This is a genomic window from Aequorivita xiaoshiensis, from assembly GCF_022008395.1.
Taxonomy (GTDB): Bacteria; Bacteroidota; Bacteroidia; order Flavobacteriales; family Flavobacteriaceae; genus Aequorivita; species Aequorivita xiaoshiensis.
Genome location: NZ_JAIRBB010000006.1, coordinates 1 through 57,671 on the forward strand (window position 1 = coordinate 1; position 57,671 = coordinate 57,671).

Annotated in this window: 50 protein-coding genes and 1 tRNA gene (1 of these 51 running past the window's edge); 29 read left to right on the top strand and 22 right to left on the bottom strand. The window is 35.1% G+C overall.

Annotation, left to right across the window (positions count from 1 at the left end; all coding sequences use genetic code 11):
- Window positions 1-216: 216 nt before the first annotated feature.
- Both K8344_RS08280 and trkA read right to left on the bottom strand, forming a co-directional pair.
- A complete protein-coding gene (locus tag K8344_RS08280; protein ID WP_237608264.1) occupies window positions 217-1,722 on the bottom strand; it encodes a TrkH family potassium uptake protein in 1,506 nt (501 codons plus the stop codon).
- Entirely contained in the window at window positions 1,722-3,071 is a 1,350-nt protein-coding gene (trkA, locus tag K8344_RS08285; protein WP_237608265.1) for a Trk system potassium transporter TrkA, read from the bottom strand. Before trkA ends, K8344_RS08280 begins: the two co-directional genes overlap by 1 nt.
- A gap of 163 nt (window positions 3,072-3,234) precedes the next feature.
- On the opposite strand from trkA, the gene ubiE reads away from it, so the two are divergent.
- Together ubiE and porT are read left to right on the top strand one after the other, a co-directional pair.
- Window positions 3,235-3,966, top strand: coding sequence for a bifunctional demethylmenaquinone methyltransferase/2-methoxy-6-polyprenyl-1,4-benzoquinol methylase UbiE (gene ubiE, locus K8344_RS08290; protein ID WP_237608266.1), 732 nt, complete (start codon window positions 3,235-3,237; stop codon window positions 3,964-3,966).
- Window positions 3,967-3,968: 2 nt separating this feature from the next.
- Entirely contained in the window at window positions 3,969-4,679 is a 711-nt protein-coding gene (porT, locus tag K8344_RS08295; protein WP_237608267.1) for a type IX secretion/gliding motility protein PorT/SprT, read from the top strand.
- Here the strand turns inward: porT and K8344_RS08300 are convergent.
- Complete coding sequence (locus K8344_RS08300; protein ID WP_420908350.1) at window positions 4,666-5,439, bottom strand: RNA methyltransferase; 774 nt, start codon at window positions 5,437-5,439, stop codon at window positions 4,666-4,668. The two genes, porT and K8344_RS08300, sit on opposite strands and share 14 nt — an antisense overlap.
- Here K8344_RS08300 and tamL point away from each other — a divergent pair.
- From tamL to K8344_RS08375, 15 genes are all read left to right on the top strand, one after another.
- Window positions 5,431-8,028 carry a translocation and assembly module lipoprotein TamL gene (tamL, locus tag K8344_RS08305; RefSeq protein ID WP_237608269.1) on the top strand — a complete coding sequence of 866 codons (2,598 nt, stop codon included), beginning with the start codon at window positions 5,431-5,433 and terminating at the stop codon, window positions 8,026-8,028. The genes K8344_RS08300 and tamL overlap by 9 nt on opposite strands.
- A 94-nt stretch (window positions 8,029-8,122) precedes the next feature.
- A complete protein-coding gene (gene fbaA / locus K8344_RS08310) occupies window positions 8,123-9,190 on the top strand; it encodes a class II fructose-bisphosphate aldolase (RefSeq protein ID WP_237608270.1) in 1,068 nt (355 codons plus the stop codon).
- Between the two features lie 112 nt (window positions 9,191-9,302).
- Window positions 9,303-10,169, top strand: a complete 867-nt coding sequence (gene accD, locus K8344_RS08315; protein WP_237608271.1) for an acetyl-CoA carboxylase, carboxyltransferase subunit beta — start codon at window positions 9,303-9,305, stop codon at window positions 10,167-10,169.
- A gap of 121 nt (window positions 10,170-10,290) precedes the next feature.
- Entirely contained in the window at window positions 10,291-10,560 is a 270-nt protein-coding gene (rpsO, locus tag K8344_RS08320; RefSeq protein ID WP_139855782.1) for a 30S ribosomal protein S15, read from the top strand.
- Between the two features lie 207 nt (window positions 10,561-10,767).
- Entirely contained in the window at window positions 10,768-12,999 is a 2,232-nt protein-coding gene (locus K8344_RS08325) for a polyribonucleotide nucleotidyltransferase (RefSeq protein ID WP_237608272.1), read from the top strand.
- A 281-nt stretch (window positions 13,000-13,280) separates the two neighbouring features.
- Window positions 13,281-14,081: a pyrroline-5-carboxylate reductase gene (proC, locus tag K8344_RS08330; protein ID WP_237608273.1), complete on the top strand. Its 801-nt coding sequence runs from the start codon at window positions 13,281-13,283 to the stop codon at window positions 14,079-14,081.
- A gap of 17 nt (window positions 14,082-14,098) precedes the next feature.
- Window positions 14,099-14,869, top strand: coding sequence for a glutamate 5-kinase (proB, locus tag K8344_RS08335; RefSeq protein ID WP_237608274.1), 771 nt, complete (start codon window positions 14,099-14,101; stop codon window positions 14,867-14,869).
- 21 nt (window positions 14,870-14,890) lie between these two features.
- The gene (locus K8344_RS08340) at window positions 14,891-16,090 is read left to right on the top strand and encodes a glutamate-5-semialdehyde dehydrogenase (RefSeq protein WP_237608275.1); all 1,200 of its coding nucleotides are present in this window, start codon (window positions 14,891-14,893) and stop codon (window positions 16,088-16,090) included.
- 88 nt (window positions 16,091-16,178) lie between these two features.
- Complete coding sequence (locus K8344_RS08345; RefSeq protein ID WP_237608276.1) at window positions 16,179-17,216, top strand: hypothetical protein; 1,038 nt, start codon at window positions 16,179-16,181, stop codon at window positions 17,214-17,216.
- Window positions 17,217-17,230: 14 nt separating this feature from the next.
- Window positions 17,231-17,782 (top strand): RNA polymerase sigma factor, encoded by a 552-nt coding sequence (locus K8344_RS08350; protein WP_237608277.1) that lies wholly within the window; start codon window positions 17,231-17,233, stop codon window positions 17,780-17,782.
- A 1-nt stretch (window position 17,783) separates the two neighbouring features.
- Window positions 17,784-18,416: a hypothetical protein gene (locus tag K8344_RS08355; protein WP_237608278.1), complete on the top strand. Its 633-nt coding sequence runs from the start codon at window positions 17,784-17,786 to the stop codon at window positions 18,414-18,416.
- A gap of 127 nt (window positions 18,417-18,543) precedes the next feature.
- Window positions 18,544-19,407, top strand: coding sequence for a sigma-70 family RNA polymerase sigma factor (locus tag K8344_RS08360; RefSeq protein ID WP_237608279.1), 864 nt, complete (start codon window positions 18,544-18,546; stop codon window positions 19,405-19,407).
- Window positions 19,408-19,626: 219 nt separating this feature from the next.
- Window positions 19,627-20,025 carry a BLUF domain-containing protein gene (locus K8344_RS08365; RefSeq protein WP_237608280.1) on the top strand — a complete coding sequence of 133 codons (399 nt, stop codon included), beginning with the start codon at window positions 19,627-19,629 and terminating at the stop codon, window positions 20,023-20,025.
- Between the two features lie 6 nt (window positions 20,026-20,031).
- The gene (gene rpe, locus K8344_RS08370) at window positions 20,032-20,691 is read left to right on the top strand and encodes a ribulose-phosphate 3-epimerase (protein WP_237608281.1); all 660 of its coding nucleotides are present in this window, start codon (window positions 20,032-20,034) and stop codon (window positions 20,689-20,691) included.
- A gap of 9 nt (window positions 20,692-20,700) precedes the next feature.
- A complete protein-coding gene (locus K8344_RS08375) occupies window positions 20,701-21,681 on the top strand; it encodes a YpdA family putative bacillithiol disulfide reductase (RefSeq protein ID WP_237608282.1) in 981 nt (326 codons plus the stop codon).
- Between the two features lie 372 nt (window positions 21,682-22,053).
- Here the strand turns inward: K8344_RS08375 and K8344_RS08380 are convergent, their stop codons facing one another.
- The 11 genes from K8344_RS08380 to xrtF all read right to left on the bottom strand — a co-directional run bounded on the left by K8344_RS08380 (window position 22,054) and on the right by xrtF (window position 36,089).
- Window positions 22,054-23,511: a SusD/RagB family nutrient-binding outer membrane lipoprotein gene (locus K8344_RS08380; protein WP_185098399.1), complete on the bottom strand. Its 1,458-nt coding sequence runs from the start codon at window positions 23,509-23,511 to the stop codon at window positions 22,054-22,056.
- 11 nt (window positions 23,512-23,522) lie between these two features.
- On the bottom strand, window positions 23,523-26,732 hold the full coding sequence (locus tag K8344_RS08385) for a SusC/RagA family TonB-linked outer membrane protein (RefSeq protein WP_237608283.1): 3,210 nt from the start codon (window positions 26,730-26,732) through the stop codon (window positions 23,523-23,525).
- A 393-nt stretch (window positions 26,733-27,125) separates the two neighbouring features.
- Window positions 27,126-27,659 (bottom strand): hypothetical protein, encoded by a 534-nt coding sequence (locus K8344_RS08390; RefSeq protein ID WP_237608284.1) that lies wholly within the window; start codon window positions 27,657-27,659, stop codon window positions 27,126-27,128.
- Window positions 27,660-27,929: 270 nt separating this feature from the next.
- The gene (locus tag K8344_RS08395) at window positions 27,930-28,250 is read right to left on the bottom strand and encodes a four-helix bundle copper-binding protein (protein WP_237608285.1); all 321 of its coding nucleotides are present in this window, start codon (window positions 28,248-28,250) and stop codon (window positions 27,930-27,932) included.
- Between the two features lie 92 nt (window positions 28,251-28,342).
- Complete coding sequence (locus K8344_RS08400; protein WP_237608286.1) at window positions 28,343-28,696, bottom strand: heavy-metal-associated domain-containing protein; 354 nt, start codon at window positions 28,694-28,696, stop codon at window positions 28,343-28,345.
- 88 nt (window positions 28,697-28,784) lie between these two features.
- Window positions 28,785-31,001, bottom strand: a complete 2,217-nt coding sequence (locus K8344_RS08405) for a TonB-dependent receptor (RefSeq protein ID WP_420908351.1) — start codon at window positions 30,999-31,001, stop codon at window positions 28,785-28,787.
- Between the two features lie 113 nt (window positions 31,002-31,114).
- Window positions 31,115-33,925, bottom strand: a complete 2,811-nt coding sequence (locus tag K8344_RS08410) for a heavy metal translocating P-type ATPase (RefSeq protein WP_237608288.1) — start codon at window positions 33,923-33,925, stop codon at window positions 31,115-31,117.
- Between the two features lie 110 nt (window positions 33,926-34,035).
- Window positions 34,036-34,446, bottom strand: coding sequence for an HYC_CC_PP family protein (locus K8344_RS08415; protein ID WP_237608289.1), 411 nt, complete (start codon window positions 34,444-34,446; stop codon window positions 34,036-34,038).
- A gap of 66 nt (window positions 34,447-34,512) precedes the next feature.
- Window positions 34,513-35,064 (bottom strand): DUF3347 domain-containing protein, encoded by a 552-nt coding sequence (locus K8344_RS08420; protein WP_237608290.1) that lies wholly within the window; start codon window positions 35,062-35,064, stop codon window positions 34,513-34,515.
- A 36-nt stretch (window positions 35,065-35,100) separates the two neighbouring features.
- Complete coding sequence (locus K8344_RS08425) at window positions 35,101-35,535, bottom strand: exosortase F system-associated membrane protein (protein WP_237608291.1); 435 nt, start codon at window positions 35,533-35,535, stop codon at window positions 35,101-35,103.
- Entirely contained in the window at window positions 35,532-36,089 is a 558-nt protein-coding gene (gene xrtF, locus K8344_RS08430) for an exosortase family protein XrtF (RefSeq protein ID WP_237608292.1), read from the bottom strand. The genes K8344_RS08425 and xrtF overlap by 4 nt, the downstream gene beginning before the upstream one ends.
- 134 nt (window positions 36,090-36,223) lie before the next feature.
- Between xrtF and K8344_RS08435 the strand changes: the two genes are divergently transcribed.
- The gene (locus tag K8344_RS08435; protein ID WP_237608293.1) at window positions 36,224-36,679 is read left to right on the top strand and encodes a GAF domain-containing protein; all 456 of its coding nucleotides are present in this window, start codon (window positions 36,224-36,226) and stop codon (window positions 36,677-36,679) included.
- Between the two features lie 119 nt (window positions 36,680-36,798).
- Here the strand turns inward: K8344_RS08435 and K8344_RS08440 are convergent, their stop codons facing one another.
- Window positions 36,799-38,055, bottom strand: coding sequence for an ABC transporter permease (locus K8344_RS08440; protein WP_237608294.1), 1,257 nt, complete (start codon window positions 38,053-38,055; stop codon window positions 36,799-36,801).
- 135 nt (window positions 38,056-38,190) lie between these two features.
- Here K8344_RS08440 and purH point away from each other — a divergent pair, with 135 nt between their 5' ends.
- From purH to rodA, 6 genes are all read left to right on the top strand, one after another.
- Window positions 38,191-39,723, top strand: a complete 1,533-nt coding sequence (gene purH, locus K8344_RS08445) for a bifunctional phosphoribosylaminoimidazolecarboxamide formyltransferase/IMP cyclohydrolase (RefSeq protein WP_237608295.1) — start codon at window positions 38,191-38,193, stop codon at window positions 39,721-39,723.
- Between the two features lie 65 nt (window positions 39,724-39,788).
- Window positions 39,789-40,817, top strand: a complete 1,029-nt coding sequence (locus K8344_RS08450; protein WP_185098386.1) for a rod shape-determining protein — start codon at window positions 39,789-39,791, stop codon at window positions 40,815-40,817.
- Between the two features lie 89 nt (window positions 40,818-40,906).
- Entirely contained in the window at window positions 40,907-41,734 is an 828-nt protein-coding gene (mreC, locus tag K8344_RS08455) for a rod shape-determining protein MreC (RefSeq protein ID WP_237608296.1), read from the top strand.
- Window positions 41,724-42,233 (top strand): rod shape-determining protein MreD, encoded by a 510-nt coding sequence (locus tag K8344_RS08460; protein ID WP_237608297.1) that lies wholly within the window; start codon window positions 41,724-41,726, stop codon window positions 42,231-42,233. The genes mreC and K8344_RS08460 overlap by 11 nt, the downstream gene beginning before the upstream one ends.
- Window positions 42,230-44,098 (top strand): penicillin-binding protein 2, encoded by a 1,869-nt coding sequence (mrdA, locus tag K8344_RS08465; RefSeq protein ID WP_237608298.1) that lies wholly within the window; start codon window positions 42,230-42,232, stop codon window positions 44,096-44,098. The genes K8344_RS08460 and mrdA overlap by 4 nt, the downstream gene beginning before the upstream one ends.
- Window positions 44,098-45,354, top strand: coding sequence for a rod shape-determining protein RodA (rodA, locus tag K8344_RS08470; protein ID WP_237608299.1), 1,257 nt, complete (start codon window positions 44,098-44,100; stop codon window positions 45,352-45,354). Before mrdA ends, rodA begins: the two co-directional genes overlap by 1 nt.
- Window positions 45,355-45,401: 47 nt before the next feature.
- Here rodA and K8344_RS08475 read toward each other — a convergent pair whose 3' ends face one another.
- The 3 genes from K8344_RS08475 to K8344_RS08485 form a co-directional block, all read right to left on the bottom strand.
- A complete protein-coding gene (locus K8344_RS08475; RefSeq protein ID WP_237608300.1) occupies window positions 45,402-46,217 on the bottom strand; it encodes a DNA/RNA non-specific endonuclease in 816 nt (271 codons plus the stop codon).
- An 80-nt stretch (window positions 46,218-46,297) separates the two neighbouring features.
- Window positions 46,298-47,401 (bottom strand): ABC transporter permease, encoded by a 1,104-nt coding sequence (locus K8344_RS08480; protein WP_237608301.1) that lies wholly within the window; start codon window positions 47,399-47,401, stop codon window positions 46,298-46,300.
- Window positions 47,402-47,503: 102 nt separating this feature from the next.
- A complete protein-coding gene (locus K8344_RS08485) occupies window positions 47,504-49,714 on the bottom strand; it encodes a carboxy terminal-processing peptidase (protein WP_237608302.1) in 2,211 nt (736 codons plus the stop codon).
- 170 nt (window positions 49,715-49,884) lie between these two features.
- Here K8344_RS08485 and surE point away from each other — a divergent pair, with 170 nt between their 5' ends.
- The 3 genes from surE (at window position 49,885) to coaD (ending at window position 51,545) form a co-directional block, all read left to right on the top strand.
- Window positions 49,885-50,664: a 5'/3'-nucleotidase SurE gene (surE, locus tag K8344_RS08490; protein WP_237608303.1), complete on the top strand. Its 780-nt coding sequence runs from the start codon at window positions 49,885-49,887 to the stop codon at window positions 50,662-50,664.
- Window positions 50,665-50,732: 68 nt separating this feature from the next.
- Window positions 50,733-51,020 carry a hypothetical protein gene (locus K8344_RS08495; protein ID WP_237608304.1) on the top strand — a complete coding sequence of 96 codons (288 nt, stop codon included), beginning with the start codon at window positions 50,733-50,735 and terminating at the stop codon, window positions 51,018-51,020.
- A gap of 69 nt (window positions 51,021-51,089) precedes the next feature.
- Window positions 51,090-51,545, top strand: a complete 456-nt coding sequence (gene coaD / locus K8344_RS08500) for a pantetheine-phosphate adenylyltransferase (RefSeq protein WP_237608305.1) — start codon at window positions 51,090-51,092, stop codon at window positions 51,543-51,545.
- A 94-nt stretch (window positions 51,546-51,639) separates the two neighbouring features.
- Here coaD and rpsT read toward each other — a convergent pair whose 3' ends face one another.
- From rpsT to proS, 3 genes are all read right to left on the bottom strand, one after another.
- Window positions 51,640-51,891 carry a 30S ribosomal protein S20 gene (rpsT, locus tag K8344_RS08505; protein WP_237608306.1) on the bottom strand — a complete coding sequence of 84 codons (252 nt, stop codon included), beginning with the start codon at window positions 51,889-51,891 and terminating at the stop codon, window positions 51,640-51,642.
- Window positions 51,892-51,919: 28 nt separating this feature from the next.
- A tRNA-Glu gene (locus K8344_RS08510) sits at window positions 51,920-51,991 on the bottom strand.
- Between the two features lie 248 nt (window positions 51,992-52,239).
- Window positions 52,240-53,715, bottom strand: coding sequence for a proline--tRNA ligase (gene proS / locus K8344_RS08515; protein WP_237608307.1), 1,476 nt, complete (start codon window positions 53,713-53,715; stop codon window positions 52,240-52,242).
- Window positions 53,716-53,817: 102 nt separating this feature from the next.
- Between proS and K8344_RS08520 the strand changes: the two genes are divergently transcribed.
- Together K8344_RS08520 and K8344_RS08525 are read left to right on the top strand one after the other, a co-directional pair.
- A complete protein-coding gene (locus tag K8344_RS08520) occupies window positions 53,818-54,873 on the top strand; it encodes a hypothetical protein (protein WP_237608308.1) in 1,056 nt (351 codons plus the stop codon).
- A gap of 182 nt (window positions 54,874-55,055) precedes the next feature.
- Window positions 55,056-56,585 (top strand): OmpP1/FadL family transporter, encoded by a 1,530-nt coding sequence (locus K8344_RS08525; RefSeq protein ID WP_237608309.1) that lies wholly within the window; start codon window positions 55,056-55,058, stop codon window positions 56,583-56,585.
- Window positions 56,586-56,686: 101 nt separating this feature from the next.
- On the opposite strand, the gene K8344_RS08530 is transcribed toward K8344_RS08525, so the two are convergent.
- On the bottom strand, window positions 56,687-57,671 hold the 3' portion of the coding sequence (locus tag K8344_RS08530; protein WP_237608310.1) for a T9SS type B sorting domain-containing protein. It continues 4,832 nt past the right edge of the window; 985 of the gene's 5,817 nt are visible here — the last part of the coding sequence; the start codon falls outside the window, past its right edge; it ends in the stop codon at window positions 56,687-56,689.

Genomic DNA, 57,671 nt, shown 5'->3' on the forward strand with positions numbered 1-57,671 from the left:
TGTGGACAATTTTTCAATACTAAATTAACCACATCTACAAACTAGACCCTGTCCCCCTGAGCGCAGTCGAAGGGTGTATTTAAATGCCAATTTAGAAATTAAATGTAAGTTGGAGTAATACCTACAAGATAATGAAAACCGTGCAGGATAATGAAGTGGGATATTTAATTAATATCCTGAAATCCCAAATCCTAAATTTATAATTTCAAATACCAATTATCGATTTCTCCAGAAAAATGGAGTTAATAAGATAAGTACTGTAAACAGCTCCAATCTTCCAATTAACATTAAGAAGCTAGACCACCATTTTGCAGCGTCTGGCAAATGCCCAAAATTGTCAACTGGGCCTAGACTACCAAGTGCAGGTCCTATATTTCCAAGTGTTGAAGCGGCTGCACCTATAGCCGTTTTAAAATCTAAGCCTACCCATGAGAAGACTAATGTTCCAACTATAAACGAAAGCATATAGAGTATAAAAAAGCCCAATATATTAAATACAATAGGTTGTTGTACAGCTTTTTGGTTGTATCTCACAGGTAAAATTGCATGTGGATGAAGTGTTCTTTTAAATTCTAATACACCGTTTTTTATCATTATTAGATGGCGCATAATTTTTATTCCTCCTGAAGTAGAACCTGCACATCCTCCTAAAAACATCATTCCAAAGAAAAATATAGTTAAGAAGGGTGTCCATGCAGTATAGTCAGCACTTATAAAACCTGTAGTTGTAATTACTGTAAGCACTTGGAACAATGCGTGGCGAATTGCGCTTTCAAATGGGCCCCACACCATTGGATGAACAACACTAGACAGTGACATATCTGCTTCAAAATATATCAATAAAGCAGCTAGTAACGTAAACCCTATTACAATCGCGGCATACATTTTAAACTCTTCATCTTGAAATATTTTTTGAAACTTTTTCTTGAAAGCAAAATAGCTTAGAACGAAGTTACTACCGGCCAAGAACATGAAAAATATAATAATGTATTGCACCAATGGGTTATTGTTCCAGTAAGCAACACTATTGTTTTTGGTAGAAAACCCACCTGTACTCAATGTCGATAAAGAATGGTTTATAGCATCGAAAAAACTCATCCCAGCCAACTTAAGAAGGATTGTTTCTGCTATGGTATAACCCACATAAATAAGCCAAAGTCGTTTTGCAGTATCGGTAATTCGAGGGTGAAGTTTATCACCTCCAGGCCCCGGTGCTTCAGCAGCAAAAAGTTGCATCCCCCCTATTCCTAATAATGGGAGAATAGCTATTGCCAAAACAATTATCCCCATACCTCCTATCCAATGTGTAATACTTCGCCAAAAAAGCACACCCTTAGGCACCGCTTCAATATCCGATAAAATAGACGCTCCAGTAGTTGTAAAACCACTCATAGTTTCAAAAAAAGCATCGGTAAAATTTGGGATTGCAGCCGTAAAAAGATAAGGTAGTGTGCCTATAAGCGCCATAAAAACCCAACCAAAGGTTACAATAATATACCCTTCTCGCTTTTGAATTTCTTTTCTATGGTTCTTAGTTAAAAGCATAACCACCCCGCCAAGCCCAAGCGCTACGGACCCAGAATAAATCATTTGAGCTAAAACACCATCACTATAATGCCAACTAACTATTGCAGATAGAAACATAAATCCGCCATTCACAACGAACAAAAGGCCCATTAAATGCGCTATAATCTTAAAGTTTAGCTTGGTGAGGGAATTCATTACACAAATAGTTTTTCAACCTTATTTATAGATTGTGGAAGACAACATACTACTACTCTGTCTCCTTGTTTAATTTGGAAATCTCCTAAGGCAATAATCCCGACTCCGTCTCTAACTACACCCCCAATAATTGCAGAATCAGGAAAATGAAGATCTTTTATTTTTTTGTTACATACTTTAGAATGCGACGACACCATAAACTCTAACAATTCTGCATTCATATTATTCAACTTAGTCATAGCCACAACTTCTCCTTTCCTTACATAACGGAAAATATTATTGGCAGCCAAAAGCTTCTTGTTAATAAGCGTATCTATACCTATGGAATGCGATAATTGAAAGTAGTCCATGTTTTCTACAAGCGCTATCGTTTTTTTAACTCCTTTCGATTTCGCTACCAAACAAGACATAATATTAGTTTCACTGTTTCCTGTTACAGCAATAAAGGCATCCATGTCTTCAAGAGATTCTTCTAAAAGCAAATCTACATTTCTACCATCACCATTTATAACCAAACAACTAGGTATTTCATCTGCAATTTCGAAAGCTTTCTCTCTACTGCTTTCAATTAATTTAACTTTAAACTTTGCCTTGCATAAATCTTTGGCTGTTTTGTAACCAATTTTACTACCACCAAGAATCATTACATTTTTAATGTCTTGTTTGCTCTTACCAGATAGTTTAAAAATTTGTTCGTTTCCTTTCTTTACAGTAGTGAAATAAACTTGATCACCTTGTTTAAACTGAGTATCACCCCTTGGTATAATTGTATATTGTGTCCCAAATCGTTGAAGCGCAATAGGCACATATTTTAAATCCGGATAAATTTTAGCGACTTCTTTAACTGTTTTCCCAACGAATGCTGAAGCTCCTGATAGGCTTAAACCAATCATGGTTAGTTCTCCTTCTTCAAATTCGTAACTTTCATTAAATGCACTTTGATTTAAGAGAAGTTCAATTTCATCCGAGGCTAACGATTCTGGAGAAATAAGCTCATCAATTCCAAACTTAGAAAAACCAACATCGTCCTTTTTTTCAATAAATTCGGTGTTGGAAATACGTGCAATAGTTCGTTTGGCACCTAATTCTTTAGCTAAAACACAAAGTGTAATATTGGTCGTTTCACTTGAAGTAACCCCAATAACTAAATCTGTTTCGGCTACTCTACTATCTTGTAATACTGATATTGAGGTTGCATCTCCTCTTACAACACGTATATCTAAATGCGTATCAGCATTTGCTAATGATTCGCGATCGGTATCTATTAAGGTTATATCTTGCGATTCAAATGAAAGAAGTTTAGCAAGATGAAATCCTACCTCTCCCGCACCAGCGATAATAATTTTCATGAAAATTTTGTTTTGGCGAATGAAATAAGTGAGTGCAAAGATATGTATTTATGATATTGATATTGAATATTAGCGCATTAAAGTATATATTTTTACTTCCTGAAACTTTAACAAAGGTAGTATCATCTGACCAAAAAATATGTAGTTTTGTAGGCGTAAAATTATGAAGAAAAAAATAACTCCCTACAAAGATTCGCAAGACGGCAAAAAGAAACAAGTTGAGCAGATGTTCGACAACATTTCTGAGAATTATGACGGCTTAAACCGTGTAATTTCACTTGGCTCTGATATTAAGTGGCGAAAAAAGGTTATTAAAATGGTTGGCGACACTAAGCCAAACTCCATTTTAGATATTGCTACTGGAACAGGAGACCTTGCAATTCAATTTGCTGAAAGTACAAATGCTGAAAAAATTGTTGGTTTAGACCTTTCAGAAGGAATGCTTTCAATTGCAAAGAAAAAAGTTTTTGGAAAACCAATCTCTCAAAAAATTGAGTTTATTCAAGGTGATTCTGAAGCTTTACCTTTTAAAGACAACACCTTCGACGCTATTACAGTTTCTTTTGGAATTAGAAATTTTGAAAATCTTGAAGTAGGGCTTTCAGAAATACTTCGTGTGCTAAAAAGCAATGGTATTTTTGTAGTTTTAGAAACTTCTGTACCCTCAAAATTCCCTTTTAAACAAGGTTATAACTTATATTCTAAAAACATTTTACCGCTTATCGGAAAGGTATTTTCTAAAGATAAAGTTGCCTATAAATATTTAAGTGAAAGCGCTTCCACATTTCCACATGGTGAAAAGCTCAACAATATTTTAAAAGAAATCGGGTTTAAGAATGTGGAAAACAATCCCCAAACTTTTGGTGTAGCTACCATTTATAAAGCAACAAAATAAGTATGAAAAAAGTATTTTTTGTAATTGCCATTTTATTTTGTGTAACCAGCAGCTCTGCACAAGGAGGCCTTTTTAGTAAGGAACGTTTAGAAAATTTACAAAATTTTGATAAAAGATTTCTTACTTACGGTTATTTTTTAGGCTTTAATAGTTACGATTTTAAATTTGATTATAAACAACATCTTGGCAACGACACAGATGTATTGGTACAACGCTCCGCAGGTTTTAATGTTGGTCTTGTTGGGGATATGAAAATTATTGAAAATATTCACCTGCGTTTAGAACCTGGATTATATTTTACACAACGCGATTTAGAGTTTCGAAATACAACAGGTGCTCAAGATTCTCTGCGTGAAGTTAAATCTACTTATATACACGTGCCACTTTTGGTGAAATTTTCTACCAATAAATTAAATAATTTTAGACCATTCGTGGTTGGTGGAGTTTCGGCTTCATTAAACCTTTCTAGCAATCAGGACAATCCAGAAGATAATGAACAAGGGAAATTCAGAATGACGAAAGGAACTTATTATTACGAGTTAGGCTTTGGTATAGACTTCTACCTGTACTACTTTAAATTCACGCCTTCAATTCGAGGAGTATTTGCGTTGAATGATGAGTTAGTAAGAGATGATGATCCAAATAGCCCATGGACTGGAAATATTGATAAAATGTCCTCAAGGGCAATATTTATAAACTTTACATTTCAGTAGCGCTTCTAAATTCACTTAAAAAAATAGCAGTCGCTGTGGCAACGTTTAAGCTTTCCGCTCTTTGGGCTTCTCCATAACGCGGAATGGTCAATTTTTGATTCAACATATTCATTATTTCTTCTGAAATCCCATTTGCTTCATTACCCATTACAATCACGGCATCTTTAGGCAACTCTTCAGAATAAATATTGTTTCCATCCATACAAGCACCGTAAGTTTTCTGTGTTGTATTCTGCAAGAATTGTGGAAGTGATGTATAATGCACAGCTACCCTAGCCAAGGACCCCATTGTAGCTTGTACTACTTTAGGATTATAACAATCCACAGTATCTTTAGAACACACCAATTGCTGAACCCCAAACCAATCGCACAAACGTATAATTGTACCAAGATTCCCAGGGTCACGAACAGCGTCTAATACTACTGTTAACCCTATACTTTTGATAGATTCATTTTTTGGAATTTTAAAAACTGCAACAGACGTATTCGCAGTTTTTAAAAAACTTAATTTCTTTAGCGCTTTTTCATCTACAAGAAAGTGATTTTCAGCAACAATTTCCGATTGGTCTACGGTAAATAGCCATTGAAGTTCTATGCCTTCATTAATTAATTCTGCAATAACTTTAGGCCCTTCTGCCACAAAAAAACCAGTTTGATCTCTATACTTTTTCTGTTGAAGACTTGTTATTAATTTTGTTTGACTTTTGCTAACCAAAATATAGTATTTTTGAATTTGACTAAACAAGCACTCTTGACGCACTATCTTGCAAAAATATCACTATTTATAGTATTTATAAGCTTATTATATTCTTGTAATGCTGTAAAACAAGTACCAGATGGAGAATTTCTACTAACAGAGAACACTATTTTGGTAGATAGCACTAAAATTAAAGACGCTGGGGTTTATAGCCAATTAGCGCAAAAGCCCAATCCTACCATACCATTAATTGGTGTTCCCTTAGGCTTACACATCTACAACTTAGCAGATCCACAACCAGATTCAACATATTTAAAGTGGCTTCATAAAAATCCAAAAAGAGAAGAAAGGCTCATCCGATTTCTATCAAAAAAACAAGTTGACCAGATAGACAGTAGTTATGTTAGCTTCAACAAATGGCTTCAGAAATTAGGCGATGCTCCCGTAATTATTAAAGAAAATAAAACCGAAAAATCTTTAGAGCGATTAGAACGATGGTATGCAAGCCTAGGGTACTTTAACAATGAGGTAAATTTTAAAATCGAGCCTGACAAAAAAAGAGCGAAAAGAGCTTCATTAGTTTTCAATATTAACAGACAGAAACCTTATATTATTGGAGATACAATTATTGAAAAAATAAGTTCACCAGTAGTAGACTCCCTTTTTCAAAAAACAAAAAGCAATTCGTTTATTAAGGCAGGGAAACAATACGCTGCTGCCGATTTTGTGAATGAAAGAGATAGACTTACAGTACTTTTAAGGAATTCTGGTCTTTACCATTTTGAACAAGATTACGTAAGGTTTGAAGCCGACACTGTAAATACAGGTCACAAAGCGAACATCACTTATTTAATTGCCGACAGAAAAATAACCGACGCCGATAGCTCCAGGACGGTGCCATTTAAAGTTCATAAAATAAATGAAGTTCAAATTATTACAGACTACAGTTATGCCAATCGAAATAAAAGCTATAGTGATTCTATAAGCTATAATGGATATAAGCTATACAGTTATGGTAAAATGCGCTACAGACCTAAAGCAATCACAGATGCTGTATCGATTACACCAGGAAAGATATTTAAAGATATAGACAGGTCGCTTACCTACAATCAGCTTAGCGATTTAAACATTTTCAAATATCCCAACATAAATTATACCCCTGTACCGAATGACACTACAGGGACTTTGCTTAACACCTCTATTTTATTAAGCCCTCGTGACAATAAAACCTTAGGAGTAGATTTTGATGCTTTTTTATCTACTATTCAACAATACGGGATTGGATTTAGTGGAAATATGACATTTAGAAATATTTTTAGAGGAGCAGAGATACTTCAAATTTCAGGAAAAGGAAGTCTAGGATCGTCGAAAGATGCGGCGGATAATTCGAGTAGATTTTTTAATATTTCAGAATTTGGTGGGGATGCAAAATTGACTTTCCCGCGTATTATTTTACCCTTTAATACCCAAAAGCTAATTCCAAAATATATGCTTCCAACTACAACTTTAAGTTTTGGTGCAAGTGCACAAAACAATATTGGTTTGGATCGACAGTCTTTTAACAGCTTTTACAATTACAGTTGGAAACCTTCAAAAATCCTCAATTATCAAGTTGACGTACTTAATGTTCAATATGTGAAAAACCTCAACATTGGAAATTACTTCAATGTTTACAAAAACAGTTTTGAACAACTCAATGACATAGCACAACAAACAGAATTTGCTTACCCAGGAATTATCAACCCCGAATATTATTCAATAAACAATAATAACGAAGTAGTACTTGTAATTCCAAGTGGTGCAAATGGCTTTATTAGAGATGTATTAAATGGAGACATCACTCCTGTTTCAGATCAAGGAGAAGCATATCAATTGGTTGATAATATTGATGAAAGAAAAGCAAGGCTTACCGAAAACAACTTGATTTTTGCTTCAAATATTACCCGTACAAGAGACACACGTGAAAACATTCAAGACAATAGTTTTTCACGTACAAGATTTAAACTTGAAAGTGCTGGGAATATACTTTCTAGTGTTGCGAGCTTAATTGGCGCAAAAAAGAACGATAGAGGAAACTACGAAGTTCTTAATGTTCAATATTCCCAATACATTAAAGGTGAAGCTGAATATATTAAACACTGGGAGCTAGACGACAATAATATTCTAGCTATAAGAGCTTTTGGTGGAATTGCTATTCCGTATGGTAATAGTAATAGTATTCCATTTACGCGAAGCTATTTTGCGGGTGGTGCAAATGACAATCGCGGGTGGCGAGCATATGACTTAGGTCCAGGAAGCAGCGGCAGTAAAGATGAATTTAATGAGGCTAACTTTAAAATAGCCTTAAACGCAGAATACAGGTTTACAATTATCGGGGCTGTAAAAGGCGCATTATTTGTAGATTCTGGAAATATTTGGAATGTTTATGACAACATACAGGATGAAGAAGCAAAATTTAACGGGTTTAAGGATTTAAAAGAGCTTGCTGTTGCCTCCGGCATAGGACTTAGATATGATTTTGGATTCTTCGTTATCAGATTGGATGTGGGCTTTAAAACCCATAACCCTGCACGTCCTGAAGGCGAACGTTGGTTTAAAGATTACAACTTCTCAAAAGCTGTTTACAACATAGGTATTAACTACCCCTTCTAAACCATATAAATTTGTTATTTTTGTCTGCTAATTGAGTTATCAGTTTATAGTTTCAAATAGAAGAATTTTCGATTAACATATTATCTCAAAAATTATGAGTCACGGAATTAAGCCAGGTGTTGCCACCGGAAAAGAAGTTCAAAAAATACATAAATACGCAAAAGAAAAAGGTTTTGCTATGCCTGCGGTAAACGTTGTAGGTTCAGATAGCGTTAACGCTGTAATGGAAACCGCTGCTGGATTAAATTCTCCTGTAATTATTCAATTTTCTAACGGGGGAGCTCAATTCAATGCAGGTAAAGGGCTTTCTAATGAAAATGAAAAAGCAGCAATTGCTGGTGCTGTAGCAGGAGCAAAACACGTTCACGAACTTGCAGAACTTTATGGCGCAACAGTGATACTTCATACAGATCACTGTGCTAAAAAATTACTTCCTTGGATAGATGGACTACTAGATGCTGGTGAAAAATTTTACAAAGAAACTGGTAAACCATTATACAGCTCACATATGATCGATCTTTCTGAAGAACCTATCGAGGAGAACATCGAGATTTGTAAGCGCTATTTAGAGCGTATGAGCAAAATAGGTATGACCTTAGAAATTGAATTAGGTATTACAGGTGGTGAAGAAGATGGTGTAGATAATACAGATGTAGATTCTTCAAAACTTTACACACAACCAGACGAAGTAGCATACGCTTACGAAGAACTTTCCAAAATAAGCGATCAATTCACAATTGCTGCAGCTTTTGGTAATGTTCACGGTGTATACAAGCCAGGAAATGTTAAGCTAACGCCTATCATCCTGAAAAATTCTCAAGAGTACGTTCAGAAAAAATTTAATACAGGTTACAACCCTATCGATTTTGTTTTTCATGGCGGAAGTGGATCTTCATTAGAAGAAATTCGTGAAGCAATTAGCTATGGAGTTATAAAAATGAATATCGATACTGATATGCAATTTGCATTTACGGAAGGTGTGAGAGAGTATTTTGTAAAAAACCTAGATTATTTAAAAACGCAAATAGGAAACCCAGAAGGTGATGATCTTCCTAATAAGAAATATTACGATCCAAGAAAATGGCTTCGCGAAGGCGAATTAACATTTAAGAAAAGATTAGAACAAGCTTTTGAAGATTTGAATAACGTAAACACGTTATAACATAATTCTCGTAACAATAGATTATATATGTACTAAACCATATTATTAAAACCTATTGATACTGAATATAAAATCAACATAGTGAAACTTCAACCAATAACAACAGATGAAAATGCCTTGGTTTAAAAGAACGAAAAAAGGGATACAAACCCCAACTGAAGAGAAAAAAGACGTCCCTAAAGGGCTGTGGTACAAATCGCCTACAGGTAAAATTGTGGATAGCGAAGAGCTTGAAAGAAACTTTTACGTAAGTCCTGAAGACGGATACCACGTACGAATAGGAAGTAAAGAGTATTTTCAAATTTTATTTGACGATAATAAGTTTAAAGAATTAGACAAAAACCTTACTTCTAAAGACCCTCTTAAGTTTGAGGATAAAAAGAAATATACAGACAGGCTAAAAGAGGCAGAAGAAAAAACAGGATTAAAAGATGCTATTCGTTGCGCTGTTGGGAAATCGATGGGCGAAGATTTAGTTGTTGCCTGTATGGATTTTAGCTTTATTGGAGGTTCTATGGGTAGCGTTGTTGGTGAAAAAATTGCACGTGCTGCAGATTATTCTTTAAAGAAAAAAATACCATTAATGATTATTTCAAAAAGTGGTGGAGCTAGAATGATGGAAGCTGCACTATCGTTGATGCAACTTGCTAAAACAAGTGTAAAGCTTGCACAATTAAGTGATGCTGGTATTCCTTATATTTCTTTAGCAACAGATCCAACTACGGGAGGAACCACAGCTTCTTTTGCAATGTTGGGTGATATCAACATTAGTGAACCAGGTGCATTAATTGGTTTTGCAGGACCACGTGTGGTAAGAGATACTACAGGTAAAGAATTACCTGAAGGGTTCCAAACATCTGAATTTGTATTAGAGCACGGGTTTTTAGATTTTATCACACATCGTAAAGATTTAAAGCGAAAAGTTAACCTTTACCTAGACCTGGTTTCAAACAGACCTGTACGTAAAGAAACTGCTTAAGTTTTAAAAAGTGGTTATTATTCTAAAAAATAATATAGTAACTCAATAAGTTTTACTACTTTTGCAGCCTTGATTATCAAAATGGTAGTCAATACATAAAAATCATTTTAACAATATTGGCATGTATTTATCACAAGAAGCTAAAGAAAAAATTTTTGAAAAACACGGTAAATCAAAGAAAGACACTGGTTCCGCAGAAGGACAGATCGCTTTGTTTACTTACCGTATCGAGCATTTAACAAAACACCTTAAAAACAACCAAAAGGACTTCAACACTGAGCGTTCATTGGTAATGTTAGTAGGAAAAAGAAGATCTCTTTTAGATTATTTAATGAAAAAAGACATTCTTCGTTACCGTGCTATTATTAAAGAATTAGGATTACGTAAGTAATTATAAGAGGGGGCGTTTTACGCCCCTTTATTTTTTACTCCAAATTTGATTTGGGGTTTTATTAAAAAAACCCTTAATTTATAAAGAAGGCTACCCCCTTAGTTTTTCATTGGTCAAATCACAACAACACAACAACACTTAGCTTGAAAAACAAGCTCAGACCAAAAATTAACTGCATATATCTTTATGTGCAAAAATGAAAAACAAATGATACCTAAAGTATTTAAAGAGGTCATTGACCTTGGTGATGGAAGACAAATCACCCTTGAAACTGGAAAGTTAGCTAAACAAGCTCACGGTTCTGTAGTTGTACAATCTGGAAAATGTATGTTATTATGTACTGTAGTTTCTAACTACGACTACAAAGACTTAGATTTCCTACCACTTACAGTAGATTACCGCGAAAAGTATGCTGCTTCTGGTCGTTACCCAGGAGGTTTCTTTAAAAGAGAAGCAAGACCAAGTGACGGAGAAGTATTAACAATGCGTCTAGTAGACCGAGTTTTACGTCCACTTTTCCCAAAAGATTACCACGCTGAAACACAAGTTATGATTCAGTTAATGAGTCACGACGACGATGTTATGCCAGATGCAATGGCAGGATTAGCGGCTTCTGCTGCAATTCAGCTATCTGATTTTCCTTTCGAATGCCCTATTTCAGAAGCACGTGTAGGAAGAATCAACGGTGAATTTATCATCAATCCTACTAGAGCACAATTATTAGAGTCTGACATCGATATGATGATTGGAGCTTCTGCTGACAGTGTAATGATGGTTGAAGGTGAAATGGACGAGATTTCTGAAGAAGAAATGACTGATGCAATTAAGTTTGCACACGAACACATTAAAGTTCAATGTGCTGCACAAGTGAGACTTGCTGAAGCTTTTGGAAAGAAGGAAACTCGTGAATACCCTGCAGAAAGAGAAGACGCAGACCTTGAAAAGAAGGTTTACAATATGGCATACGATAAAGTATACGCTATTGCAAAAGCTGGTTCTGCTAAACACGAAAGAACGACTGCTTTTGCTGAAATAAAAGAATCTATTAAAGCTACTTTTACTGAAGAAGAATTAGAAGACTTTGGAGATCTTGTTTCGAGATATTATTACAAAGCTGAAAAAGCTGCAGTTAGAGATTTAACGCTAAACGAAGGATTACGTTTAGATGGACGTAAAACAAACGAAATTCGCCCTATTTGGTGTGAAGTTGATTACTTGCCATCTGTACACGGTTCTTCTATTTTTACCCGTGGAGAGACTCAGGCACTTGCAACAGTGACTTTAGGAACATCAAGAGAAGCGAACCAGATAGACATGCCTTCATTTGAAGGTGAAGAGAAATTCTACCTACATTACAACTTCCCTCCTTTTAGTACTGGAGAAGCTAGACCAATTCGCGGTACATCTCGTCGTGAGATTGGACACGGTAATCTAGCGCAACGCGCACTTAAAGGAATGGTACCTAGCGATTGTCCTTACACTGTACGTGTAGTTTCAGAAGTATTAGAATCTAATGGATCTTCTTCTATGGCAACTGTTTGTGCTGGAACAATGGCAATGATGGATGCAGGAGTCCAAATGACAAAACCAGTATCTGGTATTGCAATGGGATTAATCTCTGATGGTGATAGTGGTAAATACGCTGTACTTTCAGATATTTTAGGTGATGAAGATCACTTAGGTGATATGGACTTTAAAGTTACTGGAACGGCAGACGGTATTACTGCTTGCCAAATGGACATTAAGGTAAAAGGGCTAAGCTATGAGATTCTTGTAAATGCTTTAAAACAAGCTAGAGATGGAAGACTGCATATTCTTGAAAAATTGACTGAAACTATTGCAGAGCCGCGTGAAGATGTTAAGTCTTATGCTCCCAAAATGGTAACTGTTAGAATCCCTAATGAGTACATTGGTGCTTTAATTGGACCAGGAGGAAAAGTTATTCAAGAGCTTCAAAAAGAAACAGGCTGTACAATTGTTATTAACGAAGATCCAGAAACTGAAGAAGGAATTGTAGAAATTCTAGGAACAGGCCAGGAAGGTATTGATGCTGTTTTAGCTAAAATAAAATCTATAACATTTAAACCTAAAATGAATAGTGTTTACGAAGTTAAAGTTATTAAAATGCTCGACTTTGGTGCTGTTGTAGAATATTTAGAAGCTCCAGGAAATGAGTCGCTATTACACGTTAGTGAATTAGCTTGGGAACGTACAGAAAACGTATCTGATGTTGTAAACATGGGAGATGTATTTGATGTAAAATACTTAGGTTTCGACCCAAGAACTAAAAAAGATAAGATTTCTAGAAAAGCTTTATTACCAAAACCAGAAGGCTACAAAGAGCGTGCTCCACGTGAAGACAGCCGAAATGGTGGACGTGACAATCGTGGACGCGATAACCGCGGACGTGATAGAGATAGAGATAGAAAGAGAGATTAATTTTAGTTGTGAGATTATTTTAACTCATAACTATAAACTTAAAAAAACGCCTTCATTTTTGAAGGCGTTTTTTGTTTTTATGCCATAATTTCATAAAAAGCCAAAAGTGTGCAATCCTGTCACCTTAAGATTTTCAGGTTTTTAAATAAACTTATAAACATTCAAACCACCTTGTATAGTACGCTAACAGTGAATTTAAGTTTTAACTTCAGAATTAAAAATTTTTATTGGCCCTCTCGCATAGTACTTGCAGCTTTATAGGCATAACAATAAAACAAATTATGAAAGTACTAGTAATTGGCGCAGGAAATATGGGGTTGACATATGCCGAAGGCATGGCTGATTCCCCCTTATTGAATCGTAGAAAATTAATGATCTTCGATGTTTCAGATGAAAAAATTTCATCGCTAGAAAAGGTTGACAAATTTGATGTTTATAGAAATCTAGAAGATTGCCTTCCCAAAGCAGATATCGTTTTTGTAGCTGTAAAACCATACCACAGTGATGAGTTATTCCAAGAAATGAAAAACATGATCAATAGTGATCAAATTTTTATATCATTAATGGCTGGAGTTACCATCGAAACCATCCAAAATAGCCTAGACATTAAAAAAGTGGTTAGGGCTATGCCAAATCTCCCAGCAAAGGTAGGAATGGGAATGACATCATTTACAGCAGCCAAAGAACTTAGCCGCGTCGAGCTTTTAATGGTGCGAAACCTATTAGATACCACTGGAGAAGCAATTCACGTAGCAAACGAAAATTTTATAAATGCTTCTACCGGAATTTCAGGAAGTGGCCCAGCTTACGTTTTCTACTTTATGCAATCTATGTTGGAAGCTGCACTTAAAATGGGCTTCTCACAAAATGATTCAAAAATATTGGTCACCCAAACATTTGAGGGGGCTGTAAGACTTTTTACAGAATCTGATCTTTCACCAAATAGTTGGATGAAGATGGTAGCTTCAAAAGGAGGAACTACCCAAGCAGCATTAGATTCTATGGAAGATAACAATGTAAAGGAATTGATTAAAGAAGCTGCCTATGCAGCTTTTAACAGAGCAACAGAATTAGGAAAATAAAAAAAGAAGGAAATTATATGAAGGAAAAACGAGTGGTTATAAAAGTAGGAACCAACGTTATGACAAATAAAGACAATCGTATTGTAGGACCAATTCTCAATGAACTGGTAAGACAAATCGCTACCTTATACGAAGATGGGTACTCACCTGTTTTGGTCTCTTCAGGATCGGCAATAGCTGGTATGGAGGTTTTAGGGGAATGTTTAGCAAAGGATGATGCTACAAGAAGGCAAATATATTCTTCTGTAGGGCAACCTCGAATGATGCGACATTACTATAGCCTATTCCATGATTACGGAATGCGATGTGCACAAATTTTAGCAACAAAACGCGATTTCACTCCAGGAAAACATCGTGAAAATATGATTAATTGTTATGAAGGTCTTTTAGCAGAAGGAATTGTACCCATTGCTAATGAAGATGACGCAGTTTCCTTAACAATGTCCATGTTCAGTGATAATGATGAGCTTGCTAGCTTAGTAGCCGAGCTTATTGAAGCAGACGCTTTAGTGATTTTAACAGATACTGATGGCTTATATACTGGTCATCCAGATGATGAAGATTCTCAAAAACTGAGCAAAGTTCACCCAGACCAGGCTGTAGAACAATATGTTCAAGCGTCAAGTAAAGGCGAAGGCGAAGGTCGTGGTGGAATGAAGTCTAAACTTAAAATTGCCAAGCAAACAGCCAAGAAAAATATACCTACTTATATCGCTAATGGAAAACGTAAAAATGTAATTGTTGACATTTTAAACGGCCATGATTTAGGTACAAAATTTTACGCATAATTTAAAAAAACAGAAGAGAATATGAAGTTGATAGATGAAAAATTAAAAAATCAGGTTTTAAATTTGATGATAAATATTATCGATAAAAACCGTGAGGAATTATTAAAGGCAAATGAAAAAGATTTACAAGCTTTTACAAAAAACGATCAAGCACTATACGACAGATTGGTGGTAGATAACTCCAAGATTGATGGTATGATAAAAGCTATTTCTGAAGTTAAAGATCAGGAAGACCCAATAAACCAGGAGATAAGCAGTAGAGAGCTGGAAAGCGGCCTTAAGATAATTAATAAAACAGCTCCCTTTGGCACTATTATGATTATATACGAATCAAGACCAGATGTTACTATCGAAGCTGCAGTACTTGCTTTTAAAGCCAATAATAAAATTCTATTAAAAGGCGGTAAGGAAGCCTATAACAGCAATAAAATTTTGATAAAATTCTGGCATGAAGCGTTACAAGAAAACGGACTTGAGAAAGATTGGATTACAATGCTAGAGCTAAACAGAGAAGAAACACAAGCCTTCTTAAAAAATCCTGATGAACCAATAGATTTAATTGTACCACGTGGTGGTGAACGTTTAATTCAATTTGTAAAGGAAAATGCCAATTGTGCTGTTTTAGTTAGTGGTCGTGGAAACAATTTTTTGTACATAGCCGAAGATGCCGATTGGAAAAAATCTCTTGAGGTGATTATCAATGCAAAAACCGATAAAATTTCAGGTTGCAACGCATTAGATAAAGTTTTAGTAGATAAGAACATCCCTAATTATGCAACAAAACTTCAAGAATTAAAAGAAGTGCTCGAAGCTTCAAAAGTGAAAATTATTGTAGATTCTGAAGTTAAACAAACACTTTCTTCTTCAGAATTAATCGACGATGAAAATACTTGGTATGAAGAGTTTTTAGCAATGAAAATTGCAATTGGCGCAGTTGAAAACATAGACCAAGCTATTTCAAAAATAAATAAATACAGTGGTGGACATTCAAGTGCTATACTAACTGAAGACAATAGCAAAGCAGCTAATTTTATGGAAAACATAGACAGTGCTGCTGTTTACCACAACGCCTCTACGCGTTTTACCGATGGTGGACAAATGGGCGTTGGTGCCGAACTTGCTATTAGTACAGATAAACTACACCATCGCGGCCCCTTAGGTTTAAAGCAATTGGTGACTAATAAATACTACGTTTATGGAAATGGCCATATTCGAGTGTAGTAATTAACTCAGTAAATGTTAAAAATCCTTCTAACGCAACCTTTTTAATATTATCAGACTATAGGGAAACAACTTAAGCAAGCATCTTATGAAAATCCTTAAACTATTTCCATTATTTTTCCTGATGGTCTTTTTTGGCTCTTGTGAAAATGAACCGCTCGGTAAAATCGATCCATCACAGGTTATACAAGTAAACTCCGAACTATACCAATTGATTGAAAAGGCTGCCAACAGTGATTTTACCAATGAAATTACTTGTATAGACTTCAATTATGGATTCACTTTGATTATTTACGATGAAGACTTTGAAATTTTCGGCTATCAGGTTATAAATAGTGATAGTGAATTTAGTGACTTTTTAGGCACACTCGAAGAAGGGAAATCAATTAGCTTAAGCTATCCTATTACAAGTACTTTAAACAGTGGTGAGCCCTACACTATAAATAATAATGACGAGTTGAAAGAGGCTATAGAGAAATGTTTAATTGCAGACGAAATTACCACATGTAACAATATTCTAACCGAAACTTCTTGTATTTGGAAAATCAGCCATATAGAAGGACCAAATAGTGAATATGATAGTTCTTATTTTGAAGTAAGCAACAGTGGTAATGTAGGATTGTATTCCGATGAAAACTCATTTGCGGGGACTTGGATTACCTATTTTATAGAAGACGAACTACATCTCAATATTTTTTTAATAGGTAATGAAGATGTAAAAGACGCGTGGAACTACGATTGGAAAGTAATTAGCTATGACGAATCTCAGATGACCATAGAGAATGGTACCGACCGTTTTCAGTTATTAAAAGAATGCACAGAACCTTGTAAAAAATTTCTGTTTGAAGAATGTGAAATTCGTCCTGGTTCAGAAAAAGCTATTTTCAATTTAGATAGCTATTTTGAATGTTTTTTTCCATTTACAAGAATAGACGATCCTACAACAGTTAGAACTACGTATTACGAAAACTACGAAGATATGCTTTCGGGTATAAACCCAATAGTAAACTTACTGTATGAAAACACTATAAATCCTCAAATAATTTATGTTAGATTTGATGACATTATTACAGGAGAACTGTTAACATCTATGCCCCTAGTTTTAAAAGTAATTGAATGTTCTTAAAGGGATAGTTACAATTGAAAGAAGACGAATTAATAAGGAGATGTTGTAAAAACAACCGAGCAGCTCAAAGCGAACTATTCAGGAAGTATAAGGATAGCCTTTTCTTTATTTCGCTGAAATACTGCCGAAACGAAGCTGATGCAGAGGATAACTTGCACGATGCTTTTATTACAATTTTTCAAAAAATAAGAACATTTTCAAGGAAAGGATCTTTTGAAGGGTGGATGAAACGAATAACCATCTATAAGGCCATTGATAAATACAAAGAACAAAAACCTTTTTCTATTGAATTTAATAACGATATTCTAAAAGATTCAGTCGAAATTGAAGTAGAAAATGAAGACAGTCTATCTTTAAATCAGTTTTTAAAATTAATACAAGATCTTCCAGATCAATACAGACTGGTGTTTAACTTATACCAATTAGACGATTTTTCACATAAGGAAATCGCTTCGCTTTTGAATATTTCAGAAGGAACATCAAAATCAAATTATTATCGTGCAAAATTAATTTTACGCGATAAAATAAAAGAAGCACAGAAAATTCTCAGTTCAAAAGCACTTTAGAATGGAAAATAAAAAAGATATAGGAAAGCTTTTTGAAGACAAGCTCCAATTCGGAAAAAAGGAACCTAACACAAAGGTTTGGGAAAGACTAAACATCTCGTTAGATGCTGAAAAACGTAAAAGAGAGAAAATTATGTATTATTGGTTTACCGCAATTAGTGTTGTTCTTTTACTTGGGGTTACCCTAATCATAAACCTAGACAGTGAAGAAGAAAATAATTCGTTAACCGATCAGAAAATGGACAATGCTTCGGAATTAACTTTAAAAAAAGAAGTGGTAAACACAGCAAATAACCTTAAAACCTCGACAACAGACACGTTAAATAACTCTAATAAAAAAGTTGAAAGTACTTCTAATTCGAATGTTTCTATTGAAAACTCTGAAGGTGATAAAATAGAGAATGCTAAAGAAAATAAATTGAAATCTAATCAAGTTATTGGTAAAGACGAAAAAGCTACATCTAGATTTAATGAAAATGAATTTAAGGTGTCAAAAAACTATCATTATTACAACAGCAACACAAATCAGCAGTATATAACGTCTGATAAAGAAGAAATTGACAGTTTAATTTCTGAAAATAACAAATCGGCAGATTCTTTAATACTTGATAAAGCAAATTATATAGAAGACTAACCATCGCATTTAGAGAGTCTAAAAAAATAATTCAAATTTTTTATTAAGTTTTTGTAACCTTTACAGGAATTCTTACGTATAACCCAATACAAAAGTTTTAAAACTTAATCTACAGGACACACCTTAAATGAGACAACTTAAAATTACAAAGCAGGTTACCAACAGGGAAACTGCTTCATTAGACAAGTACCTTCAAGAAATTGGAAAAGTTGACTTAATTACCGCAGAAGATGAAGTAGAATTGGCACAGCGCATAAAAGCGGGTGACCACGTTGCATTGGAGAAATTAACCAAAGCCAATCTACGTTTCGTTGTTTCGGTAGCAAAGCAATATCAAAATCAAGGTCTTACCCTACCCGACCTTATAAATGAAGGAAATCTTGGTTTAATTAAAGCCGCGCAACGTTTTGACGAAACTCGTGGTTTTAAATTTATATCGTATGCCGTCTGGTGGATTCGTCAATCTATCTTACAAGCTTTAGCAGAGCAGTCTCGTATTGTTCGTTTACCGCTTAACAAAATTGGAAGCATCAATAAAATAAATAAGATGTATGCTTCTCTAGAGCAAGCAAACGAACGTCCTCCTTCTGCTGATGAAATTGCTAAAGAGTTGGATATGACGATTAGTGATGTAAAAGAGTCGATGAAAAACTCTGGCCGTCATGTATCCATGGATGCTCCGCTTATTGAAGGTGAAGATAGTAACCTTTACGACGTTTTACGCAGTGGTGAAAGCCCAAATCCAGACCGTGCTTTACTACATGAATCTTTAAAAACAGAAATTGAGCGTGCTTTAGAAACACTTACTCCTCGTGAAGCAGATGTTATCCGTTTATACTTCGGTCTTGGCGATCAACAACCAATGACATTAGAAGAAATAGGCGAAACTTTCGATCTTACTCGTGAGCGCGTACGCCAAATAAAAGAAAAAGCTATTAGAAGATTAAAGCATACCTCAAGAAGTAAGATTTTAATGACCTATTTAGGATAAACTTAAAAACTTATCTTTAGCTGAGTCTAAACAAAACAAAACCTTTTAACGATAACCAACAGTATAAACCTAATCGAGTATTAGGGTAACAACTGTTCGTTTTTTGATTGATGAATAACCTCCGGCTGATTACCGGAGGTTTTTTCATACAAACTATAATCCTATCTACGGGTAGTAAAACCTCTTAAACTGCAAACTAATTTGTAACTTTGCCAACCAATGAAACACACCATCTGTTATTTAAGTAAAGATCATCAACCGATGAAAAATTCGGAATTAGAAAACTTGTTTAACCAGGTTTTAGAGTTCAATAATTCCTCAAATATTTCAGGGATATTGCTTCATAACAACAACTTTTTTCTTCAAGTTCTCGAAGGAAAAAAGGAAACCATTCAGGAACTTTACGCCACTATACGAAAGGATAATAGGCATAAAGACATATTAATTGTTTTAGATCAAAAAATTGAAAGCCGAATTTTTAAAAATTATGACGCTAGGTTTAGTATCCTAAAAAACAAAGATGATATTGAAAAAATAAATATTTATCTGTCAAGATATAGTTCAAATAATAATTACCCAACAAATATTAAAAGACTTTTAGAACCTTTCTTATTGTAAGCTATCATGAAAAACACACTTATTGCTCCCTCCATACTTGCCGCAGACTTCGCCAACCTTCAAAGAGAGATTGAAATGGTTAATGCTAGTGAGGCAGATTGGTTTCACCTCGATGTAATGGATGGTGTTTTTGTGCCGAATATTTCGTTTGGGATGCCAGTTATAAAAAGTATAGCCAAACACGCTAAAAAGCCTTTAGACGTGCATTTAATGATTATCGACCCAGATCGCTATATTAAAACATTCGCCAATTTAGGGACCGATGTATTAACAGTGCACTACGAAGCGTGTACACATTTACACCGAACACTTCAAGCTATCAAAGCCGAAGGAATGCAAGCAGGTGTTGCCATAAATCCACATACTAATGTAGCTTTATTGGAAGACACTATAAAGGATATTGATTTAGTATGCATTATGAGTGTAAATCCAGGTTTTGGCGGACAGAGCTTTATAGAAAACACTTATAAAAAGGTAAAACAACTTCGTAAAATTATTGAGGCCAACGGCGCTACTACCAAAATTGAAATAGATGGTGGTGTAACCAATAAAAACGCTAAACAACTAGTAGAAGCAGGTGCTGACGTTTTGGTGGCAGGTAGTTATGTGTTTGGCGCGAGTAACCCTACTAAAACTATTACAGATTTAAAGAAAATTGTACTCTAGCGTTTAATTATGTCTAAAACTTCTTTAATTGAAAATATATTTGATGTATTAATTATAGGCGCAGGTCCTATTGGGATAGCTTGCGCCTTAGAGGCAAAAAAAAATGGCCTGAGTTATATTGTAGTTGAAAAAGGAGCACTTACCAATTCGCTTTACAACTACCCGCTAAATATGACCTTCTTCTCTACTTCAGAGAAGCTAGAAATTGATGAGATTCCCTTTATAAGTAACAACCCTAAACCAACACGTAATGAGGCTTTAGAATACTATCGCCGTGTAGCTACATCAAATAATCTCAATATCAATTTATATGAAAAGATTATTTCCGTTGAAAAGAATGAGGACAGCTTTAATGTTGAATCAGATAAAAATAATTACAAGGCTAAAAACATAATTGTAAGTACTGGCTTCTACGATATCCCAAACACTCTAAATGTTCCTGGGGAAAACCTTCCCAAAGTGATGCATTATTATAAAGAAGCTCATCCTTTTGTAATGCAGAATGTTATTGTTGTGGGCGCTAGTAACTCTTCTGTAGATGCGGCATTAGAAATTTGGCGCAAGGGCGGAGATGTAACCATGGTAGTTCGCGGACCGAAAATTGGCGAACGCGTAAAATACTGGGTAAAACCAGATATCGAAAACAGAATAAAGGAAGGAAGCATTAAAGCTTATTTCAATTCTGAAATCGAAGAAATTACAGAGGGCGAAGTTTTAATAAACACGCCACAAGGTAAAATAACCCTACCGAATGATTATGTAGTAGCACTTACAGGTTATAAACCTGATTTTAATTTCCTACAAACATTAGGTGTAGAACTCTCAAATGACAAGAAAAGGCTTCCTCAATACAATTCCGATACAATGGAAACCAATGTGGAGGGGATATATCTTGCAGGAGTAATATGCGGTGGTATGGAAACTCACAAATGGTTTATCGAAAACTCGAGAATACACGCCAAGATAATTATACAGGATATTTTAAAATAGTTGGTACTTGGTAGTTGGAAATAAAAAATCAAGACTTGCCCTCAAAAAAATTATATAGTTTGACTTTCACTGACATCTATATTATGTGCAGGAATATTTAAAAGCCCTTTATTTCATTAAAAATTTCACGCAACAACTTGAAGCCCTAGATTCATTTTATTTTCAACACTAATCTTCTCATAACCCTCTTAAGAGACTAATACAGCCTTTCTGTATAATTAAATTTTGTAACAGGGGAAATTGACTTTCATTGACAATAAATAGAGCGTATTGAATTAGAAAAACGCATTTAAAAATATAAACCATTAAATACTTCCAAAAAAAATCCCCGACATTGCTGTCGGGGATTTTAGATTTATAATTATCGATTTATTAGAAATCGAAAGTATAGAATTTATCCCAGAATAATCTAGTTTCAGCAGCATCACCACCAATAGCACTTGAAGCAGCGCTCCAGTTAGCCTCGTTCAAGGTTTGCTCCCCAACTGGGTATAGGTAACGTGTTGGGAAACCAGTTTCAGCGTCAGTAGGCTCAACTAATATAGGGTAATCCAAACGACGAATAGAGTTATAACTAGCAAAAGTTCTGTTGTAAAGACCTAGATACGCTTGCGTACCAATTACTTGTTTCCAAGCTGGGCTTGAAGAACTATTAGCAATTGCTGTATCGTAATCAACAGCAGGTGAAGCTAAGTAGTCAGATAAGCCTTCAGCACCCCAGTATTCGAAAGAAGCAGTAATAGCAGCTTCATAATGAGTTGCAGCATCGCCACCAACAGCATAACCTCTAGCAGCAGCTTCAGCTAACAAAAATCTAACTTCAGCATAAGATAAAAGTACACCTGGTTCAGCTGGATCTACCAAACGGTCAGCTACATGAGAGTGCTCTGCGTAAGCAGAAATCTCACCAATAACACCACCAATATACTCTCCATCAACAGTAGTAAAGTAAACTTCTCTTCTTGGGTCTTCCAAATCGTTCATCAAGTCGATGATTGTTTTAGCAGCAACATAGTCATTACGACCACTAAGAACTAAGTTATCGTTCATAGGGTTGTTGTTTGGAGCTGCAGGACGATACATATAACTGCCGTTATCTGCATTACTTGTGAATACACCGCTTGTGTAAGCAGACTCAACAGTAGATTGAGAAAGTGCTGGATTTACATCTGCAAGCATGATACCCATTCTTAACTTTAATGAGTTAGCAAACTTTTTCCAGTTTTCCACATTTCCTGAATACATCATGTCTTCAGTATCACTAAAACTTCCTACACTAGTATCCATACTACTAATAGCAGCATCTAAACGAGTAAGTAAGTCTTTGTAAATAGTAGCAGCATCATCATAAGCTGGCAAAAGATTTTCGATATCTAATGCTTCGCTATAAGGAACATCTCCATAAGTTTCTACTAAGTTACTGTAAGCAAATACAGTCATCACTTCTACAATCGCCAGTTTATTAGGCTTAAGAGCGTTTGTTAAATCATTATCGGTAGCTGCAATAACTCTATCAGCTTCGTTTAAATCTTTAAGTACATCGCGATACAATTCTCTCCAGTGGTTGTCAGGAATTGCACGTGTGATTTGATCGTATTGACTTTCGTCTAAATATGTAGTTTCCTGTAATTGTTGTGTCCATAACCTTAAGTTGTTAAGGTTTACGTTTGGCGTTACAAATTGATCTGCTAATTGTTTTTGAGCAGAAGCAAACAAACTCTCACCACTTACGTTAGTAGGATCTTTTATATTCTGATTCAGATCTTCTAAATTATCTGAACACGACACGGCCATAACTGCCGCGGTTAATATTAAAATTAGTTTCTTCATCTTTTTTTTTATTAAAATTGAGCTTTAATGTTAAACCCGTAATCTTGGGTAGTTGGTAATGAACCAGTAACATATCCTTGAAGGTTACCTGAACTCAAACCTGCTTCTGGATCAGCATAAGGAATATTCTTATCGATAATCCATAGGTTTGATCCTGACACGCTAAACTGTAATCCAGTCATGAATGTGTTTTCAAGGAATCTAGATGGCATAGTATAAGTAAGCGATACTTGACGTAACTTAATATAACTAGCATCGTAAACAAATGCAGCAGCTGGTAATGCATCATATCCAAATGCACTAAAGTTGTTTGCATCAGTTCTAGTTGTGTTTGGAGAACCATCAGGGTTAACACCTGGGTTGATAAATCCACCACCATTTTCAAGTGAATTTCTCACTGGGTTTCCTAAATCGTTTGTATAAGAAGTGTTTGCATAAAGACCTGTCGCTTCACCATAGTATTGGTCAAGAGAGAAAAGGCTTCCACCTTCTTGGATATCAATTAAGAAACTAAAAGAGAAATCTTTATAAGTAAGTGTATTTGTAATACCTGCTAACCAGTCTGGGTTAGTATCTCCAAGAATATTATTAGAGTTTGGAGACTTAAGGTATCTTCCAGAATCTGGATCAACAACTTTTTCACCGTTTAAGTAAACAAAATCTTGTCCGTAAATCACACCGTAAGGCTGTCCTAATTCAGCGTTGATAGAAACACCACCTTGGAATCTTCCTAATTGTAGGTTTTTAATTCCATCAGGTAAAGCAACTACTTCACTCTTGTTTTGAGTCCAGTTTGCATTAATTGCCCAAGTGAAGTTATCATTCTTAACTGGCATAGCGTTTAATGATATTTCAACCCCCTTGTTTTCAATTTCACCTGCATTAAGCAATTTACCAGTATAACCAGTAGAAGCAGAAATTGGAACAGTTACAATTTGGTCTATAGAGTTTGATTTGTAGTAAGATACATCAAAACCTAATCTATTATCAGCAAATCTCATTTCTAAACCTGCCTCGTAACTCTTTGTAGTTTCTGGCTTAAGGTTGGCGTTGTTTGCTGTATTAGGAATAGAGTTTCCTATATCACCATTAATTGTATAAGTATCAACTAATCTATCAAATGGAGCTCCGTTACCTACCTCAGCGTAGTTTAATCGAAGTTTACCAAAGCTAATTGCATTTACATCTAATATTTTGCTAAATACAAAACTAGTAGATATCGATGGGTAGTAGAATGAACTATTTTCTTCTGGTAGTGTAGAGAAACGGTCTCTTCTAATAGTACCATCTAAATATACTACATTGGCGAATCCGAAAGATGCACTTGCGTAAACACCATCTACACCAACTTTCTCAGCACGTTCAACTGGATTTGGATTTGGAGAAGCTCCATTCTGTAATGAATAAAGTCCTGGAACTACCAATCCACCAGCAGTAGAAGATGTTAATGAATTAAATTCACTTCTTCTAATGTTAGTACCTAAGATACCAGCAAAGCTTAAGTTATCGGTAATATCTGTGTTGAAGTTGAACATTAAATCGTAGTTTGTTTCAACAGCAGTAATATCTCTTCTTAAGTAACCTGAATTAACATTTCCACGAGAAACACCAAAGTTTACAGCTCCAGAACCTACAGCTCTACGCTCTTCTTGTTGCTCATTGTAAGTATCAGTAGAAACTCTACCTGTTACATTTACCCAGTCAGCCAATTCGTAGTTTAACTCAAAGTTACCAATAAAACGGCTTCTTCCATCATTTTGGTAGTTTTCGTAACGTGTCCAGTATGGGTTATCCCAGTATAGTGGTGCTGCACCTGGAGTTGTACTATTTGGGTTCCAAGTTACGTTTCTTTTTGTAGCAAAATAAATATCTCTTTGAGCCTGCAAGTCTGTACTGTTAGACCACCACTGCTTCATCATACCAACAACGTTGTCTGTATAACCAGTAGAGTTACGTCCAAGTGCATCAGACTTAATATAGTTAGCAAAACCACTAGCAGTTAATTTTTCACTAACATCGTAAGTTCCACTAAAGATAAAGTTATGTCTATCTATCTGGCTATTTGGCATAAGACCTGATTGATCTAATTTAGTATAAGACATACGGTAAGAACCGCCTTCTAAACCATTAGAAATAGAGATAGAGTTAGTAAGTGTTACTGGAGTTTCAAAGAAAGTAATAGGGCCATTCTTTGCTGCCGTATAAGCAGTTTTCTTCAAGTAATTTGGTGAAGAAGGGTCGAATGAATCCCACTTATAGATAAATAAGTTTGGATCGTAAGCTGGACCATAAGATGCATCATCTCCATAGTTCTCAATTTGATCGTCTATACCATCACCGTCAACATCACCAAAAGTGAAGTAGTCACCATATCCAGGACCATAATCAGTTTGGTATTCAGCAAAAGTACTTTTGTCGATAAAACCAACAGTTGCATTACTATTAAGAGTAACACCTAATCCTTTTGCAGATTTACCTTTTTTAGTTGTTATAATAATAACCCCATTTGCAGCACGTGAACCATAAAGTGCAGATGCAGCAGCACCTTTAAGTACGTTAATACTTTCGATGTCGTCTGGGTTAATATCTGCAGCGGCATTACCGTAGTCATAATAGTTACCAGAAGCTTGCGTTTGTCCAGCAGAGTTGGTATTTCTATTACTAATTGGCACACCATCAACAACGAATAAAGCTTGGTTATTTCCAGTTAAAGATGTGTTACCTCTAATAACCACGTTAGTAGATCCACCAAAGTTGTTGTTTCGTCTAATCTGAAGACCTGAAACTTTACCCGATAGAGCATTCGTAAAGTTATTACCTTTTACAGTAGCAACATCGTCACCACCTACTTCCTGCGTAGAGTATCCAAGAGATTGTTTCTCACGAGATACACCAAGTGCAGTTACTACTACTTCATCCAGAGCAGATCCGGCTTGCATAGTAATATTCATGTTATTTGAAGCCCCAACAGCTACCTCTTGGGTTTCAAAACCAACATAACTATAAACGAGTGTTTGCCCTACTGCAGCCTCGATAGTATAATTACCATCAAAATCAGACTGTGTTCCGGTACTAGTACCCTTTATAATAATGTTAACTCCTGGAAGCGGCAGACCTGTGTCATCAGTCACCGTTCCGGAAATCGATTTTTCTTGTGCAACCGCGAGCTGCACAACTAACGCTAATAATAGCGTTAAAATTCCACTAAACTTTGTTTTCATTTTTTTGTTTGTTTGAATTAGCACCTCAAAAGTGCCAATAAAATCTTACAATTCCAACTTTTAATGGATGTAGATTCACAATTATTTAACTGAAAAGAATTTTTTATCAATGAAAAAATCATATTCAAAAATTCAATTTTTTTCACAATCATCTGATTTTGTTACGCTTCGAAGCTTGCGCAAACACTAATATTAGCTTTATTGGGGAAATTAAGCGAGTCAAATTATTTTCACACACATTATTAACAATTTAGTTAAAACAACGCAAAATTTGATTTTTTCCGAATTTTAACACAATAACGACCTTTTTCAGAAATTCAATATTATACGAATAAAAAAACCTCAATTACTCCATGTAATAATTGAGGTTTCTAAATTTATAAGATTTACAATTTATTTTGAAGCTCGTTCTCCTTTGAAATTTTGCGAGTTACTCTTAAAAAGAACATTGAAAGTTGTTAAACTTCCATAACATCGAGTAATATATTGTTGTAGGTCAATTTTTAAACTTTCATCTAATTCTTTATTAGAATTAATTTTTTGCTCCATCACTCTAAGCCTATCTCGCAACATTACTATTTTATGAAAAAATGTGTCTATTGGAATTTCCTTAGAACTTAAATTACTATCGGCTGGCTGCAAAATTATGGTTCCGCCTTTCCACTTATCGGCAATAGGAACAATTTCACTTATGCCATTCCATTTTTTAAGGATTTCACGAAGACTTCTCTCTACTTCGTAAAAGCTTACAGAATCTACTTCGTCCTCTGCCGCTTCAATAATTTCAAAATCTTCGTCAATATCAATTGTTTCTAGGCCATTTTCAATAAAAGTTACCCAATACATTTTTGCAGTAACATTTGTAATTACTCCTTTTCCATAAGTAGGGTGATTTATCCTTGAGCCTATTCCCAAAATTTGTTTCATATCTATTTAATTATTGTATTTCGTTGTATTGGTAAAATTAAAAAATAGGGCGAATATATTTGCGCACCTTCCCCACTTAAAATTAAAATCCACTTCAATTTCATGAAGTGGATTTTTAGATTTTTATACCTTAATATATAGTACTTATTGAATTTACATGATACCTTTAGCTAAATACGATAAGTATGGCATGTGTTTTTTAAACTTTTAAGCAGACCAAATTATCATACATCACACATAAATTTAATAAACCAGGTATTCAATTTAAATTTATGACAAAAATGCTCTGCATTCTTCTGCGCATTTTCTACAAGCTTCTGCACAATCTTTACAATGTTGTGTATCGTGTTTTGAACACTCATCTGCACACATATCGCAAATTTTTGCACAATATTTTACCAAATCATCTACGTCGGTAAAATTCATTGCTAACAATTGGTTTAATGTACTACAAACTTCAGCGCAAACTCTATCCAAACGGATGCAGTCTACCATCATTTTTACATTGTCTTCATCTAAACAGGCATCTGCACAATAATTACAATGATTGATACAATTGCCCAAGGCGTGAATTAATTTTTGATTTTTCATAGTAATTGATTTTTAATGAATTACAATTTACTAATTCAACAAACCCTATTATATTAAAGAAATAATAAATTAAAGTAAAATTTTGTCAAACACTATTTATGGTCGTCTACAACTTTTGGATCGCGATACTTGCAGCATCCCATTAAACCTTCATAAGCTTCATCGGTAGCTGTGATGTCTTGTGTATCGTGCCCACTATCGGCAATGCTTTGTTGAATGGTGGTTAAATCGGTTTTCTTTTCATTGTAAATTAAACTCAGCTGATGTGTAGCCACATCCCAAGTAGCCATTTTAACACCTTTAGCCTGAATTGAAGCTTTTTCAATACGTTCTTTACACATGCCGCAAACTCCATCTACTTCAATAGTGGCTTTTGCATTTTTGTTCTGGGCAAAACCTGTTGCCGCTATAAACATAACTCCTAGAGTTAAAAGTACTTTTTGCATAATTTTTAAAATTTAATAATTAGTAAACTGTTTATATTTAACGTTAATATTTCAAATAATTTCTATTCTATAAAATAAGAGTAAGAAATTAGTTAAGTCTATACCTCAAACCTGCGTAATACGAACTTCCAAAAATTGGGCCATAAACATAGGTTGTATCAAACTCTGCTCCGAACGGATTGTCGCTTCCTATAATTGGATTTTCTTGTTTAACATTAGTCAAGTTTTCACCTCCTATATACAATTCAAAGCTGTTTGAAAAAACCTTAGTTATCTGCGCATTTACTGTTGATAAGCTTGAAGAAAATTCTGAAAGTCCTATGGTATTTAAATAGGTTGCAGACGATGCAAAACGTTGTTCTCCTATATAGTTGTAAGTTGCATCAAACTTCCAATTACCCCCTTTTGTATTTAGTTTAGTCTCGTAAGAAACATTTGTGAAAAACCTGTGATTTGGCGTTAACGGATTCTGTTTCTTCCCACTTAAATAAGTAGTTTCTACATCGTAATATTTATAGGCTAAACGCATATCAAAGCGTTCGAACATATTATAGTTAAACTCTGCTTGAAAATTGTTGGAATAACTCTCCTCATCTAAATTATAAAAATTAATTTCTGTAGGATTTTCCCAATCAACCACTATTTGATTTTCAAAATCTGTTCTGAAAAAATCAACTGTTATATCCCCTCTTCTATCAAACAAATTAAACCCTTGCATATACGAGATTCCATAATTCCAAGCAATTTCAGGGTCTAGTCCATATATTTTACCAGAATTGCCTAAGACATTTAAACTACGTGAGGTAGCGAAAAGACTTTGGTTTTCTGTGAATATATTAGCACTACGTTTTCCCCTTCCCGCAGAAACACGAATAGCAGATTTGTCCCAAGGCGTATAGCGCAAGTGAAAACGAGGCGTAATAAAGGCGCCGAGCCTGTTATGAACATCCCCTCTTATCCCAAGGCTATAACTTAAGTTGCTAGAATTATCAAAATTGTATTCAAAAAATGCACCTACTGAATTTTCAATTCGACTGTAGTTTTCGGTTAAAACCAACTCTTCGTAACTATCATAAGTTCCGCTAAGTCCAGTTTTAATTTTATGCCTAGAATCACTTATAATTGAGTTATACGTTAATTGCGAATACAAACTGTTGTGTTGAATATTGTAATCGTTTAACCCAAAATAAGATTCTTGGTCGTGATGGCTATATGCTATTTGTATTCCACCTGTACGCCAGGGTATATCAGGATTAACAAACCCAAATTTCCCTGAAACATCAAATCGCTGTGTCTTAATTTCGCTTCCCCAAGCATTTGTTGTTCCACGATCATTTTCAGGATCAAAGGCTACTTGACCTGTTTGCTTTGAATCATTTAAATACCTCACGTTAAAAAAGCCCAAATATCCATTTTCCTGATCGGTATATTGCCAGCGATTCATAACGTTTACTTGCTGCATTAATGGAGCATCTATAAAGGAGTCGTTGTTTTTATCAAATTCATAATCACGCATATTACCATGAATATATAACCCCGTACTCCATCTATTGGTTACTTGTGTATTTAAATGGGTATTCAACTCAAATCTTCCATTTCCAGAGCCATAGGCATTTACAAAAAGCTTATCATCTGTTAACGGCTTTTGAAGTTCAGCATTAATTTGCCCTGCGATACTTTCGTAACCATTTACCACACTTCCAGAACCTTTAGTAATCTGTATACTTTCCACCCAAGTCCCAGGAATAAAACTCAATCCATAAGCTTGAGAAGCCCCTCGGATACTGGGTACGTTTTCGGTGGTAATTAAAATATATGGACTTGTAAGCCCAAGCATTTTAATTTGTTTTGTTCCGGAAATAGCATCTGCAAAATTTACATCTATAGAAGGATTTGTTTCGAAGCTTTCCGCAAGATTGCAACAGGCTGCCTTTAGCAGTTCGGCGCTGCTGACATTAATAATGTTTTGAGACTCTAAAAAAGAACGCGAACTAGCCTTTTTACGCGCTGTAATGGTAACCTCATCTAAATTAGCTTTAGAAGTAAGAGTATGTCTAATCCTATTGGATGAGTTAACCGTAATTGTATCGGTTTTATACCCTACAAAACTCACTACCATTTTTTTGTATTCTGGCTTGTAATCAATTTCAAAATTTCCATCAAAATCTGTTACCGTACCAACGGAAGTATTTAACCAGTACACATTTGCCCCTGCCACTGGCACATCATCATTATTGATATTTTCAACAATTACGCCTTTTAATTTTTCCTGTGAATAAATTGAAAGCGGAAGCAAAAGGGCCATTAATATTAATTTATAGCTTTTCATATAATTTTATAAGTATTTGTTTTACACTTAAAGCATAAGCCTACTTCACAGTTTGATATTCGTCCTATGCTTTAATTTTATTATTTTATTTAATCAATTTTAGCAGCACGTAACCTCAGTGCATTTGTAATAACTGACACCGAACTAAAACTCATTGCTAAAGCCGCAATCATAGGAGACAACAGGATTCCAAAAACTGGGAATAGCACTCCTGCGGCAACTGGAACACCTAAGGTGTTGTAAATCATTGCAAAAAATAGATTTTGCTTAATGTTTCTCATCACCTTTTCACTTAGTTGAAACGCTTTTACAATTCCGTGTAAATCACCTTTAACCAAAGTAACTCCGGCGCTTTCTATAGCTACATCAGTTCCCGTTCCCATCGCAATCCCCACATCGCTTTGAGCCAAGGCAGGAGCATCGTTAATTCCGTCACCTGCCATTGCAACCTTTTCACCTTTAGCTTGTAGCTCCTCTACTGCTTTAAGCTTATCTTGAGGTAGCATTTCTGCCTTAAAATCTTTTAGATTTAATTCCGAAGCAACCGCCTGCGCCGTATCCTGATTATCGCCAGTGAGCATAATAACCTCAATTCCTTTTTCTTGAAGATCAGCAATAGCTTTTTTACTGGTTGCCTTTATTTTATCAGAAATAACAACATAACCTACTACATTACCTTCCACAGAAAGCATAGGAACAGTTTTACCTTTTTTCTGTTCTTCTGAAATATTAGCTTGAAGAGAATTAGCAATTTTCGCACCAGCTTCTTCCATCATCTTTTCATTACCAAGTGCCACCTTTTTACCATTGATAATTCCGGTAACCCCTTTACCTGTAACTGAATTAAAGTCTGTAGTTTTAAAGCCACTTGCTTCTGTGTTTACTTTTTTCTCTTTTCCATATTTAACAGTGGCATCAGCAAGCGGATGCTCACTATTCTGATTGAGTGAAACTATATATTGAAGCACCTCATCTTCAGAATAATTTTCAGACGAACCCACTTTTTCCACCGAAGGTTTTCCTTCTGTAATTGTCCCTGTTTTATCTATGATTAACACATCAATTTTATTGAGTGCTTCAAGAGATTCGGCATTTTTAATCAGCACTCCATTTTGAGCTCCTTTCCCAACACCTACCATAACCGACATTGGCGTAGCAAGTCCTAATGCACACGGACATGCGATAATTAAAACTGCGATAGCATTTACTAACGCATACACATAAGAAGGTTCTGGACCTATTAATGCCCACACCACAAAAGTGATGATAGCCACAATAACCACTATCGGCACAAACCAGCCCGATATTTTATCTGCTAACTTTTGAATTGGAGCGCGACTCATACTAGCTTTATTCACCATATCGATAATCTGAGAAAGTAAAGTATCGCTACCAATTTTTTCAGCTTTCATAACAAAGGTCTGCTTTCCATTAATAGTTCCCGAGCTTACTTGGTCACCAACTGTTTTAGTTACAGGCACAGGTTCTCCGGTTATCATCGATTCGTCTATCGAGCTTTCGCCTTCAATTATACTACCATCTACAGGAATTTTCTCACCAGGTTTTACACGAAGTTTATCTCCTAGTTGAATATCATCTATCGAAATTGTTTCTTCTACACCATCTACAACTCTTACAGCCTTATTAGGCGCGAGTTTTAGTAATTCTTTTACTGCAGAGTTTGTACGGTTATGAGCTCGTGCTTCTAGCACCTGCCCCATTAGCACCAAAGTAAGAATTACAGCAGCCGATTCGAAATAAACGTGAACACTTCCCGATTCAGTTTTAAATTGAGAAGGGAAAAATTCTGGAAACAACATTCCAAAAACACTGAAAATCCAAGCGACACCAGCACCAATTCCAATTAAGGTAAACATATTTAAGTTCCACGTTTTTATGGACCTATAGGCGCGTTCAAAAAACATCCAAGTAGCATAAAACACTACCGGAATAGACAAAACGAATTGAATCCAATTCCAATATTTCATCGGCATCCATTCATACAACGGATTGTCAGGAATCATTTCAGACATTGCGATAATAAATATTGGAATTGTGAAAGCAACGGCTATCCAGAACTTTTTTAGCAGTAGTTTATAACCACTGTCGTCTGCTGCTTCATCTGCAGAATTACTTGCCATAGGCACTAAATCCATTCCGCAAACTGGGCAATCGCCAGGCTTATCATAGGTTTTGTCACCTTCGCAGTGCATCGGGCAATAAAAAGTTCCTGAGTTACTTTGGTTTGCTATTCTCTCTTCCTTTCGCGCTTGGTGTCTAGCAGCGGCCTCTGTATCGCCTTTTACAGCAATACTATAACTCCCTCCGTCGGCCTCGAAAGCCTTTTCAAAAACTTTTAAAGGAATCTGATTTTTCATTTCAATTACAGCTTCTCCTTTTTCTAAGTTTACCGACGCTCTCTCGACTCCTTCAATTTTGTTTAAAATCTGCTCTACGTGAGTTCTACAACCATCGCAAGTCATCCCGTGAATTTGATAACTCTCTTTAACAGCAGTTGTGTTACTTGGCTGAGCTACTAAATGCATACCACAAACAGGGCAATCACCCGGTTTATCATATGTTTTATCACCTTCGCAGTGCATAGGGCAATAATAAACCTGAGAACCACTTAAAGTGTGTTCTTGCGCCTGTTTATCATCCTCATGCGAAACCTTTTTCTCAGTTTTTTTATGAGAGGAAATCTTGTATCTACCTCCATCTGATTCCAAAGCATTTTCAAAAACTTTAAGTTCAATATGCCGCTCCATTTCAATTACTGCTTCCCCTTTTTCAAGGTTTACAGATGCCTCAGAAACACCATCAACATTATTGAGTATATTTTCCACGTGACTTCTACACCCATTACAGGTCATTCCGTCTATAGTATATTTATGTGTCATTGTTATTTGATTTTAAATCTATAGTTTAGTGAATTACTGTATTAAAATTTTTATACAGCAAAACCTACACTTCAAGTTAATGAAATATAAGTACAAATAGATTTAAGTAATCAAATCAAGAAGGTCTCGTAGAGAATATTTAAATCCCGTTCGAGAGGTGGCGGATTGTATTCCGCATAGAAGATTTTTTGAAAAGAAGTTATATCAACTTCTTGAAGAACAAATACCGATACGAATGTTGCGACAAAAGTTTTGTTCAACTTAACATCAAAAGATGCCTTTGTAAAATTTTCGTCGGTTTGTATTTTAGTTATATGGTCATCACAACAATCTGGCGCTTCAGAAGCTAAGTTTTTCATCTCGCAATTAGCGTCGGAAGGCTCTGCATCCATTTCGCAGGAAAGCTGTTTTTTGGCTAATGTAACCTTAGAGGTGATTTCCATACCCCCACAAAAATGTTGAGCATAAGCTATCCCTGAACTGCTAGCGAGCATCAGTATGGACAAGAATATGGATATCACTTTTTTCATTATAGCGCAAAAATACAAAAAAAAGCCTTCCGAAATATTCGGAAGGCTTTTTTGTAATTAGTTAATTTCTGAATCAACCCTACCACATTTCAGCATCTTATCACCGAAATAAGGGTTTAGAATATTTTTACCACTGCTAATCCAAGCAGCACCTTTATTATTAAAAGCCATTGGGCAATATTGTTTGTAAAGTGTACCAGATGCTAAGGCTCCTTCAAGCATACCTTCAATCCCTGCAGTAAGAGTTTCAAAATGCTCACGTTGTACATTAACATCCTCTGATGCAGCCATAGCAGCAACTGCCGATTGAGTAGCTTCATTTACTTCTACTTCTTTAATAAGAACTTCAAGCTTAGAAGATTCTGTAGCTGTTTTTTCAGCATCAGTATTCACTAAAGCTTCTTGAACTTCAATATACTGATCGAAAATAGCCTCTACCTTGGGGTCGTTGAATTCAGCTTCTCTTTCTGAAATTTCATAAACTTCTTTTTTAGAAGCAGTATTATCAACAGTGACTACTTCAGGTTCTTCCACCTTTTTGTCATTGTCCTTACAAGATGTAAATGCAATAGCTGTAAACGCTAAAACAACAAAAGATAACTTTTTCATAATGAATTTTAAATTTAAGTTACAAATATATTGATTTCAATTTGAATTGTACTTATGAAAATAAAAGGCAGGAAGTAATATTAAAAGAAATAACGGTTGAATTAAAAAACGACGTACATAGAAAAGTACAAAATGACTCGATGTTCCGTCTGAAGTGTAAATTATTAAACTGAATGCAATCATTAGGACCACGAAAAGTATTGCATAAAGAAACAATGAAATTTTAATCACTTCCCTATTTTTAAATAGTAACGATATAATTCCAAGTGAAACAACAGAATTTAGAATAAATCGAAATGCTGTATTCCCATACATCAAATACACATCCATATCAGGAAGAGGCGCTGTTTTATAATCGGATTTAAAAAAATTCAATAGAGGATCGTAAAAAAGAGTGTCTTCAAAAGCGCGAACCAACACTAATATAATAGTGAGCGTTAAGGCTAATAATATTCTTATAAATTTACTCACTTTACAAGATTTGTTTCCGGATTCACCTTTAGCATTCGCACCCATATCATCCACAGCATGAATACAAAAGCATATATTATTACTGGAAAAACTACGGCGTGAAGCACGTTTTCATACTCAGGAAATTTATAAAGTGCTACAGTTAAAATAGCTATTCGAATAATATTTATTACGTAAATTAACACTGCGCCTGCAAAGATGTAAAGAATAGTTTTCTTGAATTTTTCTGCAAATGCAATAATAAAGGCTACAAAAAGTATAATTACACTAACCGAGTTACAACCTTCTACAATATTTACGGTGTATCTCCCATCTATTGTCAACAACATCCCCTCTACAGTTTGCGCTGGATTTAAAAATGCAGCATAGCCAAAGGTATTCAACACAGCATTGCTCTGCTTCGCAACTAGGTGTGTGATATAATCAGGAAAAAAAGGACCGTTTTTAGACAAATTCAAATAAACGGAATACAGAAAGCCTAGCAACAAATACGTACCGATAAAAAGACCTACAAAGCGCAGCACTGATTTGTATTTCAACAAGAGTTCTTTCACCGATTAGTTTTTAGATAGTTGACAGGTTACAGTTTGTTATTTATTCAACTTTAACAAAAATACATTATTTGTTCTTGGGGCTTAGTGAACGATTTAAAATACTTTTGCCTAAATATTTTAGATACCATAAAACTATGCCTTTTTCAAAGTTAAAACCAAAAATAAATACGATTCTAGCCAATGATGCTGTGAGTACAAACGAACGCCTAAATCAAGTTTGCGAATTACTGCAAACGACTGTCAACTATTACGATTGGGTTGGGTTTTATTTTGCAAATGAAGCTGAAAAAACACTTCACCTAAAAGCATTTGCAGGCGAACCAACAGATCATACTGTTATTCCTTTCGGAAAAGGGATTTGCGGACAAGTAGCCGTTAGCAACCAAAATTTTGTAGTACCAGACGTAAAAGCACAAGACAATTATATAGCGTGTAGCATTACCGTAAAAGCTGAAATTGTAATTCCACTTTTTAAAGAAGGTAAAAACATTGGTCAAATAGACATCGACTCTAATACTGCAAATCCATTTACTGAAGCAGACACGAAATTTCTAGAATGGGTGAACGAAGAGGTAGCTAAGATACTTTAGCAGCAACCACTGAGTAAATTCTAGAGCTGAATCTACTAATAACTAACAAGTTCCAAAGACATAATAAAATGCCTTTGGAATTTTATTTATATTGTAATGTTTCTGCAAATCGCAATGCATTACATTCCTGTTCTAATTGCTTCAACAGGATCTAATCTCGACGCTGAAATTGCAGGAAGTATTCCAGATATTAAACCTATAGCTGCACTTATAGCGGTGCCGATAAGCATATTCCGTGGCGAAAGCACAAATTCAAAATCGCCTGTAAATTGCGATGCCAAGATTGAAACTATAAACACTAAGAACAATCCTATTAAACCGCCAATTACAGCTAAGATTACAGCCTCAAATAAAAATTGGAATAATATAAATTTATTTTTAGCTCCTAATGATTTTTGAATTCCAATTAAATTGGTTCGTTCTTTTACACTTACAAACATAATGTTTGCAATTCCAAAGCCTCCAACCAATAATGAAAAACCACTAATTATCAAACCAATGAGATTCATACTTCCTGTAATATTGTCTATTAAATCGGCAAAGCCTTGAAGTTGATTGATAAAAAATGTGCTAACCTCATCTGGTTTTAAACCTCGTTTTAATCGGAGTTGTTGGGTTAGCATTGCGATAAACTCGGCATTGTCAACTCCTTTTTCAGGTTTTACAACAATCTGAGGGAAGGTATTTTTGTTATTATCTCCAAATATTCGTCTAACAATATTTACTGGAATCCAAACAGAGGTATCTTTTGAATTACCGAATAGTCCAGCGCCTTCTTTTTCTAAAACCCCAATTACATTAAATCTTCGTCCATAAATTCTCACTTCTTTTCCAATGGCATTAGCAGCATCTCCAAAAAGTTGATTCGCAATTTCGTCTCCAACAACCACAACCATAGAGCCGCTATTAGATTCTGCTGCATTAAAAAACCTTCCTTGGCCAAGTTTAAGTGCTTCAATGTCGTAATAGCTTTCTGTAACTGCACCAATGGGCACATTATCTACTTTATTGCTTTCAGATTTTATGCTTTCATTTGGCACGCCTAATGTGAAAGAGGCAGCTTCTAAATTTGGAGTATTTCGTTCGATGTATTGAAATTCGTCGTAAGTAACATCTGGAAACTGTTGCCATTTCCAACGTGGGATTTCGGTAGGCCCAAAACTAAAACGCATTATGATAATTGTACTATTATCTAGTCCGCTCATACTCCCTTCTATCTCCCGTTTTAAAGAATCTACTGCTGCAAGTACAGCTATAATTGAAAAAATTCCAATAGTTACTCCTACTAAAGACAAAAAAGTCCGCAATTTATTGTTCCGAAGTGCATTTAGTGCGAAGTTGAAACTTTCCTTTAAAACGCGAAGATATATTAGCATTAAGATTTTAAATTAGCGATTGACGATTTCGTTTTCGTGCTGGTTGATAAATTTATTAAATGTAAGACGTTTTCTCATTGTATATGTTACAAATTTACTATTCAATTATGTACTTTTGCACCTTAATTTTTAGCAATGAACAATTCCAAGAAAATCAAGTCAGCTTTAATCTCCGTTTTTAGCAAAGAAGGACTAGCTCCTATCGTAAAAAAATTGCATGAGCAAAATGTAAAAATTTACTCAACAGGAGGCACCGAACAATTTATAAACGATGTAGGCATCGATGTAATTGCCGTTGAAAACATAACCGATTACCCATCAATTCTGGGAGGTCGTGTAAAAACATTACACCCAAAAGTTTTTGGAGGAATTTTAAACCGACAAGATAACGAGAGTGACGTTGCGGAAATGGAAAAATTCAACATTCCACAGTTGGATGCTGTAATTGTCGATTTATACCCTTTTGAGAAAACTGTTGCTTCTGGAGCGTCAGAAGAGGATATTATTGAAAAAATTGACATAGGTGGTATTTCGTTAATTCGTGCCGCAGCTAAAAACTTTAAAGACACCATTTGTGTATCTTCAGTTGATGATTACGCTGAGTTTTTAGAATTGATATCAGCAAATGACGGGGAAATTTCACTTAAAGATCGCAAGCGTTTCGCTGCAAAATCATTTAATGTTTCTTCTAATTACGACACCGCTATTTTTAATTATTTCAATTCAGAAGAAAACTTACCAGCGTTTAAGATAAGTGAAGCTAAGGGTCAGGAGTTACGTTACGGCGAAAACCCACACCAAAAAGGATTCTTCTTCGGAGATTTTGACGAAATGTTTACTAAACTTCACGGTAAGGAATTGAGCTACAACAATCTTCTAGATGTTGATGCCGCAGTAAACCTAATGAACGAATTTAAAGGCGAAGCACCAACTTTTGCTATTCTTAAGCATAACAACGCTTGTGGAATTGCACAACGTGACACTGTAAAAGAAGCATATTTAGATGCATTGGCAGGTGATCCTGTTTCAGCTTTCGGAGGAATTTTAATCAGTAATGTTGAAATTGACGAAGCTACGGCTCATGAAATTCACAGTCTCTTTTGTGAAGTAGTAATTGCACCTTCTTACTCAAAACAGGCTCAAGAAATTTTAGAAGGAAAAAAGAATAGAATTCTATTAATTCAAAAGGAAATTGAACTACCTTCAAAAACTGTAAGAACTTGTTTGAATGGAGTTTTAGTTCAAGATAAAGATAATATTACCGATACTGCTGATATTTTAACACATTCAACTAACAATAAACCTAGTTCATCTGAGTTAGAAGACTTGTTGTTTGCTTCTAAAATATGCAAGCACACTAAGAGTAATACAATTGTCTTAGCAAAAGGAAAACAACTTTGCGCTAGTGGAACCGGACAAACGAGCCGTGTAGATGCACTTAGACAAGCAATTGACAAAGCAAAGTCGTTTAATTTTGAACTTGAAGGAGCAGTAATGGCAAGTGACGCATTTTTCCCTTTCCCTGATTGTGTGGAGATTGCAGACAATGCAGGAATTACAGCAGTAATTCAGCCTGGAGGTTCTATTAAAGATCAATTAAGTATTGATTATTGCAACGAGCATAATATGGCAATGGTATTTACCGGAACACGTCATTTTAAGCATTAAAAAATCATTACTTTTGTTAATATAAATTACAACAGCTTAATATTCAACACCGCTAATTAAAAACTATGGGATTTTTTGACTTCCTAACTGAAGAAATAGCCATTGACCTTGGTACTGCAAACACACTGATAATTCATAATGATAAAGTAGTTGTGGATGCGCCATCTATAGTAGCCCGCGATCGTACTACTGGAAAAATAATTGCGGTAGGTCGTGAAGCCGCTATGATGCAGGGGAAAACTCACGAAAACATCAAGACTATTCGCCCGTTAAAAGATGGTGTAATTGCAGATTTTGACGCGAGTGAAAAGATGATAAACATGTTTATCAGTGATATTCCTGCTCTTAAAAAGAAATGGATAAAGCCTTCATTGCGTATGGTTGTTTGTATTCCAAGTGGTATTACTGAAGTAGAAATGCGTGCGGTAAAAGAAAGTGCCGAAAGAGTAAACGGAAAAGAGGTTTATTTGATTCACGAACCTATGGCTGCAGCAATTGGTATTGGTGTTGATATCATGCAACCAAAAGGGAACATGGTTGTGGATATAGGAGGTGGTACTACAGAAATTGCTGTTATTGCTCTTGGTGGTATTGTTTGCGACAAATCTGTTAAAATTGCTGGTGACGTATTTACCAACGATATCGTATATTATATGCGAACTCAGCACAACCTTTATGTAGGTGAACGTACTGCTGAAAAGATAAAAATTCAAATTGGAGCTGCAACTGAAGATCTTGAGCTTCCACCAGACGAAATGGACGTTCAAGGACGTGATTTATTAACTGGAAAGCCAAAACAAGTACAAACTTCATATAGAGAAATTGCAAAAGCATTAGATAAGTCTATTCTCCGTATAGAAGATGCTGTAATGGAGACATTATCACAAACTCCACCAGAACTTGCTGCCGACATTTACAACACAGGAATTTACCTTGCAGGGGGTGGTTCGATGCTACGCGGATTAGATAAAAGACTTTCACAAAAAACTGATTTACCAGTTTATATCGCGGAAGATCCTTTACGCGCAGTAGTTCGTGGAACAGGAATATGTTTGAAGAATCTTAGCAAATACAAAAGCGTTCTTATAAAATAATTTCCTAAAAGCGATTAATCAAAAACAATAGCATACTGTTTATGGCGTTGCTACCATTAGAAAGCAGAATATTTTAATCCTATTAAGCAATGCAGCAAATAATATTTTTCTTTATACGGAATAAAAACTTCCTGTTATTTGCTGTATTGTTTATTATTGCCATTGCTTTAACAATTCAATCTCACAATTACCACAACAATAAATTTATAAGTTCCGCAAACGTTGTAACAGGTGGAATTTATACAGTGAGAAATAATATTACAGATTACTTTACTCTAGCTAAGGAAAACGAAGATTTACTACAGGAGAATTTAATGCTCCGCAAAAAACTAAGTCAATACAAGGAATTGAACTTAGCTCCTACTTTAGATAGCGGGAATATCCTTAACAAATTTGAGTATTATTCTGCACGAGTAATCAACAATAACTATTCGAAAACTAAAAACCAACTTACCTTAGATAAAGGTAGAAGCGATAGTATAAAAAGAGATTATGGCGTGATTTCTTCAAAAGGAATTGTAGGAATTGTAAGCGATGTATCAAACAACTATTCAACGGTTCAATCTATTTTAAACACTAAAAGTAGAATTAACGCTAAATTGAAAAAATCTAGCCATTTTGGATCACTTATTTGGAATACCAAAAATCCAAACATAGCCCAGTTAATTGATATACCAAGAATTGCAGATATTGAAAAGGGAGATACAATTATCACAGGAGGGCGATCAACTATTTTCCCCGAAGGTGTACTAATTGGAACCGTGAAGGATTTTCACCTAGACAATGACGATAATTATTATTACGTAAACATCGATTTATTTAATGATATGACTAGTCTTGAGCACGTATTTTTAATCAAAAATAATGATGCCATAGAGATTAATGAGTTAGAAAAAGGAGTGGAAGATGCAGAGTAACGATATATTAATTAATATAGTACGGTTTATAGCGCTTGTTTTTATACAAGTGCTACTGCTTAATAATATTAATTTAGGCGGTTACATAAATCCATTTCTTTATATCTATTTTATACTACTATTCCCTCTTGATGGTAATAAAAGTTTACTAATTTTTTTAAGCTTTCTATTAGGTCTTTCTATCGATATTTTTGAAGATTCAGGTGGTGTTCACGCAGCTGCATCGGCGTTTATCGCATACATTCGTCCCATTGTTTTAAAGTATTCATTTGGTGTAAGCTATGAATACAAATCTGTAAAAATTAAAAAAGCAGATACAACTGAAAAAATTACTTATATCACTTCTTTAGTTCTAATGCATCATTTTGTTATGTTTTCACTAGAAATATTTAGTTTTAAACATATACCATTGCTATTAAAATCTACGTTATTTTCAGGAATATTTACAATAGTCTTGACAATGTGTACTATGATTTTGTTCAATAGAAAATCGAAATGAGAAAGTTTGTACTTATAGCATTAGTTTTATTAAGTGGTGTGCTTTTCACGGCTAGACTTTTTTATCTACAAGTTTTAGATTCTTCTCCAGAATCTCTTGAGCAAAATAGCGCTATTAAAGTAATGTATGATTATCCGCAACGCGGGTATATATTTGATCGTAATGACAACCTCTTAGTTTCCAATCAACCATCGTATGATGTTATGGTTATCCCTAGAGATGTGAAGCCATTAGACACTTTGGAGTTCTGTAAACTCTTAAAGATTTCTACGGAAGATTTTAAAGAAGTGTTACGTAAGGCTGAAATTTACTCTCCGAGGTTACCTTCAGTAGTGGTCCCACAACTAAACAAGGCCGATTACGCTTCACTTTCAGAAAAAATGTACAAGTATGAAGGTTTTTACATTCAGCGTCGTTCACTTCGCGACTACCAAGTAAACCACTCTGCTAACGTTCTAGGATATATTGCTGAAGTAAACAACGCAATTATCAAAAAGAATCCCTATTACCAAATGGGGGAACTAATTGGAACTGCTGGTGTTGAGAAAGAATATGAGGAAGTTTTACGCGGTGTAAAAGGGGTAAAATACATACAAAGAGATCGCTTTAACAGAGACATTGGACCTTATAAAGACGGAATATTCGACACAATTCCAGAAAGAGGTAAGGACATACAACTTACTATAGATGCAGTACTTCAGGAGTATGGTGAAAGGTTAATGGTTAACAAAAGAGGTGGTATTGTTGCTATTGAACCAAGTAGTGGTGAAATACTTGCTCTAGTTACCGCGCCAAGTTACGATCCATCGCTATTGGTAGGAAGGGACAGATCGAAAAACTTTACGAAACTTTGGTATGATACTATTTCAAAGCCTTTGTACGATAGAGGATTAATGGGTGAATATCCACCAGGGTCTCCCTTTAAGGCATTAACCGCACTTATTGCACTACAAGAAAATGTAACTACAGAAGACGACCGAATAAACTGTCCTGGAGGATACTATTACAATGGAAGACGCTTGATGAAATGTCACGGGGCTCACGGCGCCACAAGTATGGTTTATGGTATTGCAAAATCGTGTAACACCTATTTTGCAACACTATACCGCAGATCTGTTGACAATTATTCTACTATTCAAGAAGGTACCGATAAATGGAAAGAACATTTAACGAGTTTTGGACTTGGTAACTTCTTAGGATACGACCTTCCAAGTGGAAGGAGAGGACTTATTCCAGATTCAAAATTTTATAATCGCTTTTATAATTTCCCAAAATACAGATGGTTTTCAACTGCTACCATTTCAAATTCTATTGGTCAAGGTGAAATTAACCTAACACCAATTCAAATGGCAAACTTTACAGCTGCCATTGCAAACCGAGGATGGTATTTTACGCCACACGTAATTAAAAACATAGTTGGAACCGATACCATTCCACAAAAATTCAAAGAAAAGCACCATACAACCATCGATCCTAAGCATTTTGAACCTGTGGTTGAAGGTATGTTTCAAGTTTACGAATCTGGAACTGCATCTTATCTTAGAATACCAGGAATTGAGATATGTGGTAAAACAGGTACAGCCGAAAATTTTACCAGAATCGATGGAAAACGTGTACAACTTACCGACCACTCAATTTTTGTAGCTTTTGCGCCTAAAGATAATCCTAAAATAGCTTTAGCAGTATTTGTAGAAAATGGATATTGGGGTTCTCGTTGGGCAGGTAGAATTGCTGGTTTAATGATTGAAAAATACATTAAAGGTGAAATAACCAGAAAAGATATGGAGAAATTCATCCTTGAAGGTAGTTTAGAAGATGAATATGCTAAGCCGTATAGCGGGAAACCTTTTACAATTAATAGATAATGTCTGCAGCTAAAACATATATGAAATTTGACTGGTTGATGATCTTTATTTTCATCGCCTTAGTTTCTATGGGCTGGATTAATATTTACTCCGCATCGCTCAGTGATTCTGCTCAGGGATATTTTGATTTTAAGCAGATTTACGGCAAACAAATGATTTGGATAGGATTAAGTTTTATACTTATTATTTTCATATTAGCAATAGAATCAAAATTCTACGAAAATTACGCAAGTATTATTTATTTAGTCTCTTTACTTTCCCTTGCCGGGCTCTTTGTGTTCGGCCGTACTATAGCTGGAACAACGGCTTGGTATGACTTTGGTGGATTCAGCATTCAACCCAGTGAATTTGCAAAAGCAGCTACTGGTCTCGCACTTGCAAAATACGTAAGTGATATTCAAACCAATATGCAAGAATTAAAGCATCAAATAAGGGCATTTATTATTCTAGCGCTTCCTGTTATACTGATTATTCTACAACCAGACCCTGGAAGTGTATTGGTGTACGCTGCATTTGTCTTCCCACTATACAGAGAAGGATTACACGGGGTTTATTTATTACTAGGACTTTTTGCTACTGTTATTTTTGTTTCGACACTTGCGTTTGGAGCAGTTTGGGCGGCTGTAGCGGTTATACTAATTGCTGTAGTAGTTTATTACAGAAATAGAAAAAAACGCCCCAATATTTTAAAATATATAATGATTGTTGTTGCTTGTATTGGGTTCGCATTTTCAGTTAGCTATATCTTCAACAATGTATTTAAACAACATCATAGAGACCGTTTTAACATCGTTCTTGGTAAAGAAGTTGATTCACGAGGAATAGGCTACAATACAAATCAAAGTGAAATTGCAATTTCGAATGGTGGATGGTTAGGAAAAGGCTGGACACAAGGCACACAGACGAAAGGGAATTTTGTACCCGAACAGCATACCGACTACATTTTTAGTACAGTTGGTGAAGAGTGGGGATTTGTAGGAAGTATGATTGTAGTCCTCCTTTTTACTGGCCTCATTCTCAGAATCATTTACAAAGCTGAAAAACAGAAAAATCAATTCGGGAGGGTTTACGGCTATAGTGTAGCAGCAATAATCTTTCTTCACTTTTTTGTAAATATAGGAATGGTTACTGGTATATTTCCAACCGTTGGTATTCCACTCCCCTTCTTTAGCTACGGAGGATCTGGACTGTGGGGATTTACTATTTTACTTTTTATATTTATAAAACTAGATGCAGCCAACTATTATTACATCTAACACGGAGCCGAAGTTTAGGATTTTCTGCTAACCGAAAACTTTTTTAGCTACTTCTTTCCCCAAGCTTTTAAGTCAATCATACTTTCCATTTTATCTTCGATTGAATCAGGCAAAGCAGGAAAGAAATCTATACCCGTTTTAGCTTCAATATCGTCTATGGAAACTACATATTCGTAAAAAGACTTACTACTAGGTTCGTTGGGGATCAAAAAAGCTATGGCTTTATGATTGCCATCTGTAACATCTACAACTATTTTATAAAACTCATTAGGCACTGAAACATTTTCATAACCAATAGTTTCCATGTTTCCATTTAAAACACCTCCAGAAACCACATAAACTCCGTCGTGTTTATTTGCCCAATATCTAACCTTTTGTTCTAAACGATTCCAAATTCCAGCATTAAATGCACGGTTCTGAGGACTAACATTACTGGTTAAAAAAGTTTCATTATAAGCTTCAAAAGACATTTTTCTATCAGCAGCAGGAACTAAATGCCCGCGATCATAACCGGAGTTTTTGTAATTGCGCCAGTCTGCAGAAGTTGTTGATACCTTATTGTCTATTTCAAAATAAGGTCTTTTAAATTCATTTCTAGACAAATCGCTTTTACTAAGTTCATAGGCAACCCATTCTGCCTGCTCGTGATCTTCGGAATAGGAAAGAGTGAAATAATTGTGCTTTACTATAGCTCCAGTAGTAGATTCTGGAAGAAATGAGTCATCAAATTCTTTGGAACTTCTAACAATTTGCGTTGATGTATCTGAAATAATATTATTATTCCCATCAAAGATATCGTCTGAATAGTACAATACAACGGTAAGAATTATAATAACTAAGGGATAAATGTATTTTCGATTCATAAGGTCAAAAATACTATTAACTTGTAATCTTTAAAAGTTTGAAGCACTTATTCTATGAGTTATGAGTTTAAACAAAAACACTAATTCCGGACATCCATAGCATCTCTTAAAGCATTTCCGATAAGCATAAAGGCTGTAACCAAACTCATAATTGCAAGGCCTGGAATTAAAGCTAAATAAGGTTTGCCAAGAATAATATATGCGTAGTGATCTTTTATAATTCCTCCCCAACTTGGCATTGGTGGCTGAGCCCCTATCCCTAAAAATGAAAGGCCACTTTCTATTAAGATTGCTCCCGCAAAATTGGCCGCCGAAATTATGATAACGGGCGCCATACTATTGGGCAAAATATGTTTTACTATAATTCTGAAGTCATTATAACCAAGAGCTCGAGCAGCAGTTATGTATTGCATCTGTTTTACACCCATTACCTGCCCTCTAACCACTCTTGCAACTTCTACCCACATTGTGAGACCGACAGCGATAAAAACCTGCCAAAAACCTTTACCAAGGGCTAGGGTGATCGCTATCACTAACAATAAGGTTGGAATTGACCAAGTAACATTGATTACCCACATAATTGCTGTATCTACTTTCCCTCCAAAATACCCAGCAATTGCTCCCATTGTAATCCCAATAACTAAGGAAATAAAGACAGCTACAAACCCTATGGCAAGCGAGATTCGAATTCCTATTAACATTCGACTAAGCAAATCACGGCCATATTTATCTGTTCCGAGATAGAATTTCTTTTCTGAAATGTATTTGTTAGGAATTTCCTTCACCGATGAAACATCAGGAAAAAGTGATATTGAATATTCCTTTTGAAGTCCATCAGTTCCATCAGGAGTATATTCCGTTATCTCGATAGCATTAGACTTCAACGAATAATCTGAAATAGGAATTTCAGTATTCGCATTCTTTTCACCAAAAAAGAATACTGAAATTTGGTTTTGATCTTCTAAGGCAACAGGAATTGTAAGCATTTGCACTGAAAACCCAGGGTTTTTAGAATGAATTGACAAGTGCATTTGATTGGCATTTTGTGAATTATCCGGTGCCAATGCGTAGGCGAATATGGCTATTAAAACACAAAACATTAAAAACCCCAAACTGAAAACGCCCCAAAAGTTCTTTTTAAACTTATGAAGCGCTATTTGTGTTAATGAGGTTGAATTTTTCACGTTTCAAATTTACTGAAAATTTTAGGTGAATGACCATAAAAAAACCTACAAGGTTTTTGAAATCTTGTAGGTTCTAATTCTATTTTAAAAAACTAGAAAGTGTTAGTTTTTAATATCTGCTACCTTTCTAGCCTTAATATTATTAAGTTTTAAATCTTCCAGCACATGGATAGCTTCTTCAACATAAATATCTTTACTTAAGTTTTTATGCCATCGCTTACGTTTTTCTGAAAGCGTTGTATCTTGTTTCATCAGTTCAACTTCATAAGGCAAAGATTTAAAAGTTAGCTTATTATCATACTCATCAATTGCATCAAAACGCTTACTTATTTCCTTACGTTTTTCAATTTCGGCAGTATAATCATTATAGTTAAGGTTTACTTCCTTTTCATCTCTGCGATCCTTAATCCATTTCGCATTTTCGTCTATTAGTTGCAACTGCTCATTTTTAGCCATTCTAGCCTTACTGTTATCAATGGTTTCTTGAAAACCTATATAACCATCCCAAATATCATACTTAGCCGCATCAATTTTATCATAAGGTAGTGGGTTTTGGTAATCACGCTCCCCTATATCGATATAACTATATCGATCTGGCATAACAACATCACTATTCACACCTTCTAACTGTGTTGAACCCCCGTTAACTCGATAGAATTTTTGTGATGTAATTTTTATTGCTCCTAAGTCTCCTACATCATTATTTCTAACCCATTGATTTAAATCAACAACATTTTGCACGGTACCTTTTCCGTATGTCTGTTTACTACCAATAACAATAGCTCTTTTATAATCTTGCATGGCAGCAGCTAAAATTTCTGAGGCTGACGCAGAGAGTTCATTTACCAAAATTACCAAAGGTCCGTCCCATACAATTTCATTACTTTCATCTTCTAAAACCTCTTTTTTACCTGCTGAAGAAACCTGAACAATTGGTCCTTTCTTAATAAATAACCCAGCAATATCCACAGCAGTTCTAAGTGATCCTCCACCGTTATTTCGAAGGTCTAACACCAGCCCTTCCATTCCTTGTTCTTTTAAGCGAAGAATTTCTTTTTTAACATCGGAAGCAGCATTGCGCTCTTTATAGTTATCCATGTCGAAATAAAACTGAGGCAAATTGATAAGTCCAAATTTGCGACCGTTATTTTCTATATATGAAGATTTAGCATACGTTTCTTCAAGTTCAACTACATCGCGAGTAATAACCTTGTCAGAAATAGTTCCATCAACGTTTTTTACAGTAAGTGTAACGTTAGTTCCTTTAGGACCCTTAATTAGCTTTACAGCATCATCTATACGCATACCAACTATGCTTACAGATTCATTTTCTCCTTCTTGCTTAACTTTAAGGATAGCATCACCAACTTCAATTTGTTCACTTCTCCAAGCTGGTCCTCCACTTATAACCTCAATTACCGTTATATAATCATTTTTCTTTTGAAGTCTAGCCCCAATTCCTTCTAATTTTCCAGACATTTGAAGGTCGAAGCGATCTTTATCTGGCGGTGCAAAATAATTGCTATGTGGGTCAAACTCTTCAACAATAGTATTTAAATAAATTGCAAAATAATCCTTACGCACAAGATCTTTTGTGAAATCGAAATATTCATCTAATGAAGTCTTTGTTGTTTCTCTAGCCTTTTGCTCTAGCTCAGCCATAGATTTTGGCTCGAATGGAGCTTCAGAAGTTTTACTCGATTTTTCTTCATTTTCGTCATCACTATTTTCCCCTTCCGCATTATTCTCGTTATCGGACTTATCTAAGGCTTTTTGTTTCGTTTTTTGCTCTTCAACATAGTCGTAATAACTAGAAAGTGTTGTAAACTTTAACTGCTGTTCCCACCGAGCTTTTAGAGCTTTGGGTGACGTTGCATATTCAATATTATCGTAATCTACATTAATAGTTTCTTTTTTATCGAAATTGAAAGGCTTGTCTAAAACTTCTGGGTAGATTTTCTTTACATCTTCCATTCGTTCTTGGAAGCGATTATATACTAAATTGAAAAAAGATAAATCTTTATTCTTTATTTGGTCGTCAATTTCGGTTTTGTACTTACTGAACTCTTCAATATCTGAAGCTAAAAAGTATCGTTTTAAAGGATCAAGGCCTTTAATGAAATTTTCAAAAACATCAGCCGAAAAAGCATCGTCGATAGCCTTTGGGTCGTAGTGCCCTTTTTCAAGAACATAAGTTATAAGATCGAGTAGTAATTTATCTTTATCCGGGTTTTCAAATTCTTTAGTAGTGAAACTGCAAGAAGCTACAGAAACAAAAACTGCCAAAAATAAAACTTTAAAATTCTTTTTCATTATCCGCATAATAAGGGTGTTGATTTAAGAGTGTCTAAATTATATAAAAAACCGTGCCATTAAACTATTTTGCTACTAATATTTTGTTAAACAGCCATTATTGATTGAGAAACCAGGATTCTTATTTCAAATTTAATAAATGTACTTTTGTGTCTTCAAAATTTTAAAGAATGATAAACAAAAAACCACTTATTTTAGTAACCAATGACGACGGAATTAACGCTCCTGGCATAAGAGCATTAATTGAGGTTATGAATACTTTAGGGGACGTTTGTGTGGTTGCACCAGATTCTCCACAAAGTGGAATGGGACACGCTATTACCATAAACGATGCGCTGTACTGCAATCGTATAAATATAAGTAAAGACGAGCCACAAGAAGAATATAGCTGTAGCGGTACTCCTGTTGACTGTGTAAAAATTGCAGTTAATGAAATTTTAGATCGAAAACCTGATTTATGCGTTAGTGGTATTAACCACGGAAGTAATTCGTCTATCAATGTTATTTACAGCGGGACCATGAGCGCAGCAGTTGAAGCAGGAACTACCGGAATACCGTCTATTGGTTTTTCATTATTAGATTATTCGTTAGAAGCTAATTTTGAGGCATCAAAGAAAATTGTAAAAACCATTGCTGAACAAACGCTTAAAAACGGACTTCCTAATGGAGTGGTTTTAAATGTAAATATCCCAAAGCTTAATTCTACTGAAATAAAAGGGATAAAAGTTTGCCGTCAAGCAAATGCCTATTGGCAGGAAAAATTCGATAAACGCACTAATCCCCTAGGAAGGGATTACTATTGGCTTTCTGGGGAATTTGTTAATCAAGATAAAGGACAAGATACAGATGAATGGGCTTTGGAAAATGGATATGTTTCAATTGTACCAGTTCAATACGATTTAACAGCCCACCATGCTATTAAAGAAATTAATTCTTGGGAATTACAGTAAAACCTATTGGAAGTAAAACACTAGATAATTAGTGATAGTATAATTGTTATAATATTTAGATACAACGAATGAAACCACACGTAAAAGAAATTTTAATAGGACTAATAATAGGGTTACTAGCAAATGTTGCAGGAACCTATCTATATATCTTCTTTTTTTCTGACTTAGATATTGAGGATACAATTAAAGCTGCATTAGCCAATGATTTTTTAGGTAGCTTAATCGCTTTAGGAGCTATATTAAATTTAATAGTTTTCTTTATTTATCTAAAGAAAAACCAAGTTTATAGAGCAAGAGGGGTTGTTATGGCAACAGTAATTGCCGCATTAGTTATTTTATACACAAAGTTTCTATAAAATTATAGCGAGTTTTTCTTTAACTCATTAACTTAGTAATTCAATAACTCAATTATAAAATTCAATAGAATGAGACGTGCAGTATTTCCTGGAACTTTCGACCCTATTACACTTGGACACTTAGACATTATTAATCGTGCACTACCCTTATTTGATGAAATAATTATTGCTATTGGTGTTAATGCCGACAAAAAAACAATGTTTACTTTGGAAGAACGCTTGAAGTTTATTGAAGACATTTTTAAAGATCAAAAAAAGATAAGCGTTGAAAGTTATTCTGGTTTAACAGCTAAATATTGTAAAGAGAAGGGTGCTCAATTTATTGTTCGTGGTTTGCGAAATACTACCGATTTAAATTACGAGCAGCCAATAGCTCAGACCAATTACCAGATGGCGAATGTTGAAACTATATTTTTAATCTGTTCTCCTGAAGTTTCTAATATCTCATCTACAATAGTTAGAGATGTTATGCGAAATGATGGAGATTACTCTAAGTTAGTTCCTACTTCAGTAAAAAGTAAATAAAGTAGCAGTTTTTTAACAAAAGAATCAAATTTAAATAATAAAAAAACCCTTTCAGTTTCCTGAAAGGGTTTTAAAAATTTTAATTAACTTAGAATTAAAGCGCAGCTACATGCTTAGCCATATTCGACTTCAAGTTAGAAGCTTTATTCGAATGAATAATATTCTTCTTAGCCAATTTGTCGATCATAGAAACAATTGAAGGGAACATTTTCTCAGCTTCTGCCTTATCAGAAAGCTCCTGAAATCTCTTCATGGCATTACGAGCAGTTTTGTGCTGGTAACGGTTACGCAAGCGTTTAGCCTCGTTGCTTCTAATTCTCTTTAATGCTGACTTGTGATTTGCCATTGTATTTTTATTTAATTCTAAATTTTTGTAGTCCGTAGGGGAATCGAACCCCTGTTACCAGGATGAAAACCTGGCGTCCTAACCCCTAGACGAACGGACCATTACATTGTTTAATGCGGGTGCAAAAATACACCTTTTTTTTAATGTTCCAAATCCTTTTTAAAAAATTTTTAAAATTTTGATTCGGATTATAAAAAAGAACTTTTTTTAATCAATCTCTCCAGTTCGAAAACAAAACTAATTGTCTAAAATAACCAGTTTAATTGTGCATTACATTTTCAAATGCGGGTGCAAAAATATACCTTTTTTTCAATACTCCAAAATGTTTTGAAAAAATTTTTGAAAAAATTAATACGCTTTTGCAAAAAGCACCTTTCCAGTCGATGGTTTACCTGTAACCATACAAGTTCCCACTACTTTCTCCCCTTCTAAAGGAATACATCTAATTGTAGCTTTTGTTTCGTTTTTAATTTTCTCTTCAGTTTCTATAGTACCATCCCAATGGGCTAGTACAAAACCTCCTTTAGTCTCTAAAACCTCTTTAAACTCTTCGTATGAAGACACCTCGGTTGTATTTTCTGTTCTGTGGGCGACAGCCTTATCAAAAAGATTTTTTTGAATTTCATCCATTAAAGCCTTCACCTTCTCAACTACATCTTCATTAGAGATAAATTCTTTTGTTAATGTATCTCTTCTTGCCAACTCCACAGTACCCTTTTCAACATCTCTAGGACCAATTGCAATACGTACAGGAACTCCTTTTAATTCGTATTCATTAAACTTCCAACCTGGCTTTTGGGTATCGCGATTATCATATTTTACTCTAATACCTTGCGACCTAAGTTTCTTCATTAATTCTAAAGCAACTTCGTTTACTGCTTCAAATTCTTCATCTTTTCTATAAATAGGAACGATTACAACTTGATCTGGAGCCAAATTTGGAGGCAATACCAATCCGTTGTCATCACTATGCGTCATAACTAAAGCCCCCATTAAACGTGTAGACACACCCCAAGATGTAGCCCATACGTAATCTAACGCACCATCTTTTGCGGCAAATTTCACATCAAAAGCCTTAGCAAAATTCTGACCTAAAAAGTGAGATGTTCCTGCTTGTAGCGCCTTTCCGTCCTGCATTAAAGCTTCAATACAATAAGTTTCTAAAGCACCCGCAAAGCGTTCACTTTCAGTTTTAGTTCCTTTTACTACTGGAATAGCCATATAGTTTTGTGCAAAGTCGGAATATACATTCATCATTTGTTCTGCTTCTGCTATAGCTTCTTTTTTAGTGGCGTGAGCAGTATGCCCTTCTTGCCATAAAAACTCAGCAGTACGTAAAAACAAACGTGTACGCATTTCCCATCGCACCACATTTGCCCATTGGTTTATCAATAAAGGTAAATCTCTATAAGATTGAATCCATTTTCTATAGGTATCCCAAATAATAGTTTCCGATGTTGGGCGCACGATTAACTCCTCTTCTAACTTAGCATCCGGATCTACAACAATTCCGCTTCCATCCTCAGCATTCTTTAATCTATAATGAGTAACAACTGCACATTCTTTAGCAAATCCGTCAACGTGACTTGCCTCTTTACTAAAATAAGATTTTGGTATGAATAATGGGAAATAAGCATTTTGATGTCCTGTTTCTTTAAACATTCTATCCAATTCTGCTTGCATACGCTCCCATATTGCATAACCGTACGGTTTAATAACCATACTTCCTCTTACTCCAGAGTTTTCTGCTAAATCAGCTTTGATTACCAGTTCGTTATACCATTTTGAGTAATCCTCTTCGCGTGTCGTTAATTTCTTTGCCATAGGCCGGGTTTTGGCACAAAAGTTGCACCTATGTTAAATGATTAGTTATTGTCCGCAAAACTACTTATTTTTATAATGTCCAACAATTAAATTACCCAAGATATGTTCACTCAAAAATTCGATATAAAACGTTTCACCACGATAGCATTTGTAGGAGCTTTAGTTCTATTACTATCGTCGTGTGGAACTCACAATAACGGCTATTACGACTCGGATGGAATTTATGCATCGGGAAATGTATCTCGTACTGAAAGCTACAACAACCCATCGAGCGAAAAAGCTAATTACTACCAACAATACTTCAAAAGCAAAGCTGAATCCATTTCTGAGATGCCTGAAGAGGGCGCTATTTTCACTGATATCGAAGCCTACGCTACTACAGAGCGTTTAGACGATGAAGGGTATATAGTTATTGAAGATAATTACGAAGATGAAGGTTATGGCGCTTGGGGAAGCAACTCAGAAGATATTACTGTAAACATTTACAACTATGGTGGACATGGATATGGCTTTTATCATAGACCTTATTGGTATGGTGGATATTGGGGACACTCTTATTACACACCTTTTTGGGGAATAAGCTATGGTTGGGGTTATCCTTATTATGGATATGGATATGGTTATGGATATGGATACCCATATTATGGATATGGCTACTACCACCCACACTATTACAACAATTATTATTATAACAACCATTATAACAACGGTGTGTCCTATAATCGCGGACGAAGAAATACTGACTACAGTAGATCACAAGCTCGTGGACGATCTAACAATGTTTCAACTAGAAACTCGTCTTATAGCAGATCAGAAACTACTCGCAGAATAAATAGAAATAGTGTTCGAGCAAATTCTAATACGCGCTCATCAAACAACAGCACTATTAGAAGTGGAAACACACGCTCAAACAACACTAGGTCTACACCTGTTATCAGAAACAACAGAAATACAAAACCTAGCGCTACTCCTAGAATTCGAAATTCACGTAGCAATAGAAATAGTAGTTACTCTCAGCCTAGAAGAAGTAATAGTAATACTACAAGAAATAGTACATACTCTTCTCCTTCAAGAAGTAGTAGTTCTGGCTCTATGAGAAGTTCTGGCGGCAGTACTCGCTCAAGTGGAGGCTCAAGAAGTAGCGGCGGTAGGGGATAAAATTAAACGCTATGGTGTATATAAAACTTATCGATTACAGTAATTATCACTAGCGCAATATATCCTTAATAACAGAATGTCAATTTCAAAATTCTAACAATGCCCATTAAACATTTCATCTTTTTTCGAAATGCTTATTTTGGGCATTATCTTTTAATAAAATTTAAATCAATATTATCAAAATGAAAAGAATTTCATTATTAATAACATTAAGCATCTGTTTTGCAACTTCTCAAGCTCAAGACATATCAGACGGTTTGCGCTATAGCAGCAACCAAAACCTTGGAACAGCTAGATATACAGCTTTAAGTGGTTCAATGGGTGCCTTGGGTGGCGATTTTTCTGCCATCAGCTCAAACCCGGCTTCGGGGGGAGTTTTTTTAACTTCTACCCTTTCACTTTCTTCGGCTTTCAACAACTTAAATAATAACAGCATTTATTTTAACACTGAAGAAGAGGCTTCTAAAACTGATTTTTCTCTAAATCAATTAGGTGCTATTTTCGTGATAAATAATGCCAATAAAGAATCCTCCTTTAAAAAGTTCACTATTGGATTAAATTACAATCAATCAAACAACTTTGAAAATAAACTCCTTATTGCAGGAACTGGAAATAATACTATTGGTAATTTCTTTTTAGAACAAGCTCAAGGTTTGCCTTTAAACCTATTAGACTTAAGATCTGGAGAAACAATTACAGATTTATACCAATACCTAGGTGAAACCGAAGGAAGTGCAGCACAAAATGCTTTTTTAGGCTATCAAGGTTTTCTTTTTGACCCTGTAGATCCTAGCAATCCATTAAATAGTGAATACATTTCAAATATAGCAGAAGGAGTATTTAACCAAGAATACGCATATCTTTCACAGGGATACAATAGTAAGTTTACTATTAATTTTGCCACTCAGGTTACAAATAATTTATACTTTGGAGCAAATATAAACACCCACACTATTGAATACGACCAAAGTACATTTCTATTAGAAAAGAATAATAATCCGGGCTCTATTGTAAAAAGTGTAGGATTTGAAAACAATCTTTCGGTTACAGGATCTGGTATCTCAGCTCAAATAGGTGGTATTGCTAAAGTAGCGAACAATTTCAGATTAGGATTGAGTTTCGACACTCCTACGTGGTATCAGATAGCTGAAGAAACAACGCAATCGCTTAAAAGCAGTCGTGTTTTTGAAGGTAAAACGATTAATGAATTTATAGATCCGAGAGTAATTAATGTTTATGAAGATTACAACCTTAAAACTCCTGCAAAGGTTACTGCAAGTGCAGCTTATATTTTTGGTCAGAGCGGATTAATAAGTTTCGATTATTCGTATAAGGATTATTCCTCAATTAAGTTTAGTCGTTTAAACAATTATTATGACCCGTATTTTGACAGGATGAATAACTCAATTAAAAACACCTTAAAAGCAGCTTCTAAATTTAGTGCTGGTGCAGAATATCGTTTTAATCGATTAAGCTTAAGAGGTGGATTTCATTATGAAGAGACCCCTTATAAAGACAATGAGGTTATGGGAGATTTAACAGGGTTTTCTTTAGGTGCCGGATATAATTTTGGGAGATTTTATGCAGATATCGCATACTCTCGATCAGAACAAGAACGGAACCAACAATTGTATAGTGTTGGATTAACTGATACAGCTTTAATAAACTCAGTTTACAACAACTTTATATTGTCCTTAGGTTTTAATTTATAATTTCAAAATCATTTTATAACCTAAACACATATAGTCTTTTGAAAATAAAAAGCCTCCACATTACGTAATGTGGAGGCTTTTTATTTGTTATTCTATTATACTTATCGTTTTAAAGTGAAATGTCCTGTAAACACTTTCGGCATATCATCTTCCTTATATTCAACTCTAAACCAATAATCACTTGAAGGCATTGGCTTTCCGTTAAACGTTCCATCCCAACCTTCTCCAATTGGACTTAACTGTTTTAGAAGCTTTCCGTAACGGTCAAAGATGAAAATCTTAGCAGTAGGATCTGCAGTTCCAATTCCAATAATATTCCAAGTATCGTGGTAGCCATCCTCGTTTGGAGTAAAATATAATGGATAATCAACTACTCCAACTTCAATAGTTACGCTTCCACATCCGTTTACATCTCTTATAGTAACAGTATGTATACCAGGTGAAACTCCCTCGAAAACATTATTTGTTTGGAAAGGTCCATTATCTAGCTGATATACATATTCTCCTAATCCTTCAGCAGAAACTTCAATGGCATGTGGATTAGCAAAAGCAGACGTTATAACTTCAGCACTATAAACTAAAGGTGGAGATGAAACCACAACAGTTGTTACAGCCGTAATTTCACATCCCGAAGCTATTTCGGTTATAATTACACTATACTCACCTGCTTCTAATGCTATTATAGAAGCCCCAGTTTCTCCAGGAATCATAACCCCATTCAATAACCATTGGAAATTATAATTAATAGGGTTTAATCCCGTGTCGATTAATGGAGGAGAAGTCTGGCCATCTTCGTTTTCAATAGGATTGCCATTCTCATCCACACATAACCTGTATTCGTCTTCTAAATTTACTCTAGGTAGTTCCTGAACTTTTAAAATAACTTCAACTACTTCAAAACATTTTGGCTCGTATTGGTTTTCGCTATTGGTAACTCTAGCATAAATTACCTGAGGATTGATTACGTTATAGTAAGGAAATGAAATTGCGTTTACATTATTTAAAGCATTTTCATAAGTTTCAAAATAATTAATTAAATAAATATTTGGATCTTGTCCTGCTAATATTTGATTACGAAGCGTTACA

What these genes read in the sequence shown, in the direction of transcription:
- fbaA (WP_237608270.1), top strand. Translation starts at nt 8,123, where the DNA reads ATGAGTCACGGAATTAAGCCAGGTGTTGCCACCGGAAAAGAAGTTCAA.
- proC (WP_237608273.1), top strand. Translation starts at nt 13,281, where the DNA reads ATGAAAGTACTAGTAATTGGCGCAGGAAATATGGGGTTGACATATGCC.
- K8344_RS08400 (WP_237608286.1), bottom strand. Translation starts at nt 28,696, where the DNA reads ATGCAAAAAGTACTTTTAACTCTAGGAGTTATGTTTATAGCGGCAACA.
- surE (WP_237608303.1), top strand. Translation starts at nt 49,885, where the DNA reads ATGATAAACAAAAAACCACTTATTTTAGTAACCAATGACGACGGAATT.
- proB (WP_237608274.1), top strand. Translation starts at nt 14,099, where the DNA reads ATGAAGGAAAAACGAGTGGTTATAAAAGTAGGAACCAACGTTATGACA.
- K8344_RS08360 (WP_237608279.1), top strand. Translation starts at nt 18,544, where the DNA reads ATGAGACAACTTAAAATTACAAAGCAGGTTACCAACAGGGAAACTGCT.
- rpsO (WP_139855782.1), top strand. Translation starts at nt 10,291, where the DNA reads ATGTATTTATCACAAGAAGCTAAAGAAAAAATTTTTGAAAAACACGGT.
- K8344_RS08450 (WP_185098386.1), top strand. Translation starts at nt 39,789, where the DNA reads ATGGGATTTTTTGACTTCCTAACTGAAGAAATAGCCATTGACCTTGGT.
- K8344_RS08395 (WP_237608285.1), bottom strand. Translation starts at nt 28,250, where the DNA reads ATGAAAAATCAAAAATTAATTCACGCCTTGGGCAATTGTATCAATCAT.
- K8344_RS08325 (WP_237608272.1), top strand. Translation starts at nt 10,768, where the DNA reads ATGATACCTAAAGTATTTAAAGAGGTCATTGACCTTGGTGATGGAAGA.
- K8344_RS08440 (WP_237608294.1), bottom strand. Translation starts at nt 38,055, where the DNA reads ATGCTAATATATCTTCGCGTTTTAAAGGAAAGTTTCAACTTCGCACTA.
- K8344_RS08375 (WP_237608282.1), top strand. Translation starts at nt 20,701, where the DNA reads ATGTCTAAAACTTCTTTAATTGAAAATATATTTGATGTATTAATTATA.
- rodA (WP_237608299.1), top strand. Translation starts at nt 44,098, where the DNA reads ATGTCTGCAGCTAAAACATATATGAAATTTGACTGGTTGATGATCTTT.
- proS (WP_237608307.1), bottom strand. Translation starts at nt 53,715, where the DNA reads ATGGCAAAGAAATTAACGACACGCGAAGAGGATTACTCAAAATGGTAT.
- K8344_RS08385 (WP_237608283.1), bottom strand. Translation starts at nt 26,732, where the DNA reads ATGAAAACAAAGTTTAGTGGAATTTTAACGCTATTATTAGCGTTAGTT.
- K8344_RS08420 (WP_237608290.1), bottom strand. Translation starts at nt 35,064, where the DNA reads ATGAAAAAGTTATCTTTTGTTGTTTTAGCGTTTACAGCTATTGCATTT.
- K8344_RS08365 (WP_237608280.1), top strand. Translation starts at nt 19,627, where the DNA reads ATGAAACACACCATCTGTTATTTAAGTAAAGATCATCAACCGATGAAA.
- rpe (WP_237608281.1), top strand. Translation starts at nt 20,032, where the DNA reads ATGAAAAACACACTTATTGCTCCCTCCATACTTGCCGCAGACTTCGCC.
- trkA (WP_237608265.1), bottom strand. Translation starts at nt 3,071, where the DNA reads ATGAAAATTATTATCGCTGGTGCGGGAGAGGTAGGATTTCATCTTGCT.
- K8344_RS08390 (WP_237608284.1), bottom strand. Translation starts at nt 27,659, where the DNA reads ATGAAACAAATTTTGGGAATAGGCTCAAGGATAAATCACCCTACTTAT.
- K8344_RS08355 (WP_237608278.1), top strand. Translation starts at nt 17,784, where the DNA reads ATGGAAAATAAAAAAGATATAGGAAAGCTTTTTGAAGACAAGCTCCAA.
- mrdA (WP_237608298.1), top strand. Translation starts at nt 42,230, where the DNA reads ATGAGAAAGTTTGTACTTATAGCATTAGTTTTATTAAGTGGTGTGCTT.
- K8344_RS08485 (WP_237608302.1), bottom strand. Translation starts at nt 49,714, where the DNA reads ATGAAAAAGAATTTTAAAGTTTTATTTTTGGCAGTTTTTGTTTCTGTA.
- K8344_RS08340 (WP_237608275.1), top strand. Translation starts at nt 14,891, where the DNA reads ATGAAGTTGATAGATGAAAAATTAAAAAATCAGGTTTTAAATTTGATG.
- K8344_RS08495 (WP_237608304.1), top strand. Translation starts at nt 50,733, where the DNA reads ATGAAACCACACGTAAAAGAAATTTTAATAGGACTAATAATAGGGTTA.
- accD (WP_237608271.1), top strand. Translation starts at nt 9,303, where the DNA reads ATGCCTTGGTTTAAAAGAACGAAAAAAGGGATACAAACCCCAACTGAA.
- porT (WP_237608267.1), top strand. Translation starts at nt 3,969, where the DNA reads ATGAAAAAAGTATTTTTTGTAATTGCCATTTTATTTTGTGTAACCAGC.
- purH (WP_237608295.1), top strand. Translation starts at nt 38,191, where the DNA reads ATGAACAATTCCAAGAAAATCAAGTCAGCTTTAATCTCCGTTTTTAGC.
- K8344_RS08435 (WP_237608293.1), top strand. Translation starts at nt 36,224, where the DNA reads ATGCCTTTTTCAAAGTTAAAACCAAAAATAAATACGATTCTAGCCAAT.
- K8344_RS08520 (WP_237608308.1), top strand. Translation starts at nt 53,818, where the DNA reads ATGTTCACTCAAAAATTCGATATAAAACGTTTCACCACGATAGCATTT.
- mreC (WP_237608296.1), top strand. Translation starts at nt 40,907, where the DNA reads ATGCAGCAAATAATATTTTTCTTTATACGGAATAAAAACTTCCTGTTA.
- rpsT (WP_237608306.1), bottom strand. Translation starts at nt 51,891, where the DNA reads ATGGCAAATCACAAGTCAGCATTAAAGAGAATTAGAAGCAACGAGGCT.
- K8344_RS08475 (WP_237608300.1), bottom strand. Translation starts at nt 46,217, where the DNA reads ATGAATCGAAAATACATTTATCCCTTAGTTATTATAATTCTTACCGTT.
- K8344_RS08280 (WP_237608264.1), bottom strand. Translation starts at nt 1,722, where the DNA reads ATGAATTCCCTCACCAAGCTAAACTTTAAGATTATAGCGCATTTAATG.
- K8344_RS08405 (WP_420908351.1), bottom strand. Translation starts at nt 31,001, where the DNA reads ATGGCCCTTTTGCTTCCGCTTTCAATTTATTCACAGGAAAAATTAAAA.
- ubiE (WP_237608266.1), top strand. Translation starts at nt 3,235, where the DNA reads ATGAAGAAAAAAATAACTCCCTACAAAGATTCGCAAGACGGCAAAAAG.
- K8344_RS08525 (WP_237608309.1), top strand. Translation starts at nt 55,056, where the DNA reads ATGAAAAGAATTTCATTATTAATAACATTAAGCATCTGTTTTGCAACT.
- K8344_RS08460 (WP_237608297.1), top strand. Translation starts at nt 41,724, where the DNA reads ATGCAGAGTAACGATATATTAATTAATATAGTACGGTTTATAGCGCTT.
- coaD (WP_237608305.1), top strand. Translation starts at nt 51,090, where the DNA reads ATGAGACGTGCAGTATTTCCTGGAACTTTCGACCCTATTACACTTGGA.
- K8344_RS08380 (WP_185098399.1), bottom strand. Translation starts at nt 23,511, where the DNA reads ATGAAGAAACTAATTTTAATATTAACCGCGGCAGTTATGGCCGTGTCG.
- K8344_RS08345 (WP_237608276.1), top strand. Translation starts at nt 16,179, where the DNA reads ATGAAAATCCTTAAACTATTTCCATTATTTTTCCTGATGGTCTTTTTT.
- K8344_RS08410 (WP_237608288.1), bottom strand. Translation starts at nt 33,925, where the DNA reads ATGACACATAAATATACTATAGACGGAATGACCTGTAATGGGTGTAGA.